The 57039-nt window shown below is 70.0% G+C and carries 51 protein-coding genes and 1 pseudogene (1 of these 52 only partly in view); 30 read left to right on the top strand and 22 right to left on the bottom strand.

Annotated features, from left to right (window positions below):
* Together ABD357_RS31785 and ABD357_RS31780 are read left to right on the top strand one after the other, a co-directional pair.
* Positions 1-4531, top strand: a pseudogene (locus tag ABD357_RS31785) (DNA repair ATPase); it begins 517 nt to the left of the window's first position.
* Positions 4532-4606: 75 nt separating this feature from the next.
* The gene (locus ABD357_RS31780; RefSeq protein WP_344394483.1) at positions 4607-5116 is read left to right on the top strand and encodes a hypothetical protein; all 510 of its coding nucleotides are present in this window, start codon (positions 4607-4609) and stop codon (positions 5114-5116) included.
* 44 nt (positions 5117-5160) lie between these two features.
* Here the strand turns inward: ABD357_RS31780 and ABD357_RS31775 are convergent, their stop codons facing one another.
* Positions 5161-5661 (bottom strand): CBS domain-containing protein, encoded by a 501-nt coding sequence (locus ABD357_RS31775; protein WP_344394482.1) that lies wholly within the window; start codon positions 5659-5661, stop codon positions 5161-5163.
* 304 nt (positions 5662-5965) lie between these two features.
* On the opposite strand from ABD357_RS31775, the gene ABD357_RS31770 reads away from it, so the two are divergent.
* On the top strand, positions 5966-6292 hold the full coding sequence (locus tag ABD357_RS31770; RefSeq protein WP_344394481.1) for a hypothetical protein: 327 nt from the start codon (positions 5966-5968) through the stop codon (positions 6290-6292).
* Between the two features lie 82 nt (positions 6293-6374).
* Here the strand turns inward: ABD357_RS31770 and ABD357_RS31765 are convergent, their stop codons facing one another.
* Genes ABD357_RS31765 through ABD357_RS31755 form a run of 3 tightly spaced genes read right to left on the bottom strand, consistent with a single transcriptional unit; the run spans position 6375 to position 9359 of the window.
* Positions 6375-7673: an ArsB/NhaD family transporter gene (locus ABD357_RS31765; protein WP_344394480.1), complete on the bottom strand. Its 1299-nt coding sequence runs from the start codon at positions 7671-7673 to the stop codon at positions 6375-6377.
* Positions 7670-8128, bottom strand: a complete 459-nt coding sequence (locus tag ABD357_RS31760; RefSeq protein WP_344394479.1) for a CBS domain-containing protein — start codon at positions 8126-8128, stop codon at positions 7670-7672. The genes ABD357_RS31765 and ABD357_RS31760 overlap by 4 nt, the downstream gene beginning before the upstream one ends.
* Complete coding sequence (locus ABD357_RS31755; protein WP_344394478.1) at positions 8115-9359, bottom strand: cation:proton antiporter; 1245 nt, start codon at positions 9357-9359, stop codon at positions 8115-8117. Before ABD357_RS31755 ends, ABD357_RS31760 begins: the two co-directional genes overlap by 14 nt.
* 545 nt (positions 9360-9904) lie before the next feature.
* On the opposite strand from ABD357_RS31755, the gene ABD357_RS31750 reads away from it, so the two are divergent.
* The 5 genes from ABD357_RS31750 to ABD357_RS31730 all read left to right on the top strand — a co-directional run bounded on the left by ABD357_RS31750 (position 9905) and on the right by ABD357_RS31730 (position 14781).
* Entirely contained in the window at positions 9905-10975 is a 1071-nt protein-coding gene (locus ABD357_RS31750) for a PucR family transcriptional regulator (RefSeq protein ID WP_344394477.1), read from the top strand.
* 272 nt (positions 10976-11247) lie between these two features.
* Positions 11248-11544, top strand: a complete 297-nt coding sequence (locus ABD357_RS31745) for a hypothetical protein (RefSeq protein ID WP_344394476.1) — start codon at positions 11248-11250, stop codon at positions 11542-11544.
* A 362-nt stretch (positions 11545-11906) separates the two neighbouring features.
* The gene (locus ABD357_RS31740; protein ID WP_425585090.1) at positions 11907-13340 is read left to right on the top strand and encodes a DUF2252 domain-containing protein; all 1434 of its coding nucleotides are present in this window, start codon (positions 11907-11909) and stop codon (positions 13338-13340) included.
* Between the two features lie 33 nt (positions 13341-13373).
* On the top strand, positions 13374-14339 hold the full coding sequence (locus ABD357_RS31735) for a J domain-containing protein (protein WP_344394475.1): 966 nt from the start codon (positions 13374-13376) through the stop codon (positions 14337-14339).
* Between the two features lie 112 nt (positions 14340-14451).
* Positions 14452-14781, top strand: a complete 330-nt coding sequence (locus ABD357_RS31730) for a rhodanese-like domain-containing protein (RefSeq protein ID WP_344394692.1) — start codon at positions 14452-14454, stop codon at positions 14779-14781.
* Positions 14782-14879: 98 nt separating this feature from the next.
* On the opposite strand, the gene ABD357_RS31725 is transcribed toward ABD357_RS31730, so the two are convergent.
* From ABD357_RS31725 to paaA, 6 genes are all read right to left on the bottom strand, one after another.
* The gene (locus tag ABD357_RS31725; protein WP_344394690.1) at positions 14880-16016 is read right to left on the bottom strand and encodes an acyl-CoA dehydrogenase family protein; all 1137 of its coding nucleotides are present in this window, start codon (positions 16014-16016) and stop codon (positions 14880-14882) included.
* Positions 16017-16196: 180 nt separating this feature from the next.
* A complete protein-coding gene (locus tag ABD357_RS31720) occupies positions 16197-17264 on the bottom strand; it encodes a 2Fe-2S iron-sulfur cluster-binding protein (RefSeq protein WP_344394474.1) in 1068 nt (355 codons plus the stop codon).
* Positions 17264-17857, bottom strand: a complete 594-nt coding sequence (gene paaD, locus ABD357_RS31715) for a 1,2-phenylacetyl-CoA epoxidase subunit PaaD (RefSeq protein ID WP_344394473.1) — start codon at positions 17855-17857, stop codon at positions 17264-17266. Before paaD ends, ABD357_RS31720 begins: the two co-directional genes overlap by 1 nt.
* Positions 17851-18570, bottom strand: a complete 720-nt coding sequence (paaC, locus tag ABD357_RS31710) for a 1,2-phenylacetyl-CoA epoxidase subunit PaaC (RefSeq protein WP_344394472.1) — start codon at positions 18568-18570, stop codon at positions 17851-17853. The genes paaD and paaC overlap by 7 nt, the downstream gene beginning before the upstream one ends.
* Positions 18567-18854 (bottom strand): 1,2-phenylacetyl-CoA epoxidase subunit PaaB, encoded by a 288-nt coding sequence (gene paaB, locus ABD357_RS31705; protein ID WP_344394471.1) that lies wholly within the window; start codon positions 18852-18854, stop codon positions 18567-18569. The genes paaC and paaB overlap by 4 nt, the downstream gene beginning before the upstream one ends.
* A complete protein-coding gene (gene paaA, locus ABD357_RS31700) occupies positions 18851-19861 on the bottom strand; it encodes a 1,2-phenylacetyl-CoA epoxidase subunit PaaA (RefSeq protein ID WP_344394470.1) in 1011 nt (336 codons plus the stop codon). Before paaA ends, paaB begins: the two co-directional genes overlap by 4 nt.
* A 272-nt stretch (positions 19862-20133) precedes the next feature.
* Between paaA and ABD357_RS31695 the strand changes: the two genes are divergently transcribed.
* The 3 genes from ABD357_RS31695 to ABD357_RS31685 are packed head-to-tail and all read left to right on the top strand — an operon-like array spanning position 20134 to position 23047.
* Complete coding sequence (locus ABD357_RS31695; protein ID WP_344394469.1) at positions 20134-20988, top strand: DUF5819 family protein; 855 nt, start codon at positions 20134-20136, stop codon at positions 20986-20988.
* Positions 20985-22253, top strand: coding sequence for an HTTM domain-containing protein (locus ABD357_RS31690; protein WP_344394468.1), 1269 nt, complete (start codon positions 20985-20987; stop codon positions 22251-22253). The genes ABD357_RS31695 and ABD357_RS31690 overlap by 4 nt, the downstream gene beginning before the upstream one ends.
* Positions 22250-23047 (top strand): TrmH family RNA methyltransferase, encoded by a 798-nt coding sequence (locus ABD357_RS31685; protein ID WP_344394467.1) that lies wholly within the window; start codon positions 22250-22252, stop codon positions 23045-23047. Before ABD357_RS31690 ends, ABD357_RS31685 begins: the two co-directional genes overlap by 4 nt.
* 19 nt (positions 23048-23066) lie before the next feature.
* On the opposite strand, the gene paaN is transcribed toward ABD357_RS31685, so the two are convergent.
* Positions 23067-24761, bottom strand: a complete 1695-nt coding sequence (gene paaN / locus ABD357_RS31680; protein WP_344394466.1) for a phenylacetic acid degradation protein PaaN — start codon at positions 24759-24761, stop codon at positions 23067-23069.
* Positions 24762-24909: 148 nt separating this feature from the next.
* On the opposite strand from paaN, the gene ABD357_RS31675 reads away from it, so the two are divergent.
* Together ABD357_RS31675 and ABD357_RS31670 are read left to right on the top strand one after the other, a co-directional pair.
* Positions 24910-26427: a 3-hydroxyacyl-CoA dehydrogenase gene (locus ABD357_RS31675; protein WP_344394465.1), complete on the top strand. Its 1518-nt coding sequence runs from the start codon at positions 24910-24912 to the stop codon at positions 26425-26427.
* Positions 26424-27014 (top strand): TetR/AcrR family transcriptional regulator, encoded by a 591-nt coding sequence (locus ABD357_RS31670; RefSeq protein ID WP_344394464.1) that lies wholly within the window; start codon positions 26424-26426, stop codon positions 27012-27014. Before ABD357_RS31675 ends, ABD357_RS31670 begins: the two co-directional genes overlap by 4 nt.
* Positions 27015-27094: 80 nt before the next feature.
* On the opposite strand, the gene ABD357_RS31665 is transcribed toward ABD357_RS31670, so the two are convergent.
* Positions 27095-27580, bottom strand: coding sequence for an Lrp/AsnC family transcriptional regulator (locus ABD357_RS31665; protein WP_344394688.1), 486 nt, complete (start codon positions 27578-27580; stop codon positions 27095-27097).
* 188 nt (positions 27581-27768) lie between these two features.
* On the opposite strand from ABD357_RS31665, the gene pdhA (ABD357_RS31660) reads away from it, so the two are divergent.
* Genes pdhA (ABD357_RS31660) through ABD357_RS31630 form a run of 7 tightly spaced genes read left to right on the top strand, consistent with a single transcriptional unit; the run spans position 27769 to position 35881 of the window.
* Positions 27769-28920, top strand: a complete 1152-nt coding sequence (gene pdhA, locus ABD357_RS31660) for a pyruvate dehydrogenase (acetyl-transferring) E1 component subunit alpha (protein ID WP_344394463.1) — start codon at positions 27769-27771, stop codon at positions 28918-28920.
* Positions 28917-29921 (top strand): alpha-ketoacid dehydrogenase subunit beta, encoded by a 1005-nt coding sequence (locus ABD357_RS31655; protein ID WP_344394462.1) that lies wholly within the window; start codon positions 28917-28919, stop codon positions 29919-29921. Before pdhA (ABD357_RS31660) ends, ABD357_RS31655 begins: the two co-directional genes overlap by 4 nt.
* On the top strand, positions 29921-31462 hold the full coding sequence (locus tag ABD357_RS31650) for a dihydrolipoamide acetyltransferase family protein (RefSeq protein WP_344394461.1): 1542 nt from the start codon (positions 29921-29923) through the stop codon (positions 31460-31462). The genes ABD357_RS31655 and ABD357_RS31650 overlap by 1 nt, the downstream gene beginning before the upstream one ends.
* A 25-nt stretch (positions 31463-31487) precedes the next feature.
* A complete protein-coding gene (locus tag ABD357_RS31645; protein ID WP_344394460.1) occupies positions 31488-32420 on the top strand; it encodes an NTP transferase domain-containing protein in 933 nt (310 codons plus the stop codon).
* Positions 32417-33700, top strand: a complete 1284-nt coding sequence (locus ABD357_RS31640; RefSeq protein WP_344394459.1) for a molybdopterin molybdotransferase MoeA — start codon at positions 32417-32419, stop codon at positions 33698-33700. Before ABD357_RS31645 ends, ABD357_RS31640 begins: the two co-directional genes overlap by 4 nt.
* 39 nt (positions 33701-33739) lie before the next feature.
* The gene (locus ABD357_RS31635; protein ID WP_344394458.1) at positions 33740-34891 is read left to right on the top strand and encodes a potassium channel family protein; all 1152 of its coding nucleotides are present in this window, start codon (positions 33740-33742) and stop codon (positions 34889-34891) included.
* A gap of 9 nt (positions 34892-34900) precedes the next feature.
* Positions 34901-35881 carry an NAD(P)H-quinone oxidoreductase gene (locus ABD357_RS31630; RefSeq protein ID WP_344394457.1) on the top strand — a complete coding sequence of 327 codons (981 nt, stop codon included), beginning with the start codon at positions 34901-34903 and terminating at the stop codon, positions 35879-35881.
* Positions 35882-35908: 27 nt separating this feature from the next.
* Here ABD357_RS31630 and ABD357_RS31625 read toward each other — a convergent pair whose 3' ends face one another.
* Complete coding sequence (locus ABD357_RS31625) at positions 35909-36361, bottom strand: hypothetical protein (RefSeq protein ID WP_344394456.1); 453 nt, start codon at positions 36359-36361, stop codon at positions 35909-35911.
* Positions 36362-36568: 207 nt separating this feature from the next.
* Between ABD357_RS31625 and ABD357_RS31620 the strand changes: the two genes are divergently transcribed.
* Positions 36569-37108, top strand: coding sequence for a bacterial proteasome activator family protein (locus ABD357_RS31620; RefSeq protein ID WP_344394455.1), 540 nt, complete (start codon positions 36569-36571; stop codon positions 37106-37108).
* 82 nt (positions 37109-37190) lie between these two features.
* Here ABD357_RS31620 and ABD357_RS31615 read toward each other — a convergent pair whose 3' ends face one another.
* Entirely contained in the window at positions 37191-38828 is a 1638-nt protein-coding gene (locus tag ABD357_RS31615) for a protein kinase domain-containing protein (RefSeq protein WP_344394454.1), read from the bottom strand.
* Positions 38829-39163: 335 nt separating this feature from the next.
* Between ABD357_RS31615 and ABD357_RS31610 the strand changes: the two genes are divergently transcribed.
* From ABD357_RS31610 to ABD357_RS31595, 4 genes are all read left to right on the top strand, one after another.
* Positions 39164-40729 carry a protein kinase domain-containing protein gene (locus tag ABD357_RS31610; RefSeq protein ID WP_344394453.1) on the top strand — a complete coding sequence of 522 codons (1566 nt, stop codon included), beginning with the start codon at positions 39164-39166 and terminating at the stop codon, positions 40727-40729.
* 511 nt (positions 40730-41240) lie between these two features.
* Positions 41241-42407, top strand: coding sequence for a pyruvate dehydrogenase (acetyl-transferring) E1 component subunit alpha (gene pdhA, locus ABD357_RS31605; RefSeq protein WP_344394452.1), 1167 nt, complete (start codon positions 41241-41243; stop codon positions 42405-42407).
* A gap of 2 nt (positions 42408-42409) precedes the next feature.
* Positions 42410-43390, top strand: coding sequence for an alpha-ketoacid dehydrogenase subunit beta (locus tag ABD357_RS31600; protein ID WP_344394451.1), 981 nt, complete (start codon positions 42410-42412; stop codon positions 43388-43390).
* Positions 43391-43400: 10 nt separating this feature from the next.
* Positions 43401-44903 carry a dihydrolipoamide acetyltransferase family protein gene (locus tag ABD357_RS31595; RefSeq protein WP_344394450.1) on the top strand — a complete coding sequence of 501 codons (1503 nt, stop codon included), beginning with the start codon at positions 43401-43403 and terminating at the stop codon, positions 44901-44903.
* A 237-nt stretch (positions 44904-45140) separates the two neighbouring features.
* Here the strand turns inward: ABD357_RS31595 and ABD357_RS31590 are convergent, their stop codons facing one another.
* Positions 45141-46040, bottom strand: coding sequence for a D-alanyl-D-alanine carboxypeptidase family protein (locus ABD357_RS31590; protein ID WP_344394449.1), 900 nt, complete (start codon positions 46038-46040; stop codon positions 45141-45143).
* 214 nt (positions 46041-46254) lie between these two features.
* Between ABD357_RS31590 and ABD357_RS31585 the strand changes: the two genes are divergently transcribed.
* Both ABD357_RS31585 and ABD357_RS31580 read left to right on the top strand, forming a co-directional pair.
* Positions 46255-46956: a GntR family transcriptional regulator gene (locus ABD357_RS31585; RefSeq protein ID WP_344394448.1), complete on the top strand. Its 702-nt coding sequence runs from the start codon at positions 46255-46257 to the stop codon at positions 46954-46956.
* The gene (locus ABD357_RS31580; RefSeq protein ID WP_344394447.1) at positions 46953-48266 is read left to right on the top strand and encodes an MFS transporter; all 1314 of its coding nucleotides are present in this window, start codon (positions 46953-46955) and stop codon (positions 48264-48266) included. Before ABD357_RS31585 ends, ABD357_RS31580 begins: the two co-directional genes overlap by 4 nt.
* Before the next feature lie 208 nt (positions 48267-48474).
* On the opposite strand, the gene ABD357_RS31575 is transcribed toward ABD357_RS31580, so the two are convergent.
* On the bottom strand, positions 48475-49299 hold the full coding sequence (locus ABD357_RS31575) for a maleylpyruvate isomerase family mycothiol-dependent enzyme (RefSeq protein WP_344394446.1): 825 nt from the start codon (positions 49297-49299) through the stop codon (positions 48475-48477).
* 137 nt (positions 49300-49436) lie between these two features.
* Between ABD357_RS31575 and ABD357_RS31570 the strand changes: the two genes are divergently transcribed.
* Positions 49437-50219 carry a carbon-nitrogen family hydrolase gene (locus ABD357_RS31570; RefSeq protein ID WP_344394444.1) on the top strand — a complete coding sequence of 261 codons (783 nt, stop codon included), beginning with the start codon at positions 49437-49439 and terminating at the stop codon, positions 50217-50219.
* A 135-nt stretch (positions 50220-50354) separates the two neighbouring features.
* Here the strand turns inward: ABD357_RS31570 and ABD357_RS31565 are convergent, their stop codons facing one another.
* From ABD357_RS31565 to ABD357_RS31555, 3 genes are all read right to left on the bottom strand, one after another.
* Positions 50355-50606 (bottom strand): DUF6458 family protein, encoded by a 252-nt coding sequence (locus ABD357_RS31565; protein WP_033320396.1) that lies wholly within the window; start codon positions 50604-50606, stop codon positions 50355-50357.
* Between the two features lie 128 nt (positions 50607-50734).
* The gene (locus ABD357_RS31560; RefSeq protein ID WP_344394443.1) at positions 50735-52033 is read right to left on the bottom strand and encodes a M18 family aminopeptidase; all 1299 of its coding nucleotides are present in this window, start codon (positions 52031-52033) and stop codon (positions 50735-50737) included.
* Between the two features lie 175 nt (positions 52034-52208).
* Positions 52209-54035 (bottom strand): acyl-CoA dehydrogenase, encoded by a 1827-nt coding sequence (locus ABD357_RS31555; RefSeq protein WP_344394442.1) that lies wholly within the window; start codon positions 54033-54035, stop codon positions 52209-52211.
* 242 nt (positions 54036-54277) lie between these two features.
* Between ABD357_RS31555 and ABD357_RS31550 the strand changes: the two genes are divergently transcribed.
* Positions 54278-54751: an SseB family protein gene (locus ABD357_RS31550; RefSeq protein ID WP_165338906.1), complete on the top strand. Its 474-nt coding sequence runs from the start codon at positions 54278-54280 to the stop codon at positions 54749-54751.
* A gap of 111 nt (positions 54752-54862) precedes the next feature.
* The gene (locus tag ABD357_RS31545; protein ID WP_344394441.1) at positions 54863-55834 is read left to right on the top strand and encodes a pirin family protein; all 972 of its coding nucleotides are present in this window, start codon (positions 54863-54865) and stop codon (positions 55832-55834) included.
* 170 nt (positions 55835-56004) lie between these two features.
* On the opposite strand, the gene ABD357_RS31540 is transcribed toward ABD357_RS31545, so the two are convergent.
* The 3 genes from ABD357_RS31540 to ABD357_RS31530 all read right to left on the bottom strand — a co-directional run.
* A complete protein-coding gene (locus ABD357_RS31540) occupies positions 56005-56127 on the bottom strand; it encodes a hypothetical protein (protein ID WP_344394440.1) in 123 nt (40 codons plus the stop codon).
* Positions 56124-56450 carry a DegT/DnrJ/EryC1/StrS family aminotransferase gene (locus tag ABD357_RS44895; RefSeq protein WP_425585088.1) on the bottom strand — a complete coding sequence of 109 codons (327 nt, stop codon included), beginning with the start codon at positions 56448-56450 and terminating at the stop codon, positions 56124-56126. Before ABD357_RS44895 ends, ABD357_RS31540 begins: the two co-directional genes overlap by 4 nt.
* A gap of 78 nt (positions 56451-56528) precedes the next feature.
* Positions 56529-57039, bottom strand: a 511-nt coding sequence (locus ABD357_RS31530; protein WP_344394438.1) for an SAM-dependent methyltransferase, incomplete at its 5' end; no start/stop codon positions are given.

The following is a 57039-nucleotide window of genomic DNA, read 5'->3' as shown; positions in this document are numbered from 1 at the left end:
GGGCGACCTTCCTGGACGCGCGCGGCGAGCGCGATCACGTCTTCCCGCCCTCCCACGACTTCGAGTGGACCGACGCGACCCGCGAGGACCACGTCCTCGGCCGCCACCCGCACGTGTCCGTCCAGGGCGAGGTGTTCGTCGAGACGGTCGGCGGCACCCTCACCGTCAAGATCGAGGACAACACCGAGACCGGGGAGGGGGTTTACGCCGAGCCGGTCGCCGAGCCGCTGCAGTCCCTCGCCGACGCGGACATCGCCCACGCGCGCGTGGGCGCCCTGATTCCCACCGGTACCTGGTGTTCAACACCCTCACCAAGGCGGTCGTACGCCTCGACGGCATCGGGCAGGCCTGCCGCCGCCTGCCCGAGGACCAGGGGATCGTCTTCCCGGGCGGCTACTGCCTGGCCGCGGGCGCGTACAAGACCTTCGACGGCACGGACACGGCCGACCTGGAGTTCGAGCGCGTGGTCCGCTCGCCCAACGGCGAGGACGTGCTGTTCGCGTTCCATGCGCGCGTGGAGGGCCGCAGTCTGCTGCTGCCCTACAACATGATCCGCAAGGAGGTCGCCACCCCGCTGTCCTGCCACGGCTGGGCACTGTTCGACGACGGCACGCTCATGGTCCTGCGCGCCGACAGCGACGAGCCGCAGCGCGTGCACCCCATCCAGCTGTGGCGTTCCCCGTACGTCTCCGACACGCACGCCGCCACCGAACCCACCGGCACCGGACCGCTGGCCCGCGTCGGCAACGCCGACCTCGTACGCGGCATCTCCGACTGCCTGTCCGTCACGCGCGCCGTCGCTGAGACGACCCCGACGACCGAGGTGTACGCGGCGCTGTCCGCCGCGTGCGTCCGGGCGGCGGACTCGTACCACTGGCTGGGCGACCCCGAACTCGGTGATCTACGCGCTCCGTTGGAGCAGGTGCGGGTCACCGCCGAGCAGGTGCTGGCCGAATTCGAGACCGTCCAGGAGCTGACCCGGCAGGCCGCCGACGCGCTGGGGGAGGCAGCCACGCGCATCGCCTCGCTCGTACGGCGCCTGCGGGGCGAGGCGCCACGGGACGCCGCCGCCTGGGTGAGCGGCCTGACCGAACTGCGCCACTCCCAGGGGCATCTGCTGACCCTGAAGGAGATGCGGTACGCGGACACCGCCCGCATCGACGAACTCGCCGCCGATGCCGAGGCGGACCTGGCCACGTTCGGGCAGCGCGCCGTCGCCTTCCTGGCCCGCGAGGACGCCTTCACCGGCCACCACCAGGACCTCGAGCAACTCGTCGCGGAGGCAGAGTCGATCACCACCGTCGCCGAGGCCGCACCCGTCACGGCCCGCCTCGACGAACTGACCGACGGGCTGCAGACGGTCACCGAGGTCGTCGCCGGACTCGACATCGGCGACGCCACGGTCCGTACGTCCATCCTGGAGCGCATCGCCGAGGTCCTGGGCGGCGTCAACCGCGCCCGCGCCATACTCGACGCTCGCCGCCGCGAACTCCTCGACCACGAGGGGCGCGCCGAGTTCGCCGCCGAGTTCGCGCTCCTCGGCCAGTCCGCCGCCGGCGCGCTCACGGCCGCCGACAGCCTGGAGTCCTGCGACGAGCAACTCGCCCGTCTGCTCGTCCAGTTGGAGAACCTGGAAGCCCGCTTCGCCGACTTCGACGACTTCCTCGGCGAGCTGGCGGACAAGCGCACCGAGGTCTACGAGGCGTTCTCCGCACGCAAGCAGACCCTCGCCGACGCCCGCGCCCGCCGGGCCGAACAGCTCGCCGCCGCGGCGTCCCGGGTCCTGGAGACCGTGGCACGCCGCGCCGCCACGCTCGCCGACACCGACGCGGTCAACACCTACTTCGCCTCCGACCCGATGGTCGCCAAGGTCCGGCGTACGGCGGACGAGCTGCGCGAACTGGGCGACCGGGTGCGCGCGGAGGAGCTGGACGGCAGGCTGAAGGCCGCCCGTCAGGAGGCGTCCCGCGCCCTGCGCGACCGCACCGACCTGTACGCGGACGGCGGCCGCACCATCCGTCTGGGCCGCCACCGCTTCGCCGTCAACACCCAGCCGCTCGACCTCACGCTGGTCCCGCACGACGGCGGTCTCGCCTTCGCCCTCACGGGCACGGACTACCGCTCACCGGTGACGGACCCGGAGTTCGCGGCCACCCGCCCGTACTGGGACCGGCCGCTGCCCTCCGAGTCCCCCGAGGTCTACCGGGCCGAACACCTCGCCGCCCGGCTTCTGGACGAGCACGGCCCGGCCGCACTGGCCCAGGCCGACGACCTCGCCGCCCTGGTACGGCAGGCCGCGGAGGCGTCGTACGACGAGGGCTACGAGCGTGGCGTCCACGACCACGACGCGACCGCTATCCTCGCGGCGCTGCTGCGGCTGCACGAGGGAGCGGGCCCGCTGCGGCACCGGTCTGCCGCCCGCGCCGCCGCCCACCTCTTCTGGGCCCACGGCACCGCTGACGACGAGCGCGCGGCCTGGACTCGCCGCGCCGTGTCGCTGGCCCGCGCCCGCGACACCTTCGGGCTCGCCCCCGCGATCGCCGACTTCGAGAGGGAGCTGGCGGAGTCGATCGGCGCGTGGGCCGGGACGCGTGCCGCGTTGGCGGGCTCCGTGGCCGCCGCGGGTGCGACGCGGAGTGGGCCGAGCGCCGAAATCGGCGCGGTAGCCGGTCCCGCCACGGTGGGGAGCGTGCAGACCGGACCCGCCACGGCCGGTGGGACGCCGACCGGGCACGCCGACCAAGCGCTCGCCGCCGCGTACCTCTTCGAGGAGCTGACCAGCGGCCCCGACGGGTTCGTCATCAGCTCGGCCGCGCGCACACTCCTCGACAAGTTCCGCCGTGCGGTGGGCTCTTCGGCGTACGACGAGGACCTCGCCGCACTCGACGACCTCACCGCACGCCGCCAGCTGGTGGAGGCGTGGCTGTCCGCGTACACCTCCGCCACCGGCACGGACCTCGACCCCGGTGACCTCGCCGAGGCCGTGGCCGCCGAACTCTGCCCCGACCTGACGCGCTACGAGTCCGACGCGCCGCTGACCGAGACGGTCGAGGGACTGCTGGGCTCCCACCCGCGCATCACCGGCCGTACGCTCACGGTCCGCATCGACGAACTCCTCGCCCGCACCGGCGATTTCCGTACCCGCGACGTGCCCGGCCACCGCGCCTACCAGCGGCAGCGCACGGCCCTGGTCGCCGCCGAGCGGTCCCGTGTCCGACTGGACGAGTACCGCCCGCGAGTGATGACCGCGTTCGTCCGCAATCGCCTCATCGACGAGGTGTACCTCCCGCTCATCGGCGACAACCTCGCCAAGCAGCTCGGCACGACCGGTGACGGCAAGCGGACCGACAGCGGAGGTCTGCTGCTGCTCATCTCGCCGCCCGGCTACGGCAAGACGACGCTCATGGAATACGTCGCCGACCGCCTCGGTCTTGTCCTGGTCAAGGTCAACGGCCCGGCCCTCGGGCACGCGGTCACCTCGCTCGACCCGGCCGAGGCCCCGAACGTCACCGCCCGCCAGGAGATCGAGAAGATCAACTTCGCGCTGGAGGCGGGCAACAACACACTCCTGTACCTCGACGACATCCAGCACACCTCGCCCGAGCTGCTGCAGAAGTTCATCCCGCTGTGCGACGCCACGCGCCGTATCGAGGGCGTAAGGGACGGCCAGCCGCGCACCTACGACCTGCGCGGCAAGCGCTTCGCGGTCTGCATGGCGGGCAACCCCTACACCGAGTCGGGCAGCCGCTTCCGCGTCCCGGACATGCTCGCCAACCGTGCCGACGTATGGAACCTCGGTGACGTCCTGACCGGCAAGGAGGACGCCTTCGCGGTCAGCTTCATCGAGAACGCCCTGACCGCGACCGCGGTCCTGGCGCCCCTCGCGGGCCGCGACCGCGCCGACCTCGACCTGCTGATCCGGCTGGCCTCGGGCGACTCCACGGCCCGCGCCGACGAGCTCACCCACCCGTACGCCCCCGCCGAACTGGAACAGATCCTCGCGGTCCTGCGCCACCTGCTCACCGCCCGCGAGACGGTCCTCGCGGTGAACGCGGCCTACATCGCCTCCGCCGCGCAGACCGACAGCACGCGCACCGAGCCGCCCTTCCAGCTCCAGGGCTCCTACCGCAACATGAACAAGATCGCCCAGCGCATCCAGCCCGTCATGAACGACGCGGAGCTGGCCGCCGTCCTGGACGACCACTACACGGCCGAGGCCCAGACCCTCACCACCGGAGCCGAGGCCAACCTGCTGAAACTGGCCGAACTCCGCGGCACGCTGACCGCCGAGCAGACGGCGCGCTGGGCCGAGTTGAGGGCCGCGTACGTCCGTACACAGGCTCTCGGCGGCCCGGAGGGCGACCCCCTCACCAAGGCTGTCGCCGCCCTCGGCCTGCTCGCCGATCGTGTCGCCGCCGTCGAGTCCGCCATCACGCGCGCCGCAGACCCTCGCCACCTCATGGCCAACCCCGGGGCCCGCCATGCGGTACGCCCGGCCCCTGGGCCGGCTTTGTCACGGACAGAGACATGACCCGCCGGCGTGCCTACTGTGGCTCGCATGGAAGGGCGCAGCAAGAAGAGTGGCTCAGTAGGCAGCACTGACCGTGTGGCTGCCGTCGCAGTGGTCCATGACCGTTACTGGGAGCGGGAGCTGCGCAGCGCGGTGTTCTACGGGGCGCTGCTCTTCGGGGCGCTGGTGCTGCTCGACTGGGGGCTCGTGGGGCTCACCGCGACGCGCGCCGTGCTGTGGGCCGCACTCGCCGTGCTGCTCCTGATCATCCTGACGCCCCCACGGGTCACCGCGGAGAACGGTGGACTCGACGCACGCGGGCTCCTGTCCCACCACCACGTGCGCACCGACTGTCTGGTGGCTGTGCGGATGTCCGAAGGGGTCGCCCAGCGGCTGGTCCTGAGCGATGCGTCCGGTGGACGGCTGGTTCTGGACCCGCGTGTCCTGGTCGCCAACCCGCTGCTGTGGCACGAGCTGGATCAGGGTGCGCGCCGGTCCCTGGAACAGGGGACGCTGCGGTCCGGCATGCCGGTGCTGGAGCGGCTGAGGGTGCGGATCGACGGCGAGGCATGGCGCGGAATCCTTCGGGGCTCCGGCATGGAATAGCCCGTACGCGCCGAGGGGGCGCGCCCGGTCACGCGGTAGTCACCTCACGTGGTACTCAACGCCCCTGCGGCGCCCAGGAGTTCATGGAGCAGATGCGAGGCGGTGATCACGCCCAGCAGATGCGTGCCTCCTTGCCCCCGCCCGCCCGGCCCGGCCTGGGTCTTCTCCGCCACCGCCACCAGAGGGCTGCGTACCTGTGCCATCAGCGCCGCCACCTCCAGCGCGGTGTCGTCCGGGTCGGCGATCGGCGGCGGGGCCGCCTTGCTGGACAGGCAGTCCCCGACGCGGCGGCCGGCCAGCGCCTGGCAGAGCCGGTCGGCGTGCTTTTCGTCGACAACCGAGGCGAGCGTCGGGTCCTCGATCACGTAGGCCGGCACCAGCACCTTGATCATCTGGGAGGCGGGAAGGATCGCCTTCGGCTCGCCCCGCTCGTCGAGCACCAGCAGACCGGGCAGCTTGTGCTCGGCCATCAGCCGGGCCGCCTCCAAGGCGTCACTGTCGACGCTCACCGTTTCGTATCCGACTGCCAGGTCACGAGCTCGCACGACCGGCTCCTCATCTGCTGGAAATGGTCCTGTACACAGCGTCGTACGTATTCGGGACGCGGGCCAGGCCATTGACACGAAACATACGCGGCGATCCCTCACTGAACGCGGACAGCGTCACTCCGATCGCCAACCGTGACCGTCATGCGCCCCGCTCTACCAGTACGACGGCCTCTCCCCGATCTCGCCGAAGGGGAGCCCGAACCCGTACTTCGCCTTCCGCCGCACGCCGGACGCGGCCGAACGCGCCACCCGCACCGTCGAGCAGCATCCCACCGCGCTCCAGGGCGGCACGCTGCCCGGCATGCGTCCCGGCGGAAGCCGCCTGCGCCCGCTGGCCGAAGCCCAGCGCGACGTCGACCTGCTGCACGCCCGCATCATGGTCGACTACAGCCGCACCCACCGGCGGCGCGGCCTGGTCGCGCTCATGATCCTCCCGCTCGCCATGCTCATCCCGCTCTCCCGGACAGGCTTCACGCTCACCGCCCTGCTGGTCTGCGCCGCCGTCTGGCTGCTCTTCGCCGCCCTGTGGGCACTTGGCCTGTTCCTCGCCCGGCGTCGCCTCACGAAGTACGGGCGCATCCTGACCGCGGCCGGGATCGACTGGCCCCCGGCTCGAGCGTGTACGTGACTGCCGGGATCGGGAAGACGCCCAGGGCGTGCGAGATCGACCGCTTCTGGCGCCGCATTCAACCGTTCTTCCTGAACGTCCGTCAGGCGAGGGCGAAGTAGCGCAGCCACACGTAGCCGACGGAGAGTCCGACAGTGACGATGGTGACGACGAGTCCGTACTTGGTGAACTGCCAGAAGGAGATGGGCTGTCGGTTGCGTTCGGCGATGCCGAGGACGACCACGTTCGCGGAGGCGCCGATGGCGGTGGCGTTGCCGCCGAGGTCGGCGCCGATGGCCAGGGCCCACCACATGACGTGGGTGCCCGACCCGCCCATCGACTGCACGAGGTCGCTGGTGATCGGGGCCATGGTGGCGACGTAGGGGATGTTGTCGACGATGCCGGACAGCACGGCCGACGCACTCAGCAGCAGCATCGAGCCGCCGAGTTCGTTGTCGCCGATGGCGTCGGCGAGGGCCTTGGAGACCTCACCGATGACGCCGGTCTCGATCAGCCCGCCGATCATGATGAACAGGCCGGCGAAGAAGGCCAGGGTGGGCCACTCGACCTCGCCGAGGACCTCGCCCGTCTCCACGGCGGAGACGGCGACGAGCAGACCCGCGCCGAGCAGCGCGACCACGCTGGGCTCGTAGTGCAGGACCGGGTGCAGCACGAAACCGACGACGACCAAGGCGAGCACGACGAGCCCCTGGACGAGCAGACGAGGGTCGTGGATGGCTTCGCGCTCCTCCAGCGACATGACCTCCTCGGCGCGCGCCTCGTCATAGACGAAGGACTTGCGGAACATGAAGCGGCACAGCGCGACGAGCACCACGATCAGGATCGCGGACAGCGGGGCGAGATGGACCAGGAAGTCGTTGAAAGTGAGCCCGGCCCGGCTGGCGATGATGATGTTCGGCGGGTCGCCGACCAGCGTCGCCATACCGCCGATGTTCGAGGCCAGCACCTCGGCGATCAGGAAGGGCGCAGCCGGCAGGGACAGCCGCTCGCACACCAGCAGCGTGACCGGCGCGATGAGCAGGACCGTGGTGACGTTGTCGAGCAGCGCCGAGGCCACGGCGGTGATGACGATCAGCATCACCATGACCCGGAAGGGTTTGGCCTTGGCCCGTTTCACGGACCAGATCGCCAGGTATTCGAACATGCCGGTCTTCTTCAGCACGCCGACGATCATCATCATGCCCAGGAGCAGGAAGATGACGTTCCAGTCGACCCCGCTGTGCTCGGAGAAGAAGGCGGACTTGTCGTCGGTCGCCCCGATCGCCAGCATCAGCGCGGCGCCGCCGAGGGCTGCCCCCACACGATGGATCTTTTCGCTGATGATCAGGCCGTACGTCGCCACGAAAACGACGATTGCCGCCCAGCTCTGCCAGCCGTTCACGATCCTCCAATGAGTCGTTCCATGAGTCGGGCGGCCGTGACGGCGCCCACCAACTGGGTACGGTCGCCATCGCGTTCCACGACGGCTACGAGCGGGCTGTGTGCGCGGGCCATGAGGGCGGCGATCTGCAGGACACCCGCGTCCGGCCCGACGACCGGCGTCCAGAAACGGCGCCGCGGCAGCCATTCGGCAACCGTGAGTCCGGCCATCTTCTCCGGCACGTCGTCGAGGTGCCGGTCGTCGAGCACTGCGGCGAGCGGCGGGTCCGCCAGCGCGTACTCGGGCAGCAGCTGCCCGATGAGCTGGGAGCCGGGCACGATGGCGTACGGCTGTTCGTCGGTGTCGACGACCAGCAGTGCGGGCAGTTGGTGTTCGGCCAGCAGCAGAGCCGCGGTGGTGGCGTCGTCGTCGGTGGACACGAACGGGTAGGGCTCGGCAATTTCACGCGCCGACATGGCCGGCCTCCTTCTTGGTACGTGCGGTGTCCTCGTCGTGGCGGGCACCGGGCACACCGGCCAGTTCGTCGACATGGAACAGGCGGGCGATCGGCACGTCGGTGCTGCTGTGCGCGACGATCGAGAAGGCGATGCAGACGGCGATGAGCGTGAACGCCTCCTCGCCCTGCGGTATCTCCGCCTGAAGTACCAGCAGCCCGTACACCACCGAGGCGAAGCCCTTCGGCCCGAACCAGGCGGCGACCAGCTTCTCGCGCCGGTCGAACCGGGTGCCCAGCAGCGAGAGCAGCAGCGACGCCGGCCGGATCAGCACGATGGCCAGGACGACGACGACGTAACCGCCCACCGACAGGTCCCCGAAGAGCTGCGGGGTGAGCAGCGCACCGAACACCAGCAGTGCCGCGAACTTCGCCAGCTCGGCCAGTGCCTCGCCGAGCGGTTCGAAGGCCGCCTTCGCCTCCGGGGAGCGGGCGGTGAGGACGGCTCCCGCGGAGAACGCCGCGAGGTAGGGGTTGGCATGGGTGAGGTGGCACGTGGCGTACAGGATCACGCCGATCGCCAGCGGCAGCAGCGGTTGCAGCTTGGGCTCGGCGCCCAGCAGCCGGAAGCGTACGAGGCCGATCACGGCCAGCGGCAGCACGACGCCGAAGACCAGGCCGAGGACCAGTTCCAGCGCGATCTTCCCGAGTGACGCCTCGGCGTGCCCGGCCGTGGGTCCGGCCGCGGCGATGAAGATGAGGACGACCGGCAGGGCGAGACCGTCGTTGATGCCGCTCTCCACGTTCAGCAACTGCCGCAGTTTCGCCGGGACTTCCTTACGGCCCACTATGGCCGAGGCGAACACCGGGTCGGTCGGTGCCAGGACGGCGCCGACCAGGAAGGAGGTCGTCCAGTCCAGGCCCACCAGGAAGTGCGTGATCAGCGCCATGCCGATGAACGCGAGCGGCATGCCGAGCCCGAGGGCGCGGGCCGGGTTCTTCCAGTTGGCGCGAAGGGTCGGGAAGGAGACGTGCATGCCATCGGTGAACAGCACCGCGAACAGCGCCAGATCGGCCGTAACAGACACGATGTCGCTGTCCGGAGTGATGTGGATCAGGCCGAGGAAACCGTCGCTGACCAGGGCACCGCCGACAAGAAACAGGAAGGAGGTGGACAGCACGGTCCGGGCCGCCAAGCCCGACAACAGCACCGCGATGAGCAGCGCCACCCCGAAGACCACGACAAGCACCATGAGCCCGACCCCGATCGACGAAGAGAGTTATCTCAAGACCGCCGACCAGGCTTCCCGGCACACCGAAGGGAACCCTACACGTTCCTTATGCGGCACTGACAGGTCCTCTGCGTGCACTGGAGCGGCCCGAAGATTGCCGGATTCCGGCATGGTCAGATGCCTTCGGATCTTCCTGCCCAGTACTTCACCACCCAGGGATTCCTGCTCGCGTGGTGTCCGGAAGCCGCGGCAGTGCTCCGGACGGGTGCGCCGACCGCATGGACCGACCGCATGGACCGACCGCATGGGCCCGACCGCATGGAAAGATCCACCTCACTGGTGGCGCCGTCGTTGTCCGACAGGGCACGGGGCAGGCCGATCTTGCGCAGGACCGACTGAGCCCGGTCGTCGGCATGTGTGAAGACCCAGTCAGAGCCTTCGCCCATGTGTCGCCATGCTCTACGCGCTTGCGGCAATCCGGCAACGGTCTCGCCCCCGACGGGTCGCGTGCCCTGGCGCATGCGCTAGAAAGGCGTCAGCGGTGCACAACGGATCCGGGGGCGTACATGGCGGGGCGAGACGTATCCGAGGAGTACCAGGAGTACCTGGCCGGGTACGCCCGCATCCTCGCTGACGCCTCCGAGACCGGCCGTCGCCTGACCCGGGAGGAACTCGACTCGCGCCGTGTCCTGGGCGAGCAGGCGGCGGAGGCCGGTCTCGGGCTGCGTGCCCTGGTCGGTGCCCACATGGCCGCCACCCGGACCGGCCGGCCGACCGCGAACGGTGCATCCATGGACAGCGTGCTGGCCGCCGCGGCACAGGCCATCGACGCGTTCGCCGAGGGCTATGAACGAGCCCAGCGTCTGGCCGTACGCCAAGAAGAAGCCGCCCGCCGCGAGTTCATCGACGACCTGCTGTACGGCCGCAGCGACCTGGGCCGACTGGCTCAGCGCGCGGAACGCTACGGACTGCGGCTGTCCTCCGCGCACGCGGTCGCCGTGGCGCGCGGCAAGGCCGCGTACGACGAGGGAGACCCGGTCCCCAGGGAGGTGGAGCGTGCGCTGATCGGCCGGTTCAGTGACCACAGCATCCTGCTCACCACCAAGGACGGCCGACTCGTCTGTATCGCACCCGGCGACCAGGACGAGGTCGTCACCTACTTCGCCAAGCAGGCGTTCGCCGCCACCGACGAGGGGCAGGTGGCGATCGGCCGCCCACAGCCCGGCGCGGCCGGTGTCGTCCAGTCGTACGAGGAGGCGCTGAACGCCCTCGGCCTTGCCGAACGCCTGGAACTCGACGCGCCCATCCTGCGAGCCGCCGACCTCCTCGTCTATCCCGTCCTCACCCGCGACCGGCAGGCCATGGCCGACCTGGTGCAGAGCGCCCTCGGCCCGCTCACCGCGGCCCGCGGCGGCGCCCAGTCGCTCCTCGACACCCTCACCGCGTACTTCGACTCCGGCTGCGTGGCCGCGGAGGCGGCCCGGCGGCTGTCACTGAGCGTGCGCGCCTTCACCTACCGCCTGGATCGCATCCACAAGCTCACCGGCGCGAACCCGACCGACCCGGTGCACCGCTACACCCTGCAGACCGCGGTGATCGGGGCCCGGCTCCTGGACTGGCCGGCGAAGTCGTTCTGAGAGGTGCAGGTCCGCCCGCGGCAGTGTGAGGGCTCGCAGAGAATCGACCCGTTGACTCCCGCGATTCAGCTCGTTGGTGTGGTATGCGCATCTCCAAGTCGATCTGCTACCAACTCGCCGTGAAATCTGAGGTGCAGCGATGTACGTTCTGCCTGGCCCTGGCTTCCCCGTCCTGTCCATCGGCCTCGCCGCACTCACCACAGGGCTCGTCATGATCGCTGCCACCCCCCGCGGCTGACCCGACCCCGGACACCACAGGAGCTCCTGCACCCATGACCTGGCAGTGGATCGGCCTCGTCTTCTTCTCCCTCACTCTGCTGCCGACAGGGCTGGCCATGGTCACCGGCCACGTGCCGGAGCGTCTGCGTCCCCGGCTCGCCCCGGTGCGGCTGCGCGGCTGGGCCGTCCTGGCCCTGTACGCCGCCGCTCCCCTCAACGCGATCCCGCGTCTGGCCGGCGCCTCACCGGCGATCATCATGGCCGCTACCGTCACCGCGGGCGTCGTGGCTGCGACCGGATGCCTGGTCACGGTCATTGCTGCGCACCGGACGGCGAGCGCCGCGTCGTGACCGGTGCACCTCGCTGGTGCCGCGAGATCAGGTCGGGCGCCTGATCTTTAAGGAGCGCGGGATCAGACCTTCAGCGGACCACCCGTATTCCCTGACCAGAACATTCCGTCGGTTTCCCACAGACGAAGCCCCGCAGGGCTTGGACCTGCGGGGCTTTCGCGTTGTCCGGGGGCGGGGCTGGGCGGTCCGGGCCGTCTCGGGTTCGGCTCGGGTCGTGCCGGGGCGTCTCGGGTGAGGACAATCACAGGGGAGGGCGGGGTGTTTTCCACGGGCGCGGAGTTGTCCACAGGGACTCACGCGGTTCGGCGCCCGGCGGTACCGTCGTGGCAAGTTGATGTTCGTACACGGGGGAGGCGGTCCAAGTGAGCGAGAGCGGTGGCGCGGTGGCAGCGCGGGCTGAGCAGGCGGGACAGACCAGGGTTGCCGGGGTTCGCGGGTTCGCGCAGTGGCCCGCTCAGGGGTCCCCCAAGGAAGAGGGCAAGGCGCTGCGGGATCGGGTGCCGCGGGCCGCACACGCCGCCCAGGGCGGGAACGGTGACCGGCCTGGCGCCGTGACCGCCGTCGAGGAGTCCAACCGCGGCCGCATCCCCGAGCTCACGGCGATACGGGTCGGCAGGATGGCGGCCACCCCCTTCGCCTTCCTGCGCGGCTCCGCCGGACTCATGGCGTACGACCTGGCGCGTACGCCCATGACAGGCATCGGTGCGCAGATCTGCGGGGACGCGCACGCGGCGAACTTCGGCCTCTACGCGGACGCGCGCGGCGGCCTCGTCATCGACCTGAACGACTTCGACGAGACGGTGCACGGGCCCTGGGAATGGGACCTCAAACGGCTCGCGACCTCGCTGGTCCTCGCGGGCCGGGAGGCGGGAGCGGACGAGGACACCTGCCGCAAAGCGGCGCACTACGCGACCGGCTCGTACCGGCGCACCATGCGGCTGCTCGCCAAACTCCCGGCCCTGGACGCCTGGAATGCCATCGCGGACGAGGAACTGGTCTCGCACACCGACGCCCACGACCTGCTGGGCACCCTGGAGCGGGTCTCGGAGAAGGCGCGGGCCAACACCAGCGGCCGCTTCGCCGCGAAGTCGACGGAGCCGGTCGAGGGCGGCGGGCGGCGCTTCGTCGACGCACCGCCGGTGCTGCGGCGCATACCCGACGCGGAGGCAGCCGCGGTGGCGACGTCACTGGAGCAGTACCTGGCCACGCTCTCCGAGGACCGCCTCCCGCTCCTCGCGCGATACGCGGTGCACGACGTCGCTTTCCGCGTGGTCGGCACGGGAAGCGTGGGCCTGCGCTCGTACGTGGTGCTCCTGCTGGACCACCGTGGCGAACCTCTCGTCCTCCAGGTGAAGGAGACCCGCCCCTCCGTCCTGCTGCCGCACCTGAGGACGGCGGGCCTGACGGTGCCGGAGGTCGAGCACGAGGGCCGCCGTGTCGTCCTCGGCCAGAAGCGCATGCAGGTAGTGAGTGACATCCTGCTCGGCTGGACCTCCGTCGACGGGCGGCCTTTCCAGGTACGTCAGTTCCGCAACCGCAAGGGAAGCGTCGACCCTGCGGCCCTCGCCGCCGACCAGATCGACGACTACGCCCGCATGACAGGCGCCCTGCTGGCCCGCGCCCACGCCCACAGCGCCGATCCCCGACTGATCGCGGGCTACTGCGGCAAGAGCGAGGAACTGGACGAGGCGATCGCCTCCTTCTCGGTGGCCTACGCGGACCGCACCGAGGCGGACCATGCGGAGCTGGTGGGGGCTGTGAAGGCGGGGAGGGTTGTGGGGGAGTTGGGAGTTTGAGTGGGCCGTCGGCTCGTAACCTAGGCTGGGTGGGTGATGACGCCGGAAGCTGAGCAGTCCCAGTCCGAGCCGCCTGTTGAGGAGGGGGCTGCGGCGCCGTCGGCGGATGAGGATCCGCCGGCCGGGGACGAGGCATCTGCCGGTGGGGATTCCGCCGGCGAGGATGCCACGAGCGGGGATTCCGCCGACGAGGATTCCGTCGGCGCGGGTGACCGTGAGGAGCAGGCGCGGCCCGAGGAGCGACTGGAGCGGGCCGTGCGTGCGGCTGAGCAGGCGTTGATCGAGTACGAGATCGCTGTGGAGACCTTCCGCGTCGAGGTCGAGAACTTCTCCCGATTGCACCACCAGAGGCTCGGGCCGATGTACGCGCGGCTCGACGAACTGGAAGCGCAGATCGCCGAGGCCCGGGCCGCCCGCACCGGCGACCCGGAGGACATGCGCAAGGCGCATGAGGCGCGGGCGAGGGTCATGCCGATGCCGGGGGTCGAGGAGCTGTTCCACGGCTGGCTCGACTCGGACGGGCTGTCCCCGGAGGCCTCGGCCATGCTGACCGAGCAGCCGGTACGGCCACCGCAGCGCGTGCGCCCGAGCGACGAGGCCCGCAAGCTCTACCGCGAACTGGTCCGCAAGGCGCACCCCGATCTGGCGCAGGACGACGCCGAGCGCCGGCGGCGCGACGAGTTCATCGCCCGGGTCAACGCCGCGTACGCCCGCGGGGACGAGGCCCTGCTCCAGGAGCTGTCCGTGGAGTGGGCCGCCGGGCCCGTACCCGAGGAATGGCGCCCGAGCCGCGCCGAGGAGCTCTACGCCCGCCTCGAATGGCTCGCCGAGCGCAAGGAACTGCTCAGCCTGGTGGCCCGTGACCTGGAGGAGAGCGCGATCGGCGCGATGCTCAAGCTCGCCCCGGACGACCCCGACCGGTTGCTGGAGGAGATCGCCGAGCAGCTGCTGACGCAGGTGAGTGAGCGCGAGGCGGAGCTGGCGGGGTTGCTCGGCTAGCTTCACCGGGCTGCCGGTTGGCTTCACCCGGGGCGCGGCTCCCCGTGAGGCACCCCGGCCGCGGGTGGTGGGCGGGTCGGGTAGCGTCGGGTGCATGCATTTCGGAGCTGGTGTGCCCACGGTCGAGGTCGGGGATCTCGCGGACGGAGTCTTTCTGCTGGACGTCCGGGAGGACGACGAGTGGCAGGCAGGTCACGCGGCAGGGGCGCTGCACATCCCCATCAGTGAATTCGTGGCGCGTTACGGCGAGTTGACCGAGGCGGCGCCACAGGACGGCAGGATCCATGTGATCTGCCGCTCGGGCAGTCGCTCCGCGCAGGTCGCGATGTACCTCGTCCAGCAGGGCATCGACGCGGTGAACGTCGACGGCGGTATGCAGATCTGGGCCGCCACCGGCCGCCCCGTCGTAGACGACAAGGGCCAGCCGGGCTTCGTCCTCTAGCGAGACATACCGCACGCGCCCGCGAGGCGTCACGCATGGAGCCCAGTGAGGCGCCCGGTCTCAGCGACTTCGGCGACCATGGGCTGCCCTCCCGCCGCTCACCCCAGCGCATGCGCCGCCAGCAGATCGCCCAGCGTCTCCTCATGGGCTGCCGCCGGGCCGAGGGAGAGCTCCAGGTGCTTGGCCCAGGCGTGGTAGCGGTGCAGTGGGTAGTCGGTGTCGGCGCCGAAGCCTCCGTGCAGATGCTGCGCGGTCTGCACGACGCGTCGTACGCCCTCGGAGGCCCAGACCTTGGCCACGGCGATGTCACCGGACGCGGGCAGCGCCCTGCCCGCCCCCGTGCTGATCCGCCAGGCGGCCTGCCAGAGGGTCGCCTCCATCGCGCGCAGGTCGATATAGCGGTCGGCGGCCTGCACGGCCACCGCCTGGAACGTGGCGACCGGGAATCCGAACTGCTCCCGTTTGCTGGTGTATTCACTCGTCATCCCGAGGACACGCTCGCCCAGGCCGAGCGCCAGCGCACACGTTCCGGTGGCGAGCAGATCCCGTAGCGATTCCCAGGCGCCGTCGGTGTCGATGACGTCGCGGGTGGCGAGACGTACGGAGTCCAGCCGGAGTTCGCCGAGCCGCTCACCCGTCGTGGAGACCTGCTCGGCGGGCGCGGCGCCTTCGTGGCCGCGCGGTACGAGGGCGAGCACGGCACGGCCCGAACCGGTGCTCAGCGCGGGTACGACGACAAAATCCGCGTTGTGGACCCAGGGCACTGCAGTCTGCACCCCGTCCAGCACCCACACGTCGCCCTCCCGGCGTGCGGTGACGGCCTGTTCGGCACCGTCGTGTCCGGTACGGCCGTTCGCGGCGACGGTCAGCACCACCTCGCCCCGCCCGGCCCGCGCCAACAGGTCCGCCTTCAACTCCTCACCGCCATACGTCTGCACGGCCAGCGCCGCCGCACAGCTCTCCAGCAGCGGCACCCGCGCGAGCACCTTCGCCGACTCGCGCAGCACCAGGCACAGCGCGATGGCGTCCAGACCCGCCCCGCCGTATCGCGCGTCGAGCAGCAGGCTCAGCAGGTCGGCCTCGGCGAGCCTGGCCCACAGCGCCCGGTCGAAGTCGTCCGCGACGGCGCCCGCAGTGAGCGCGGGTGAGGGCACCCCGTCCGGTGCGACCCCGGCGAACACCGCCTTCGCCGCCTCCACGGCCGCCTGCTGTTCCTCGCTGAAGCTGAAGTCCACAGCCTGTCCTCCCACGTACCTGATCCATCGGACGGAGCTGATGGACCGACGATGGATCTGACGGAGCGTCAAGGTAGAACAGGTTCTACGAAAAGGGAACGGCGCGACAACAAGGGAGTCACCGGCGAGCACAGCTCACCACGGCCGAAGCTCACCGGGACGAAGCGCACGGGACGAAGCTCACCGGTCGAAGTCCAACTCCACCTTCTCGGTGGCCGGATGGGACTGGCACGCCAGTACATACCCCGCTTCCGTCTCCTCCGGCTCCAGCGCGAAGTTGCGGTCCATCCGCACTTGACCGGAGACCAGGAACGCCCGGCAGGTCCCGCACACGCCGCCCCGGCAGGCGTACGGCGCGTCGGGGCGGTTGCGCAGCACGGTCTCCAGGAGCGGCTCGCCGTCCTGCACGGGCCAGGTGCCCGCGCGCCCGTCGAGCCGCGCGGTGACCGTGCTGTGCGCGGGAGCAGGCACGGTGGCAGCCGGTGCGGCCCCGTCGTCGACGTGGAAGATCTCCTCGTGGATACGGCTCCGCGACACCCCGAGATCGCGCAACGCCCGCTCCGCCCCCTGCACAAGCCCGAACGGCCCGCACAGAAACCAGCCCGCCACCGCGTCGACCGGCAGCAGTGACGGCAGCAGCCCCGTGAGCCGCTCCCGGTCGAGCCGCCCGGAGGGCAGGCCGGCCTGCTGCTCCTCCCGGGAGAGCACCGTCACCAGCTGGAACCGCTCCGGAAAGCGGTCCTTCAGATCGGCGACCTCTTCGAGGAACATCGTCGAGGCGGACGTACGGTCGCTGCGTATGAGGCAGAACCGCGCCTCGGGCTCCCGAGCCAGCAGCGTCGTGACGATCGACAGCACGGGTGTGATGCCACTGCCGCCGACCACCGCCGCATACAGCCCGGGTGCCGGTTCGAGCGTGAAGCGTCCGGCCGGTGTCATCACCTCCACCTCGTCGCCCACGCCGATCTCCTTGAGCGCGTGCGTCGAGAAGGCCCCTCCCTCGACCAGCCGCACGCCGACCCGCAGCGTCCGGGGACCGGGGCCGTCCGCCGGGGAGGGCGCCGGCGAGCAGATCGAGTACGTACGCCGTATCTCCGTGCCGTCGACCGTGTGCCGAAGCGCCAGGTGCTGGCCCGGTGCGTACCGGTACTCCTCGCGCAGCTCCGGAGGCACCGCGAAGGTCAGGGCGACGGAGTCGTCGGTGAGCCGGTCGACCGCGGCCACCGGGAGCGTGTGGAACCGGGCCATCACAACTCCTTGAAGTGGTCGAACGGTTCACGGCAGGACAGACAGCGCCGCAACGCCTTGCATGCCGTGGACGAGAAGCGGCTGAGCAGCTCGGTGTCGGCGGAGCCGCAGTGCGGACAGCGAACGGGGTCCGCCTCCAGGCCCGCATCCGGTCGGGCGTCGGCCATCCTGCCCGGAGCGTGCGCGACCGTCCGCGTCGGGCCGAGCGATATCGGAACCGGTCCTTTCGCCCGCTGCGTACGTGGCGGTGCTATCCCGAACTCCCTCAGCTTGCGGCGTCCTTCGTCCGAGATGTCGTCCGTCGTCCAGGCAGGGGAGAGCACGGTCTGGACGGTCACCTCCGGCACCCCGTGCTCGTGCAGCACCTTCTCGATGTCCTCCGACATGGCCTCGACGGCCGGGCAGCCGGTGTAGGTGGGCGTCAGCTCGACCTCGACCGCACCGCCCCCACGGACATGGACCGCGCGGAGAACGCCCAGCTCCTCCAGGGTGAGGACCGGCAGCTCGGGATCGGGCACGGAACCGGCGAGCCTGCGCAGTTCCTCCTCGAGGAGCGTCGCGTCCTCTTCGAAGGGTGTCGTCCTGATCACCATGACGCCCCCGGGTGGCTGCGGTGCAGATGCTGCATCTCGGCGAGCATCCGTCCGAAGGGTTCCGTATGCAGCCCCTGTCGTCCGGCGCCCGCGGTCCACGCCCCGGCCCGCGGTCCTTCCGGCACGTCGAGGGTCGCCCGGAGCAGGACGGCGGAGACGGACTCCAGCCAACGGGTCTCCAGGTCCTTCCAGTTGACGTCCACACCCTCGACCGGCTGGAACATCTCACCGGTGTACCGCCACAGCGCCTCGCACGCCCGACGCATCCGCTGACGGCTCTCGGCCGTGCCGTCGCCCAGTCGCAGCGTCCACTGCTCGGCGTGGTCCTGGTGGTAGGCGACCTCCTTGACGGCCTTGGCCGCAAGCGGGGCGAACTCCCCGTCTGAGGCAGCCAGTTCCGCGTACAGCAGTCTCTGGTAGGTGGAGAAATACAACTGGCGGGTGATCGTGTGGGCGAAGTCGCCGTTCGGCTGCTCGACCAGCTGGAGGTTGCGGAAGGCGCGCTCCTCGCGGAGGTATGCCAGCTTGTCCTCGTCGCCTGCCATCGACAGGAGTACCCGCGCCTGGCCCAGCAGGTCGAGGGCGATATTGGCGAGGGCCACTTCCTCTTCGAGGACGGGCGCCTTGCCCGCCCACTCCCCCAGTCGGTGCGAGAGCACCAGGGCGTCGTCGCCGAGGGCGAGGGCGGCCGCGGAACCGGCGGTGACCGTCACAGGTGCTTCACCCCTTCCGGGATGTCATAGAACGTCGGGTGGCGGTACGGCTTGTCGGCGGCCGGTTCGAAGAAGGGATCCTTCTCGTCCGGTGAGGACGCCGTGATCGTGGCGGACGGGACGACCCAGATGGAGACGCCTTCGCCGCGCCGGGTGTACAGATCGCGGGCGTTGCGCAGCGCCAGCTCGGCGTCCGGGGCGTGCAGGCTGCCGGCGTGAGTGTGCGAGAGTCCGCGGCGCGAGCGTACGAAGACCTCCCACAGGGGCCAGTCGTTGGTGGTCATGCTCGCGCCTCCCCGTTGCCCGCGGCGTGTTTGCCGGCGTAGGCCGCGGCCGCTTCCCGTACCCATGCGCCCTCTTCGTGTGCTTGCCTGCGCTGGGCTATTCGCTGTTCGTTGCACGGGCCGTTGCCCTTGAGGACCTCCCAGAACTCCGTCCAGTCGATCGCTCCGAAGTCGTGGTGCCCCCGCTCCTCGTTCCACTTCAACTCCGGGTCGGGGAGCCTGAGTCCGAGGGATTCGGCCTGGGGGACGCAGATGTCAACGAAGCGCTGGCGCAGTTCGTCGTTCGAGTGCCGCTTGATCTTCCAGGCCATCGACTGCGCGGAGTGCGCGGACTCGTCGTCGGGCGGGCCGAACATCATCAGCGAGGGCCACCACCAGCGGTTCACCGCGTCCTGCGCCATCTCGTGCTGCTCCGGAGTGCCGCGGCTGAGGGTCAGCAGCAGTTCGTATCCCTGGCGCTGGTGGAAGGACTCCTCCTTGCAGATGCGGACCATCGCGCGCGCGTACGGACCGTAGGAGCAGCGGCACAGGGGCACCTGGTTGGTGATCGCGGCGCCGTCCACCAGCCAGCCGATGGCGCCCACGTCCGCCCAGGTCAGCGTCGGGTAGTTGAAGATCGATGAGTACTTCTGGCGGCCGGTGTGCAGCTTGTCGAGCAGCTCGTCACGGCTGGTGCCGAGCGTTTCCGCCGCGCTGTAGAGGTAGAGCCCGTGTCCGGCCTCGTCCTGGACCTTGGCCATCAGGATCGCCTTGCGGCGCAGGGAGGGTGCGCGCGTGATCCAGTTGGCCTCCGGCTGCATGCCGATGATCTCGGAGTGCGCGTGCTGCGCGATCTGCCGAACCAGCGTCGAGCGGTAGGCGTCGGGCATCCAGTCGCGCGGCTCGATGCGCTCGTCGGCGGCCACGGCGGCGTCGAAGACAGCCTCGTACGCCGCTGTCCGCGCGGCCTCGTCCGCCGTCCCGTCCGCCTGTGCCCGGGCGGTGCGGTGCGCGGCTGCTGTCGCCATGTGGTCCCCCTCGACCTCGATCCAGTGCTACCGACCGATCGTTCGGTTCGTCCGATTCAATGGTGGGTCGAGGGCCGTAAGGTGTCAACCGCTGTGGATAACCCGCTGTGGACAACGTCACGGTCGTGGCCGCTGCGGTCGCTGGGGCTGTGCCGGGCGGGCGGCCTTAAGTACCGTGCCGGTGCGAACGTCGCGGCGCGGCACCCCGCGGGCGGTACGGCACCCGGCCGGCCGGCGACAGAAATCAGGCGGACATCGGGAAACGGGGCGGAATGGACGCGTACGACGAGGGCTCGAACCGCCGGCACGAGCCGCCGGACGAGCCCGAGCCCGCCGCTGCCGACTCCCACCCGCCGAACGGCCGCGCCGCGTCCGCCGCGCCCCCGCCGAACGAGGGCGCAGCCCCGCCGCACCAACCGGCGCCCCCGCAGTACGACCCCGCGCCCCCTCCCCCCACCGACATAGCCGCCCTTTCCCTCCGCTACCAGATCGCCGTCGCCCTGGCCCTCGCCGTCGTCGTGGTCGCCGCCTGTGCGCACCTCGGCACGATGTTTCTGCACGTCGCGCCCTCGAACACGGTCACCAAGCAGCACGGGCAGGCGATCGACGAGTGGGTCTACCCCGAGTTCGAGCAGAACTGGAAGCTCTTCGCCCCCAACCCGCTGCAGCAGAACATCGCGGTCCAGGTCCGCGCCGAGGTGCGGGCCGCGGACGGCGGCATCCGGACGACCCGCTGGTACGACCTCTCCGCGCTGGACGGCGCGGCCATCGACGGCAATCTGCTGCCCAGCCACACCCAGCAGAACGCCCTGCGCCGCGCCTGGGACTTCTACGTGAGCACGCACGACAACGAGAACCGGCCCGACGGCCTGCGCGGCGCCCTCGCCGAGCGCTACCTGCGCCGTCTCGTGGTACTGCGCCTGGACCGTGAGCAGGTGGGCGGCAGGGGCGCGGTCGTCCAGCAGGCCCAGGTCCGCTCCCGTACGACCAATGTGCCGCCTCCCAAGTGGAGCAAGGAGCAGGTCTCGGACAAGCCCGTCTTCCGTGAACTGCCCTGGTGGCCGGTGACCGAGGCCGACCGGGCGGCGGGCACGCGCGACGCGAGAACAGAGGCGGGGGCCCAGTGAGCAGCGACGACCGCACCGGCACCCTCGAGCACAAACCCCGCCCCGACTGGAAGCTCGCGCGCGGCGTCTCCCGGATCACCGGATCGGCGCTCGGCCCCTACCAGACCGCCGTGATACGCATCGGCTTCGCCGCCACCTGGCTGCTTTTCCTGCTGCGTGAGTTCCCGCACCGCCAGGAGATGTACGGGCCCGACGGCCCCTGGAGCTGGGACCTCGCCCAGCAGCTCATCGCGGACAACCACGCCTTCACGGCCCTGATGTGGTCCGACAGCCAGACGTGGTTCGAGATCGTCTACGCACTGGCCATGCTGTCGAGCGCCCTGCTGCTGCTGGGCTGGCGCACCCGCGCCATATCCGTGCTCTTCATGATCGGCGTGCTCTCGCTGCAGAACCGCAGCGTCTTCATGGGCGACGGCGGCGACAACGTCATCCACCTGATGGCGGTCTACCTGGTGTTCACGCGCTGCGGCCAGGTGTGGTCCCTGGACGAGCGGCGGGAACGTCGCGCGCGTGAGGCACGCGCGCGGGGAGAGGGTTCCGGCCCGGACAGGGTGGGTCCCGCCCTGTGGGGTGTGCTCGGATTCCTGCTGGCCGCGGCCACGCTCGCGGGGAAGATCGACGGCGGTTTCCTGGGCGGCTGGCTGACGGTCTTGTGGGGGCTGTGGTGGGCGCAGGGCCTCTGGTGGGTGGTCTCACGCCGCGCGCGGACCGCCGAGCCGCGGATCTTCCTGGACGTCCTCGCCAATCTCGTCCACAACGCCGCCCTGTTCATGATCATGGCAGAGGCGTGCCTGATCTACGCAACGGCCGGCTGGTACAAGATCCAGGGCTCGCGCTGGCAGGACGGCACCGCCGTCTACTACCCGCTCCACCTCGACTACTTCTCGCCCTGGCCCGCCCTCTCCGACCTGCTGACCGCGAACGGCACGCTCGTGATGCTGGTGACGTACGGGACGGTCGTCGTGCAGGTCGCCTTCCCCTTCACACTGTTCAACCGGCGGGTGAAGAACGTCCTGCTGGCAGCCATGATCACCGAGCACGCAGTGATCGCCGTGGCCCTCGGTCTGCCGTTCTTCTCGCTCGCCATGATCGCGGCGGACGCGGTCTTCCTGCCGACGTCCTTCCTGCGCCGCCTCGGCGGATGGGCGGCACGCGCGCGTGTGCGGATGGTTTCGCGCGGCCGCCCTACGCTCCCGGGGCCGCGTAAGGGCGATCAGCGCACCCCGGAGGAGGCGGAGCACTCGCACGTAGGCTTCTCCGCATGACGGCCCCCCACGACCCCGTACGCGCCTGGCACCGGCTCGCCGACACCTCCGTACTGCTCGATGGCTTCCACGCCCTCAAGCACGCCGTACGCTTCCACGCCGAGGTCCAGGTGGCCGTCACCGCCGACCGGCGGGTGGCCCTCGCGCTGGCCGAGGAACTGGCCCCGGACGTACGGGACACGCTCGACGGACTCCTGGCAGAGGTCCCGGAGGACATCTTCCAAGCCCTCGTCCCCCGGCCGCACCCCACCGCGGTGGCCGCTCTGGCGGTACGTCCCTCCCGTGCGGCCAACCTGGACACGCTGGCCCGCGCGCCGCGCCCTGCCCCCGTCGTGGTGCTCGACAATCCGCGCAACCTGGGCAACGCCGGAGCCGTGATCCGCCTCGCCGCCGGCTTCGGGGCGACCGGTGTGATCACCACGGGCACCCTCGACCCCTGGCATCCCACGGTCGTACGCGGCGGGGCGGGGCTGCACTTCGCGACGGCCGTGGAGACGCTCGCCGTGCAGGAACTGCCCCCCGGCCCGGTGTTCGCCCTCGACCCGGAGGGCGAGGACATCCGTGGCCTCAAGCTCCCGGACGACGCCCTGCTCGCCTTCGGCTCCGAACGCAGCGGACTGTCGCCCGAACTGCGTGCCCGCGCCGATCACTTGGTGTCCCTGCCGATGCGCCCCCAGGTCTCCAGCTACAACCTCGCCACCAGCGTGGCCATGACCCTGTTCCACTGGAGCGCCGTCGGGGGCGGAGTCGGCAGCGCGTCCGTGCCGGGCGGCCCTGACGTCCGCCCGGCCTGACCCGCCGGAGAACGAAGGCTCACGCCTCCCGGCGCACCTCCACCAGCCGGAAGCGGTTCGCCACGAATGCCCCGTCGCACAGCGCCGCGTTCGCCGCCGGGTTGCCGCCCGAGCCGTGGAAGTCCGAGAAGGCCGCCGTCTGGTTGACGTACACCCCGCCGGTCAGGTTCAGCGAGAGCTGGGCGCACTCCTCCAGGCAGGCCTCCTGGACGGCCTGCTCGACCTCCTGCGAGGTGGTGTACGCGCCGACCGTCATGGCGCCCTTGTCCCTGATCGTCCGCCGCAGCAGCTCCACGGCCTCGTCGGCCGAGTCGACCGCGACCGCGAACGAGACCGGCCCGAAGCATTCGCTCATGTAGGCCGCCTCGGCATCGGGCTTGGCGCCGTCCAGCTTCACGATCACGGGCGTACGGACGACCGCGTCCGGGAACTCCGGGTTGCGGATCTCCCGTGAGGCCAGGGCGACTTCGCCAAGACCCGACGCGGCCTCCAGGCGGGCCTTCACGTCCGGGTTCACGATCGCGCCGAGCAGGGCGTTCGCGCGGGCGTCGTCCCCGAGGAGGTCGCCGACCGACTTCGCGAGATCGGCGACCACCTCGTCGTACGACTTGGGGCCGTCCTCCGTACGGATGCCGTCGCGGGGGATCAGCAGGTTCTGCGGGGTCGTGCACATCTGGCCGCTGTAGAGGGACAAAGAGAAGGCGAGGTTCGACAGCATCCCCTTGTAGTTGTCGGTCGACTCCACGATCACCGTGTTGACGCCGGCCTTCTCCGTGTAGACCTGCGCCTGCCGGGCGTTGGCCTCCAGCCAGTCGCCGAACGCCGTCGAGCCCGTGTAGTCGATGATCCGGATCTCGGGGCGGGTGGCCAGAGTCTTGGCGATGCCCTCGCCGGGGCGCTCGGCGGCCAGCGCCACCAGGTTCGGGTCGAAGCCCGCCTCGGCGAGCACCTGACGTGCCACCTGGACGGTGAGGGCGAGCGGCAGCACCGCGCGCGGGTGAGGCTTGACCAGGACCGGGTTGCCCGTGGCCAGGGAGGCGAACAGGCCCGGATAGCCGTTCCACGTCGGGAAGGTGTTGCAGCCGATCAGCAGGGCGATGCCGCGCGGCACCGGCGTGAACTGCTTGTTCAGTGCGAGGGGCTCACGCTTGCCCTGAGGCTTGGTCCACTCCGCGGTGTCAGGGGTGCGGACCTGCTCCACATACGCGTACGCCACCGCCTCCAGGCCGCGGTCCTGGGCATGGGGGCCGCCCGCCTGGAACGCCATCATGAAGGCCTGGCCACTGGTGTGCATGACCGCGTGCGCGAACTCATGCGTGCGGTCGCTGATCCGCTTGAGGATCTCCAGACACACCACCGCACGCGTCTCCGCGCCCGCGTCGCGCCATGCGCGCTGCCCGGCCTTCATGGCGGGCAGCAGGACGTCGATGTCCGCGTGCGGATATGTGACACCCAACTCGATGCCGTACGGGGAGACTTCGCCGCCCACCCAGTCGTCGGTGCCGGGCTGGCCCAGGTCGAGGCGGCTGCCCAGGAGGGCGTCGAAGGCGGCCTTGCCTTCCGCCATGCCCAGGCTGCCGTCCTCGCCGTACGCCTTGGGATGCTCGGGGTGCGGGGACCAGTACGCGCGTGTGCGGATCGTTTCCAGCGCCTGATCGAGGGTGGGCCGGTGCTGGGCGATCAGCTGGTGCGCGGTGAGTTCGGCGGCGGCCATCAGGGACCAACTCCTCGTCTCTAGAGCTCTTCGTTGAGCTCGCGACCTGGGCGGAAATGGGCGGTCAGAGTTAGAGTAACCGAACGATCGGTCGGGACAAGAGGGTCCGCTGAACCTGTGGAAAACCCCGTGCGGGAGGATCGCGAGCATGACAGCACTCGACCTCGCCGACTCGGTGGCCGTCGTCGGCACGGGCACCATGGGCCAGGGCATCGCTCAGGTCGCACTCGTCGCTGGCCACCCCGTTCGGCTGTACGACGCCGTCCCCGGCCGCGCCCGGGCCGCGGTCGAGGCCATCGGCGCCCGCCTCGACCGGCTGGTCGAGAAGGACCGGCTGACCGGCGCCGACCGGGACGCAGCGCGCAATCGCCTCACGTCCGCCGAGAGCCTGGCCGAACTGGCCGACTCACATCTCGTCGTCGAGGCCGTCCTGGAGCGGCTCGACGTCAAGCAGCAGCTGCTGCGCGAGCTCGAGGAGATCGTCACGCACGACTGCCTGCTCGCCACCAACACCTCCTCCCTGTCGGTGACCTCCATCGGCGGCGCCCTGCGAAACCCCGGCCGCTTCGTCGGCCTGCACTTCTTCAACCCCGCGCCGCTGCTGCCGCTCGTGGAGGTCGTCTCCGGTTTCGCGACGGACGTCACGTCGGCCACGCGCGCGTACGAGACGGCACGTGCCTGGGGGAAGACGCCGGTCGCCTGCGCCGACACCCCCGGCTTCATCGTCAACCGCATCGCGCGGCCCTTCTACGCCGAGGCCTTCGCGGTCTACGAGGCCCAGGCCGCCGACCCCGCCACGATCGACGCCGTCCTGCGCGAATCCGGCGGTTTCAAGATGGGCGCCTTCGAGCTGACCGACCTCATCGGGCAGGACGTCAACGAGGCGGTCACCCGCTCCGTGTGGGAGGCGTTCTTCCAGGACGTGCGGTTCACGCCCTCGCTCGCCCAGCGGCGGCTCGTCGAGTCGCGCCGGCACGGCCGCAAGACGGGACGCGGCTGGTACGCGTACGGGAACGACGCCGAGCGGCCCGAGCCGCACACCGCGGAGAAGGCCCAGCCGCCCGCGTACGTCGTCGCCGAGGGGGGCCTGGGCCCCGCGGCCGAACTGCTCCCGCTGATCCGCGAGGCGGGCATCCAGGTCCGTGAGGACGAGGAGGACAACGGCACCCGCCTGGTGCTGCCCAGCGGCGGACAGCTGGCCCTCGCGGACGGACAGACCTCCGTCGAGTTCCGTGACGTCGTCTACTTCGACCTGGCGCTCGACTACCGGAAGGCGACCCGGATCGCCCTGTCCGCCTCGCAGGACACCCAGCAGGCGACCCTCACCGAGGCCACGGGGCTCTTCCAGGCGCTCGGCAAGGACGTCAGCGTCATCGGGGACGTACCCGGGTCGATCGTCGCCCGCACCGTGGCCCGCATCATCGACCTGGCGCACGACGCGGTCACCAAGGGGGTGGCCACCGAGGAGGACATCGACACGGCGATGCGCCTGGGCGTCAACTACCCGCTGGGGCCCTTCGAATGGAGCCGCAGACTCGGCAAGAGCTGGGCGTACGACGTCCTGGACGAAATGCATCTGCGCGACCCCTCCGGACGGTACGCGCCTTCCCTCGCGCTCTACCGCCACGCGTACGCCTCGGACAAGCGGGAGGGCACCACCTCATGACCACGGCCAAGCGCGACACGTACACCCCGGAGACGCTGCTCTCCGTCGCCGTGCGGGTCTTCAACGAGCGCGGTTACGACGGCACGTCCATGGAGCACCTTTCCAAGGCGGCCGGCATCTCCAAGTCGTCGATATACCACCACGTCGCGGGCAAGGAGGAGCTGCTGCGCCGGGCCGTGAGCCGGGCGCTGGACGGCCTCTTCGGGATCCTCGACGAGGAACACGCGCGCGTGGGGCGTGCCGTGCGGCGACTGGAGTACGTCACCCGGCGCATGGTCGAGGTGCTCACCGCCGAACTGCCGTACGTGACGCTCCTGCTGCGGGTGCGCGGCAACACCGGCACCGAGCGCTGGGCCCTGGAGCGGCGCCGGGAGTTCGACCACCGGGTGGCCGAGCTCATGAAGGAAGCGGCGGCCGACGGCGACGTCCGCGCGGACGTGGAGTTCGGGCTCGCCACCAGGCTGGTCTTCGGGATGATCAACTCACTCGTCGAGTGGTACCGGCCCGACGGCCGGGGCGTGGGCGAGCGCGAAGTCGCCGACGCGGTCGTGCGGTTGGTCTTCGAGGGGCTGCGCAAGGAGGAGTGAGGGCCGGGCCGCAAGCCCCGGAGAAGCCGGGCCGCAAGCCCCGAAGAAGCCGGGCCGCACGCCGCGAAAAGGCAGCGGGGTCAGCCCTCCGGCTCCACGTCCTCCTCCTCGAAGACGAGCAGGGTCCGGGTGCTGAGCACCTCCGGGATGGACTGGAGGCGGGTCAGCACCAGGTCGCGCAGATTCCTGTTGTCCGGCGTGTGCACCAGGAGCAGGACGTCGAAGTCCCCGCTGACCAGGGCGATGTGGGCCACCTCGGGGAGCGCGCGAAGCTGTTCGCGCACCGTTCGCCAGGAGTTCTGCACGATCTTCAGGGTGATGTAGGCGGCGGCGCCCTTCCCGGCCCGCTCATGGTTGATGCGGGCGCCGAAGCCGAGGATCACGCCGTCCTCGATGAGCCGGTTGATGCGCGCGTACGCGTTGGCCCGGGACACATGGACGCGCTCGGCGACGGACCGTATGGACGCACGACCGTCCGAGCGCAGCATCTGGAGGATGTCCTGATCGATGGCGTCCAGCGGACGCGGAGGAGTGTCGCCACGGCCGCCCTCCGGTCCCTCGGCCATTTGTTCAGGTGCCATGTCCCCCCGCCTCCATACCATGGACGTACTGCATCCATCCCAGGCTGTGGAGAACCGATTGTCCACAGCCTGGAGCTGCCTGTAGCCAAAATGTGCCGACGACCGAACAATCGGTAGGTGAGGCGCATCACAACTGGTGTGCCGCCGAACCACTCCCACGAGGAGGTGCCGTCATGACGGTCATGGAGCAGCGGGGCGCCTATCGGCCCACCCCGCCGCCTGCCTGGCAGCCCCGCACCGACCCCGCCCCCCTGTTGCCGGACGAGGCTCCGTACCGCGTCCTCGGCACGGACGCGGCGGCCGAGGCCGACCCGGGGCTGCTGCGTCGTCTGTACGGGGAGCTGGTGCGCGGCCGTCGCTACAACACGCAGGCCACCGCCCTCACCAAGCAGGGCCGGCTCGCGGTCTACCCCTCCTCCACCGGCCAGGAGGCCTGCCAGGTCGCCGCCGCGCTCGTCCTCGAAGAACGCGACTGGCTCTTCCCCAGCTACCGCGACACGCTCGCCGCCGTCGCCCGCGGCCTCGATCCCGTCCAGGCCCTGGGCCTCCTGCGCGGCGACTGGCACAGCGGATACGACCCCCGCGAGCGCCGTATCGCGCCCCTGTGCACCCCCCTCGCGACCCAACTCCCGCATGCCGTGGGTCTCGCCCATGCCGCGCGTCTTCAGGGCGACGACGTGGTCGCGCTCGCCCTGGTCGGTGACGGCGGCACCAGTGAGGGCGACTTCCACGAGGCACTGAACTTCGCCGCCGTCTGGCAGGCCCCGGTCGTCTTCCTCGTCCAGAACAACGGCTTCGCGATCTCCGTACCGCTCGCGAAGCAGACCGCCGCGCCCTCCCTCGCCCACAAGGCGGTCGGCTACGGCATGCCGGGCCGCCTGGTCGACGGCAACGACGCGGCCGCGGTGCACCAGGTCCTCGGCGAAGCCGTGGCCCACGCGCGCGCGGGAGGCGGACCGACACTCGTGGAGGCGGTGACCTACCGCATCGACGCCCACACGAACGCCGACGACGACAAGCGCTACCGCGGCGACGCAGAGATCGAGGCCTGGCGCGCACACGACCCGATCACTCTCCTGGAGCACGCGCTGACCGAGCGCGGACTCCTCGACGACGCCGGCATCCGGGCCGCGCGCGAGGACGCCGAGGCGATGGCCGCGGACCTGCGCGAGCGTATGAACCAGGACCCGGTGCTCGACCCGATGGACCTCTTCGGGCACGTCTATGACCGGCCCACCACCCAGCTCCTTGAGCAGGAGGCACAGTTGCGGGCCGAACTGGCCGCCGAGGAGCGGCACCACGAGTCGGAGGGAGCGCCGCGATGACCACGGTCGCCGTGAAACCGGCCACCATGGCGCAGGCCCTCGGCCGTGCCCTGCGCGACGCGATGGCCGCCGACCCGGCCGTCCACGTCATGGGTGAGGACGTCGGCACCCTCGGCGGTGTCTTCCGGGTCACCGACGGGCTCGCCAAGGAATTCGGCGAGGAACGCTGTACGGACACGCCGCTGGCCGAGGCGGGCATCCTGGGGACGGCCGTCGGCATGGCCATGTACGGGCTCAGGCCAGTCGTGGAGATGCAGTTCGACGCCTTCGCCTACCCCGCCTTCGAGCAGCTGATCTCCCATGTGTCGCGGATGCGCAACCGCACCCGCGGAGCGATGCCATTGCCGATCACGATCCGTGTCCCCTACGGAGGAGGCATCGGCGGCGTCGAGCACCACAGCGACTCCTCCGAGGCGTACTACATGGCGACTCCGGGGCTCCATGTCGTCACGCCCGCGACGGTCGCCGACGCATACGGGCTGCTGCGGGCCGCCATCGCCTCCGACGACCCGGTCGTCTTCCTCGAACCCAAGCGCCTGTACTGGTCGAAGGACTCCTGGAACCCCGACGAGCCACCGGCCGTTGAACCGATAGGCCGCGCGGTCGTGCGGCGCTCGGGCCGGAGCGCCACGCTGATCACGTACGGGCCGTCCCTGCCCGTCTGCCTGGAGGCGGCCGAGGCGGCGCGGGCCGAGGGCTGGAACCTCGAAGTCGTCGATCTGCGCTCCCTGGTGCCGTTCGACGACGAGACGGTGACCGCGTCTGTACGGCGCACGGGCCGGGCCGTCGTGGTGCACGAGTCCGGGAGCTTCGGCGGTCCGGGCGGGGAGATCGCCGCGCGGGTCACCGAGCGGTGCTTCCACTACCTGGAGGCGCCAGTACTGCGGGTCGCCGGGTTCGACATCCCGTACCCGCCGCCGATGCTGGAGCGGCACCATCTGCCCGGCGTCGACCGCATCCTGGACACGGTCGCGCGGCTGCAGTGGGAGGCGGAGAACTGATGCCCCAGGTCCTCGAATTCAGGCTGCCCGACCTCGGCGAAGGGCTCACCGAGGCGGAGATCGTCCGCTGGCTCGTCCAGGTCGGCGACGTCGTTGCCGTCGACCAGCCGGTCGTCGAGGTCGAGACGGCCAAGGCGATGGTCGAGGTGCCCTGCCCGTACGGCGGCGTGGTCACGTCCCGCTTCGGCGAGGAGGGCACGGAACTGCCCGTCGGAGCACCGCTGTTGACGGTGGCGGTCGGAGCGTCCGCCTCCGGTGACACGGACGAGGGGTCCGGCAACGTACTCGTGGGATACGGCACGGGAACACCGCCCGCGCGGCGCGGAAGGGTACGGCCGACCGGCCCGGCGGCTGCTGGGCGGCAGCCGCGTGGACGGCCCATGGAGGAGCCCGGCAGCTCGGACGCGACGTCCGCCGGTCGCGGTGCGGACACCTCGGATACCGACCGGGGTACGGACAGCGGTGCCATGGGAACGGCGGCGCACGAGGCCGCCGCCCGCCGCCTCGCGCAGGACGTGGCCACCACCGAGGGCCGGCCGGGCGGCGGGGACGGACGCCGCGCCGACGGTCCGGTGCCGGTGATCTCCCCGCTCGTGCGGCGGCTGGCCCGGGAATACGGCCTGGACCTGCGGGAGCTGGCGGGGTCCGGACCCGACGGACTGATTCTGCGGGCAGACGTGGAGCACGCGGCGCACGCGGCACGCGCCGCCGGTGCTCGCGGCCGGGCGATGGAGACCGGCGCTGTGTCGTACGCGCCGACAGGGCCGGAGCCCTCGGCCGCCCCCCACGCGCGCGTTCCTGCCGCGCCCGCCGGTGAGGTTCCCGCGCACGTGGCAAGCGTTCCGGCAGCTGCAGGCACCCGCATCCCCCTGCGAGGCATACGCGGTGTCGTCGCCGACAAGCTCGCCCGCAGCCGCCGGGAGATCCCCGACGCAACCTGCTGGGTGGACGCCGACGCGACGGAACTCCTGCACGCGCGCGTGGCGATGAACGCAACCGGCGGCCCGAAGATCTCCCTCCTCGCGCTGCTCGCCCGCATCTGCACCGCCGCCCTCGCCCGCCATCCCGAACTCAACTCCACGGTCGACATGGACGCCAGAGAGGTCGTACAGCTCGACGAGGTGCACCTCGGGTTCGCGGCGCAGACCGAGCGGGGGCTCGTCGTGCCGGTGGTGAAGGACGCGCACACGCGGGACGCCCAGTCGCTGAGCGCGGAGTTCGCGCGGCTCACCGAAGCGGCGCGGACCGGGACGCTCACGCCAGGTGAACTCACCGGCGGGACCTTCACGTTGAACAACTACGGCGTGTTCGGCGTCGACGGCTCCACGCCGATCATCAACCACCCCGAGGCGGCCATGCTCGGCGTCGGCCGGATCGTTCCCAAGCCCTGGGTGTTCGAAGGCGAGCTGGCGGTGCGGCAGGTCGTCCAGCTCTCGCTCACCTTCGACCACCGGGTGTGCGACGGCGGCACGGCGGGCGGATTCCTGCGGTATGTGGCGGACTGCGTGGAGCAGCCGGCGGTACTCCTGCGTTCCCTGTGATCGCCGTGGCCCGCATACTCGTGGGGTGACCGCGTACCAGCCCCCCGGCGACCCCGGCGACTCCGGTGTCGATGAACACGACGCCGTCGTGCTCGCCGGAGGTGCCGCCCGGCGGCTCGGCGGCACCGACAAGCCCGGTGTGCGCGTGGGCGGTCGCCCGCTGCTCGACCGGGTCCTGGCCGCCTGTTCCTCCGCCTCCACCACCGTGGTCGTGGCCGACCGCAGGGCCACCGCCCGCCCGGTGCTGTGGGCGCGCGAGGAACCGCCCGGCGCGGGGCCGCTGGCCGCGCTCGACGCGGGGCTCCGGCAGACCTCGGCGGCGAATGTCGTGGTGCTCTCCGCCGATCTGCCGTTCCTCGACGAGGAGACGGTACGACGGCTGCTGGCCGCCGTTCGGTCGACCGACACCGAAGGCGTGCTCCTCACCGACCCCGATGGCCGCGACCAGCCGCTCGTGGCCGCGTACCGGAGTGCGGCGCTGCGCCGTGAGCTGGCGGCGCTCGGCGCCGAGCACGGTGGTCTGGCCGGGCTGCCGCTACGGCTGCTCACCGGTGTGCTCGACCTGACCCGTATCACCGACCCCGTCGCGTCCTTCGACTGCGACACCTGGGACGACATCGCTGCTGCCCGGGCACGTATCAGGGAGCATGGGAACGTGTTGGATGAATGGATTTCCGCAGTCAAGGAAGAGCTCGGCATCGACCTCGAGGTCGACACCGGCAACCTGCTCGATCTCGCCCGCGACGCCGCACACAATGTGGCCCGGCCCGCGGCTCCGCTGACGACGTTCCTCGTCGGATACGCGGCCGCCCAGGCCAAGGGAGGTCCCGAGGCAGTGGCCGAGGCCGCGCGCAAGGCGACAGCGCTCGCGCTGCGCTGGGCCGAGGAGGACGCCGAAGGGGCCCCGTCCGAGCCCGGTTCGGCCCCTGCCGCTGAAGCCCGCCCGGACGCCGGATGACCGCCCACGGGCAGTACGAGGACGTCGACCTCGACGTGGAGGAGGCCCTCGCCTTGGTCAAGGACAGCGATGCCCGCCGGCCCGGCGAAGCCACCCCTTGGCCACAAGCACGGGCCACCGCCGCGCGAGCCCCCCGCACCCCGGCCGCCCCCGTCTCCGTCCCGCTCGACGCCGCGCTGGGACTCGTCCTCGCCGCCTCCCTCACCGCCCTCACGGACCTCCCCTCGTTCGACACCTCCGCGATGGACGGCTGGGCGGTCGCCGGACCCGGCCCGTGGCAGGTCCGGCCGGAAGGGGTGCTCGCCGGGCACGCCGAGCCGGCGCCGCTCACCGACGGCGAGGCGGTCCGGATCGCCACCGGCGCACGTATCCCGCAGGACGCCACCGCCGTCCTGCGCAGCGAGCACGGCCGCACCGACGACAAGGACCGGCTGCACGCGACCCGGGACGTCGTGCACGGCCAGGACATCCGGCCGCGCGGCCAGGAGTGCCGCTCCGGTGACGCCCTCCTGCCTCCCGGGACGCTCATCACCCCGCCCGTGCTCGGGCTTGCGGCCGCCGCCGGATACGACACCGTCTCCGCCGTCCCGCGACCACGCGCCGAAGTCCTCGTCCTGGGCGACGAATTGCTCACCGAAGGCCTGCCCCACGAGGGTCTGATCCGCGACGCGCTCGGCCCGATGCTGCCGCCCTGGCTGCGCGCACTAGGCGCGGACGTCATCGCGGTGCGCAGGCTCGGCGACGACGCCGAGGCCCTGCACAAGGCACTGCAGCACTCCGAAGCCGACCTCATCGTCACCACCGGCGGCACCGCCGCGGGCCCGGTCGACCATGTCCACCCCACCTTGCGCCGCATCGGCGCCCAACTCCTGGTGAACGGCGTCAAGGTGCGCCCCGGGCACCCCATGCTGCTGGCCCGCACCAAGAGGAACCAGCACCTCGTCGGTCTGCCCGGCAACCCCCTCGCCGCCGTCTCCGGCCTGCTCACGCTCGCCGAACCTCTGCTGCGTACGCTCGCGGGACGTCCGGTCCCGGAGTCGTACACGCTGCCCCTCCAGGAGGCGGCGCACGGGCATCCGTACGACACCCGGCTGATCCCCGTCATGCTGCGCGAGGACCGGGCCGTGCCGCTGCACTACAACGGCCCGGCCATGCTGCGCGGCATCGCCGTGGCCGACGCGCTCGCGGTCGTCCCGCCCAGCGGTGGCCGCCCCGGCCAGGAGTTGGAGATCCTCGAGCTGCCGTGGGCGACAGCCACAGCTGGGGCGGGCCTCGCATGATCCGGCTCGGGGTGACTCTCATATGAACCGGATCGGGGAGTGTTTCACGTGAAACTTCCGGGCCATGACGCGATCGCCCGCCAGGCCGACGAACGTCTCGTGACCCAGCGGGTGAGGCTTCCCCGCCGGACCGTGGAACACCCGTTCCGCCAGGTCGCCAAGCGCGTCGTCGTGGCGCTGCTGATCCTGATCTCGACCGGCTTCCTCGTCTACCTCGACCGCGACGGCTACAACGACAACTCGGACGACGCGGTCGACCTGCTCGACGCTTTCTACTACGCGACGGTCACCCTCTCGACCACAGGGTATGGCGATATCACCCCGGTCAGCGACGCAGCCCGGCTCACCAACATCTTTGTGATCACGCCGCTGCGCGTGCTCTTCCTGATCATCCTGGTCGGCACCACTCTCGAGGTCCTCACCGAGCGGACCCGGGAGGAATGGCGACTGAATCGCTGGAGGACCGCTTTGAGGGAGCACACCGTTGTCATCGGCTTCGGGACGAAGGGGCGGTCGGCAATTCAGACCGTGTGTGCGACAGGGTTGAAAAAGGAGCAGGTCGTGGTGGTCGACCCCAGTACGAAGGTGGTCGACGCGGCGACGGCGGACGGGTACGCAGGTGTGGTCGGCGACGCCACGCGCAGCGACGTTTTGATCAGGGCCGAGGTGCAGAAGGCGCGGCAGATCATCATCGCGACCCAGCGCGACGACACAGCCGTACTCGTGGCGCTGACGGCCCGCCAGCTCAATCGCGGGGCGAAGATCGTGGCTGCGGTCCGCGAGGAGGAGAACGCGCCACTGCTGCGCCAGTCCGGTGCCGATGTCGTGATCACCAGTGCGAGCGCGGCCGGACGGCTGCTCGGGCTCTCGGTGCTCAGCCCCAGCGCGGGCATGGTCCTGGAGGACCTCATCCAGCAGGGCAGCGGGCTCGACATCGTTGAACGGCCCGTTGTGAAGGCCGAGGTGGGGCGTGGGCCACGGGACGTGGACGACCTGGTGGTGAGTGTCGTACGAGGGCATCGCGTGCTCGGATACGACGATCCGGCCCTCGGGAAACTCCAGTTGACGGACCGTCTGATCACCATCGTACGGAAGACGCCGCATACGCAGGTCATGCCCGACACCAAGCGCCTGCCCGGGGTCGAGCCATCGGCAGGAGGGGCCGTCGGTCGGCCGAAACCCCGGGAGTAGCCTCGCCGCATGCGTGCGATCACGATTCCTGAACCTGGTGGGCCCGAGGCGCTGGTGTGGGACGAGGTCCCGGATCCGGTGCCCGGAGAGGGCGAAGTGCTGGTCGAGGTGGTGGCCGGGGCGGTCAACCGCGCCGATCTCCTCCAGAGGCAGGGCTTCTACGATCCCCCGCCCGGCACCCCCCCGTACCCCGGCCTCGAATGCTCCGGACGCATCGCCGAGCTCGGCCCCGGCGTTTCGGGATGGGCGGTCGGCGACGAGGTGTGCGCGCTGCTCGCGGGCGGCGGGTACGCCGAGAAGGTCGCCGTACCGGCCGGACAGCTGCTGCCCGTGCCCGAGGGCATCGATCTCCAGCAGGCGGCCGCGCTGCCCGAGGTGACCTGCACGGTGTGGTCCAACGTCTTCATGATCGCCCACCTCCGCCCCGGCGAGACCCTCCTCGTGCACGGCGGTGCGAGCGGCATCGGCACCATGGCGATCCAGCTGGCCAAGGCTGTCGGCGCAAAGGTCGCCGTCACGGCGGGCAGCAAGGAGAAGCTGGCGTACTGCGCCGATCTGGGCGCGGACGTGCTGATCAACTACCGCGAGCAGGACTTCGTCGAGGAGATCAGGACCGCCACGGACGGCGCGGGCGCGGACGTCATCCTCGACATCATGGGCGCCAAGTACCTGGAGCGGAACGTCAAGGCGCTCGCCACCAACGGTCGCATCGCGGTCATCGGCCTGCAGGGCGGCATCAAGGGCGAGCTGAACCTCGGCGCGCTTCTGAGCAAGCGGGCCGCCATCACCGCCACCTCGTTGCGTGCCCGGCCCGTCGCCGAGAAGGCGGCGATCGTCGCGGCCGTGCGCGAGCACGTCTGGCCGCTGATCTCCGGCGGCCATGTACGCCCGGTCGTCGACCGGGCGCTGCCGATGAGCGAGGCAGCCGCTGCACACCGCGTGCTGGAGGAGAGCGGGCACATCGGAAAGGTGCTGCTGACGCTCCCGTAATCCTTCAGCGCGCTCCCGTACGGCGTCTCAGCCGCGCCGTACGCGCAGGCCGAGGAACGCGAGCCCCAGGCCGAGCCCGATGAGGACCAGGCCGCCCCCCAGGGGGAGGACGCGCAGTACGGGCTGTGAGGAGGACGGCGGCGCGGCGTGCCGTGACGGCTCGGAGCCCACGTCGGAGCCGACGCCGGTCTCCGGGCCGACCGGGATGTCCGGCACCTCGGGAACGCCGGGGTCGATCTCTGTGCGTATGGCGCCGGCATCCTCCTCCGGCGACGCCTGCCGCCCCGGCCTCTGACGGCCCACGCCCGCACTGCTGCCGGCGCGCGACTCGGTCGGGGCCGGCTCGACGGCGTACGAAGCGGTGGACGGGGCAACGAGCGAGGACTTCGAGGCGGGCCACGCGTACGAGACAGGAGCGGGGGCCGCCCCCAGGACCAGCAGCAGGCCGGCTGTACTCAGCGTGCGAAGCCACGGAGTCATGTCGATGACCCCCTCCCGATGCTCGGGCGCCAAGACGCATCAAGCGTCACACGGGCCCCGCATTCCGGCATCTCGGTGACATTCGGTGACAAGCCCGGCGTTCACGGGACTGTCCGCCCGAGGCGAACACCGATCCCGTACACGGTGGATCTCTTTTGTGAGGGGGCACCACGGTGATGAGGTGTACGGGTGCGAGAGAATGGCGGCATGGAGATGCCGAGGAACGAAAGGTCGCCGGAGAACCCACAGATCCTGGTCGTGGGCCAGGATGGCATGGCTCTCGGCGGCGGAGGAGACGACGACTCCCGCGAGGTCCCGGTGACGGAGATGGTGGAGCAGCCCGCCAAGGTCATGCGCATCGGGAGCATGATCAAGCAACTGCTGGAGGAGGTGCGTGCGGCACCTCTGGACGAGGCGAGCCGGGTCCGCCTCAAGGAGATCCATGCCAGCTCGGTCAAGGAGCTGGAGGACGGTCTCGCTCCCGATCTCGTCGAGGAACTGGAGCGGCTCTCCCTGCCGTTCACGGACGACGGCGTCCCCTCCGACGCCGAGCTGCGTATCGCGCAGGCCCAGTTGGTGGGCTGGCTGGAGGGCCTCTTCCACGGCATCCAGACGACCCTGTTCGCCCAGCAGATGGCGGCCCGCGCCCAGCTGGAGCAGATGCGCCGCGCGCTGCCGCCGGGCGTCGGCGGCGAGGGCGACGAAGAGCCGCACCAGGGCGGCCGCTCGGGCGGGCCGTACCTGTAACAGCGCGTAGACGACAGCAGACGAAAGGGGCCCGGCACGGATGCCGGGCCCTTCGCCTGTCCGGAAGATCATGTCCGGAGGATCAGGCGGGATTGCCCGTCGAGACATCGAGCTGGATCTTGGGCATGTTGTTGGGGTCGACGTCCGTGTCGTCCGCGGGGAACTGTTTCATGATCGTGCCGTCGCCGTAGGTGTTCTCGTCGACCGGCTTCTCTTCGTACTGCCAGCCCGCCTGCTGCAGGCACTTCTTCACCGAGTCGATGTTCTTGAAGGTGAAGTCGGGCAGCTTGATCTTGTTGGGGTCGTTGTACGACTCGTCCGGCTCCGTGCACTTCTCCGGCTCGATCGTCTTCGAGGGGTCCGGCGCCTTGTACCCGGCCTCCTGCTGCTTCGTCGCGGACGCGCTGGCGTCGTCGTCACCGCCCGGGTCGCCGCCCCCGCCCCTGTTCAGCGCCAGGATCAGTCCGACGACTGCGGCGAGCGCGACGACGGCCGAGCCGATGATCACCGGCAGGTTGCTCTTGCGGCCGCCGCCCGGGGAGGGGGCCGAGGGCTGCTGCGGGGAGATCGTGTAGGGCGGCGGGGGCGTCAGGCCCTGCTGCGGGGAGTACGCCGCGGTCTGCGGGGGCGTCGGGTAGCCGCCCTGCTGCGGATAGCCGTAGGCCGCGGACTGCGGCGTGGGTGAGGGGGTCGGTGGGCCGTACGGACCGGGTGTGTACGGCGTCTGGACGTTCCCCGCCGGGCTCGGGCCCGTCTGGTCGATCGGTGGGAAGACCGCGGAGCCGACACCGGCGCCGCTCGACGTCTGCGCCCCCGGGACGATGTTCGGCGCGGCCGAGTGCAGCGACTGGGCCACGCGATGGCACTCGTCGCGCATCGCCTCGGCGCTCGGGAAGCGCTCGTTCGGGTTCTTCTTCAGCGCGCGGGCGATCAGCGAGTCCACGGCCGGCGGCAGCGAGCGGTTGATCGAGGAGGGCGCGACGGGCTCCTCCTGGACATGTGCATAAGCGATCGCGAGCGGCGAGTCCGCCTCGAACGGCAGCCGTCCGGTGACCAGCTGGAAGAGCATGATGCCGACGGAGTACAGGTCGGAGCGGGCGTCCACGCCGCGGCCCAGCGCCTGCTCCGGGGAGAGGTACTGCGGGGTGCCGACCACCATGCCGGTCTGGGTCATGGAGGTGACGCCGGACTGCATGGCGCGGGCGATGCCGAAGTCCATCACCTTGACGACGTTCCGCTTCGTCATCATGACGTTGCCCGGCTTGATGTCGCGGTGGACCAGGCCCATCTCGTGGCTGATCTCCAGCGCCGCCAGCACATCCGCGGTGATCTTCAGGGCCTTGTCGGAGGGCATCGCGCCATACTGCGCGATGTCCGCCTCCAGGACGGAGCCGAGCGGCTTGCCCTCGACGTACTCCATGACGATGTATGGAGTGGTCACACCGCCGAGATCGTCCTCGCCGGTGTCGAAGACCGAGACGATGTTCGTGTGCGTGAGTTTCGCCACTGCCTGGGCCTCGCGGCGGAAGCGCTCACGGAAGGCTTGTTCGCGTCCCAGCTCTGTGTGAAGTGTCTTGATCGCTACTTGTCGGTCGAGCACCGAGTCGTATGCGAGATGGACCGAGGCCATGCCGCCTTCGCCTAGCAGATCACGCAGTTGGTAGCGGCCACCGGCGACCGCACGCCCCGCGTACCGGCCCTGTACGCCGTCCTGGCTCATGTTCTGCGTCCCCCATCGGCATGCGCCGTCGCGCGGGCGAAAGCTCCTGATGTGCTCCCGCGGTCGGTGATCCTTTGTCCATTCCCGGCCAAGTCTGCCCGAGGGCACTGACACGTCAAGCGCGGTGCCCGATCCGTGACCGTACGCGAAAGAAGCGTCGCGGAAGCGTTACAGGTGACGTGCGGCCGGTACACAGAATTTGCACCTGGAGACCCGCTACGGGTTTCATGACCCGTCCATCTCGGACCGGCGCCTCATGTGGAGGCTGTAGCGTGGCCCGTTGGAGACCGTAACAACCACCGCGCGGACGCGGGCTGAAACGACGGCGAGGACTGATGGCACAGCAGCAGCGCGCTCAGGGCCCGTCCGACCCCGAGGCGACTGGCGGCGGTATGTCAGATGCGCCGGACATGTGGGGTAACGGCGGGCTTGTCGGGGATGGTCGGTATCGGCTGACCCGCAGACTCGGCCGGGGCGGCATGGCCGAGGTGTTCGCGGCCGAGGACGTACGCCTGGGACGTACGGTCGCTGTCAAGCTGCTCCGTTCCGACCTTGCCGAGGACCCGGTGTCCAAGGCCCGCTTCACGCGCGAGGCCCAGTCGGTGGCGGGCCTCAACCACCATGCGGTGGTGGCGGTCTACGACTCCGGCGAGGACGTGATCGCCGGCAACACCGTGCCGTACATCGTCATGGAGCTCGTCGAGGGCCGTACGATCCGCGATCTGCTGCTCAACGCCGAGGCCCCCGGCCCCGAGCAGGCGCTGATCATCGTCTCCGGTGTTCTCGAGGCGCTGGCGTACTCGCACCAGCACGGCATCGTGCACCGCGACATCAAGCCCGCGAACGTGATCATCACCAACACCGGTGCGGTGAAGGTGATGGACTTCGGCATCGCGCGCGCCCTGCACGGCGCGCAGTCGACGATGACCCAGACCGGCATGGTCATGGGCACGCCTCAGTACCTCTCGCCCGAGCAGGCGCTCGGCAAAGCCGTCGACCACCGCAGCGACCTGTATGCGACAGGCTGTCTGCTGTACGAACTTCTCGCGCTGCGGCCGCCGTTCACGGGTGAGACCCCGTTGTCGGTGGTCTACCAGCATGTTCAGGACATTCCGGTGCCGCCTTCCGAGGCCTCCGACGTGGCTCCGCCCGAGCTGGACGGCCTGGTCATGCGCTCCCTCGCGAAGGAGCCGGACGACCGGTTCCAGACCGCCGAGGAGATGCGCGGCCTCGTCCAGTACGCACTGCAGATGCTGTACGACCAGGGCAGCCACACCGGCACCTGGAACACCGGTCCCGTGATGATGCACGAGGGCGGGAGCACCTCGGCGATGGGCATGGCGGGTACGAACGTCATGCCGCACCCGAGCGATTCGGGCACCACGCAGATCCCGTCACCGATCCTGCCGAACCGCGGCTCGGGAGACGACGGGGGCTTCGATGGCAGCGGCAACCGGGGCAGCGGCCGCGGCAAGCTGTGGATCCTGGCCGTACTCGCGGTGATCGCCATCGGGGTGGGCGTCGCGTGGGCCCTCCAGAACAGGGGCGACAACGGCGGCGGGGGCGGCGACACCACGCAGTCGCCGACGACCTCGCAGACCGAGAAGGACCCGACGCCGAGCGAGAGCCCGTCGTCCGAGGCGACGGAAGAGGAAACGCAGGACGACGGCGCCGGCACGGGCGACGACCCGGACTACACACCGCCGACGTACGAGCCGACGGACGAGCCGTCCCAGGAGCCGACGCAGCGGCCGACCGAGCCCACGGAGAAGCCCACGACCGCGAACCCCACGACTGCGCAGCCGACGGAGAATCCGACGGAGGATCCGACCGAGGACCCCACGCTGCCGACGGACGACCCGACGGACGCTGCCGACGGTGGCGCTACCGGCGGCAACTGACCTCGAAGCACTGTCCACGCACGCGTGCGGCCCGAAAACGGGCTCCACACAGATGAGCGCGGCACGCGACAGATGTTAGGTCACTGAATACGTCGTTGACCTTGCGTTTGTCACAGAGGGTGCCCATGTGGTTCTGGTCCGCACCCCCGAACGGTCACAAGTGGGCTCACTGTTCCACCAAGGCGAACCCTTCCCGTTCCCAGGGTGACCGGGATAACGTGCCGGTGTTCCGGCCCCCTGCAAGGCTGTGACCAGCGGCTGTTCCCGGCGTGCGCGATCTGTGCGGAAATCCGACCACAAGGTACTTGGATATCCAAGCAAAATCGCAGGTCAGGAAGGGTTTCCCACGGGTGTGGGGCACTGGGTAACGTGCTAGTTGCAGGGCGCTCGCCGGGGCACCTGTCACGCCTGTTCCCGGCCGAGGGCACCTACCCGTGCACGGGTACTGGAACAGGCGAGCCGCACTGGTCACCCGGCAACCCCGGGGGGCCGGACCGACGGAGGAGCACACGTGACCGTGGAGAGCACTGCCGCGCGCAAGCCGCGACGCAGCGCCGGCACCAAGCGCGCCAGCGCCAAGAAGCCGCCGAGCAGGGAAACCGAGCTCGTGCAGCTGCTGACGCCGGAGGGCAAGCGCGTCAAGCATGCCGAGTACGACCCGTACGTCGCCGACATCACCCCCGAAGAGCTGCGCGGTCTGTACCGCGACATGGTGCTCACTCGCCGCTTCGACGCCGAGGCGACCTCGCTTCAGCGTCAGGGCGAACTGGGCCTGTGGGCCTCGCTGCTGGGCCAGGAGGCCGCCCAGATCGGCTCCGGGCGGGCCCTGCGTGATGACGACTACGTCTTCCCGACCTACCGCGAGCACGGCGTCGCCTGGTGCCGTGGCGTCGACCCGACCAATCTGCTCGGCATGTTCCGCGGCGTGAACAACGGCGGCTGGGACCCGAACGGCAACAACTTCCACCTCTACACGATCGTCATCGGCTCGCAGACACTGCACGCCACCGGTTACGCGATGGGCGTGGCCAAGGACGGCGCGGACTCGGCCGTGATCGCCTACTTCGGAGACGGCGCCTCCAGCCAGGGCGATGTCGCCGAATCGTTCACCTTCTCCGCGGTCTACAACGCCCCCGTGGTGTTCTTCTGCCAGAACAACCAGTGGGCGATCTCCGAGCCCACCGAGAAGCAGACCCGCGTCCCGCTCTACCAGCGCGCACAGGGCTACGGCTTCCCGGGCGTGCGCGTCGACGGCAATGACGTACTGGCCTGCCTCGCCGTCACCAAGTGGGCCCTGGAGCGGGCCCGCCGGGGCGAGGGACCCACGCTCGTCGAGGCGTTCACGTACCGCATGGGCGCGCACACCACCTCCGACGATCCGAGCCGCTATCGGCACGACGACGAGCGGCTTTCATGGGAGGCGAAGGACCCGATCCAGCGCCTGCGCAGCTACCTCGCGTCCGAAACTGACACGAATGAGGGATTTTTCGGGGAACTCGAAGCCGAGAGCGAGGCGTTGGGCAGGCGAGTGCGCGAAGTGGTACGTGCCATGCCGGACCCGGACCACTTCGCCATCTTCGAGAACGTATACGCGGACGGGCACGCGCTCGTCGACGAGGAGCGGGCCCAGTTCGCCGCTTACCAGGCGTCGTTCGTTCAGGAAGGGGAGGGCGAGTAGCGATGGCGGCAGAAAAGATGGCGCTGGCCAAGGCGATCAACGAATCGCTGCGTACGGCCCTCGACGCCGACCCCAAAGTCCTGATCATGGGCGAGGACGTCGGCAAGCTCGGCGGTGTCTTCCGTGTCACCGACGGGCTGCAGAAGGACTTCGGCGAGGACCGGGTCATCGACACCCCGCTCGCCGAGTCGGGCATCGTCGGCACGGCGATCGGCCTCGCACTGCGCGGCTACCGACCGGTGGTGGAGATCCAGTTCGACGGCTTCGTGTTCCCCGCGTACGACCAGATCGTCACACAGCTCGCGAAGATGCACGCGCGAGCGCTCGGCAAGATCAAGCTGCCGGTCGTCATCCGCATTCCGTATGGCGGCGGAATCGGCGCCGTCGAGCACCACTCCGAGTCCCCGGAGGCGCTGTTCGCGCATGTGGCGGGCCTGAAGGTGGTCTCGCCGTCGAACGCGAGCGACGCCTACTGGATGATGCAGCAGGCCATCCACAGCGACGACCCGGTGATCTTCTTCGAGCCCAAGCGGCGCTATTGGGACAAGTCCGAGGTCGACGCCGAGGCGATCCCCGGGCCGCTGCACAAGGCCCGTGTCGTGCGCGACGGCGGCGACCTGACGCTTGCCGCGTACGGCCCGATGGTGAAGGTCTGCCAGGAGGTCGCGAACGCCGCCCAGGAGGAGGGCAAGTCGCTGGAGGTGCTGGACCTGCGCTCGGTCTCGCCGATCGACTTCGACACCGTCCAGGCCTCGGTCCAGAAGACCGGCCGCCTGGTCGTGGTCCACGAGGCCCCGGTGTTCTTCGGTTCCGGCGCGGAGATCGCCGCCCGCATCACGGAGCGGTGCTTCTACCACCTGGAGGCACCCGTTCTGAGGGTCGGCGGCTATCACGCCCCGTATCCGCCCGCGCGCCTGGAGGACGAGTACCTGCCGGGCCTGGACCGGGTGCTCGATGCCGTCGACCGCTCGCTGGCGTACTGAGGAGAGGGTCGTGACGACGATGACGGAAGCGTCCGTGCGGGAGTTCAAGATGCCCGACGTGGGCGAGGGACTCACCGAGGCCGAGATCCTCAAGTGGTATGTGCAGCCTGGTGACTCCGTCACGGACGGGCAGGTGGTCTGCGAGGTCGAGACGGCGAAGGCGGCCGTCGAGCTGCCGATTCCGTACAACGGGGTGGTGCGGGAGCTCCGGTTCCCCGAAGGGGCGACGGTCGACGTGGGCACGGCGATCATCACCGTCGACGAGGGCGGTGGGGATACCGGGGCCGGTGAGGCCGGTGGTGCCGCTTCGGTCGCGGAGTCCGAGACGCCTGCCGAGACTCCCGCTCCGGCTCCGCCCGCACCGGAGGCGCCGAAGCCCGAGGGCCGCAAGCCGGTCCTGGTCGGGTACGGCGTGGCCGAGGCGTCGACGAAGCGGCGTCCCCGTAAGGGAGTTCCGGTTCAGCAGGCCCAGACCCAGGCCCGGGCCCAGCAGCCCGAGGCGGCGGCTGCGGTCCAGGGCGAGCTGAACGGCCACACCACGCCGGTGGACCGCCCCTCTCCGGTGAGCAGTACGCCTTCGGCCGGCAGCGCAACTCCGGTGGGGGGCCGCCCGCTGGCGAAGCCGCCGGTGCGCAAGCTGGCCAAGGACCTGGGCGTGGACCTGGCGACGGTCACGCCGTCCGGGCCGGACGGGATCATCACGCGCGAGGACGTGTACGCGGCGTCGGCGCCTCCGGCTCCCGAGCCGGTGCAGACTCCCGTAGCCGCTCCGTCACCGGCGCAGGCACCGGCGGCGGTGTCGCACGAGGGCGCCCGTGAGACCCGTATTCCCATCAAGGGCGTCCGCAAGGCCACGGCGACTGCGATGATCGACTCGGCGTTCACGGCGCCGCATGTCACGGAGTTCGTGACGGTCGACGTGACGCGCACGATGAAGCTCATCGAGGAGCTCAAGCAGGACAAGGACCTCGCGGGCCTGCGGGTGAACCCGCTGCTGCTCATCGCCAAGGCGCTCCTTGTGGCGATCAGGCGGCATCCCGAGGTGAACGCGTCCTGGGACGAGGCGAACCAGGAGATCGTGGTCAAGCACTACGTGAACCTCGGCATCGCGGCGGCCACCCCCCGCGGCCTGATCGTCCCGAACATCAAGGACGCCCACACCAAGACGCTGCCCGAACTGGCCCAGGCACTCGGCGAGTTGGTGTCAACGGCTCGCGACGGCAGGACGTCTCCGGCAGCCATGCAGGGCGGCACGGTCACGATTACGAACGTCGGCGTCTTCGGCGTCGACACCGGAACACCGATCCTCCCTCCCGGAGAGTCCGCGATCCTCGCCGTCGGCTCCATCAAGCTCCAGCCGTGGGTGCACAAGGGCAAGGTGAAGCCCCGCCAGGTCACGACGCTGGCGCTGAGCTTCGACCACCGCCTGGTGGACGGCGAACTGGGCTCCAAGGTGCTGGCGGATGTGGCGGCGATCCTGGAGCAGCCGAAGCGGCTGATCACTTGGGCGTGATGCTGACGACCGGGTAGATCCAACGATGAAGGGGGCGCCGCAAGTTCGGATTGCGGCGCCCCCTTTGCCTCCTTGCCGTCAGCCTCCGTGGGACGCGAAGGGGTTCGCGGGTGGCCTTGGCGCTGCTGGCGGGCCCCGGGGTTCGGAGAGGGCCCGCCGCATGCCGTGCAGGCGCTGGCGGGCCCTCTCCGTCGTACCTCTGGAGTTGACGCTCTGAAGGCGGCCTCCAAGAGCGCTCTACCGCGCGAAGGCGTAATTCATCATCTTCTTCGCGTCCGATGCGCGGTTCGTCGACGAAGTCGACGCGAGCACCGTGCCGATGACCGTCTTGCCGTCGCGGGTGGCGGCGAAGACCAGGCAGTACCCGGCCTCCGGGCCGGAGCCGGTCTTGACGCCGATGGCGCCGGTGTAGGTGCCGAGGAGGGGGTTCGTGTTCGTCCACGGCGCCATCGTGCGGGTGCCGCCGGTCTTCGTGGTCGTCTTCGCCGTGTACGTCTTCGTCTTGACGATCGAGCGGAACGTGGAGTTCTTCATCGCGCTGCTGGCGATCTTCGTGAGATCGCGCGGCGTGGAGTAGTTCGCGCCCCTGCCGATGCCGTCGAACGAGTCGAAGTGAGTGTTCGCCAGGCCGAGGTCCCTGGCCTGCTTGTTCATCTTGCCGATGAACGACTTCACGCGGGCGGCCCGCGTCGTGCCGGAGCCGAACTTGTCGGCGAGCGCGTACGCGGCGTCGCAGCCGGACGGCAGCATCAGCCCGTACAGCAACTGGCGGACCGTGACCTTGTCGCCGACGATCAGCTTGGCGTTCGAGGCCCAGTTGTTCTGGACGATGTAGTCGCTGTACGCCTTCTGGATCGTGACCTTGGCGTCCAGGTTGAGGTTCGGCTGCGACAGCACGACCTTCGCGGTCATGATCTTCGTGGTCGAGCCGGTGGAGCGGCGGGTGTCCGCGGCTTTCGTGTAAAGCGTCTTGGCGGTGCCGTTGTTCATCACGTAGCCGCCCTTGGCGGCGATCGTGGGCGCGGTGAGGGCCGTTGCGGGCGCCGCGGTGAGGGCTCCGGTCGCGAGCATGGCTCCGGTGGTGATGACCACGGCGGCAGCTCTGCGGACCCCTACGCCCTTAATGCCGGTTTTCAAGTCAAGTACCCCGATTACGTCGTATGCGCCAAACGCCCCTGGGGGGCGGCCACTTGGCGGCGACTTGAGCGAGTCGCTGGCTCCTGCGACACGTATGACACGTAAGTAGCACAGGAGGTTGTGGCACTCGTGCGGCGGGGTGCCTTTAATTTTCGTGCGTCCGCATCCTGGACGGCCCGCGACGATGCGTACGTGTTGTATCTATGCTGTGCGCATGTCTGCAGCGCCCTTCCCGACCTCGAGCAAGACCGCGTCCGGACCAGCCAAGCAGCAACTCGCCAAGCAACCCCCCGCCGCCGAGCGCGTCTACGCCCACGTCAAGCAGGGAGTCCTGGAGCGCCGGTACGAGGGCGGGACGCTGCTCACCGAGGGCGAGCTTGCCGAGGCGGTCGGGGTGTCACGCACCCCCGTTCGCGAGGCGCTGCTGAAGCTCGAGGTCGAGGGGCTGATCAGGCTCTACCCGAAGAAGGGCGCGCTGGTCCTGCCCGTCTCCGCGCAGGAGATTGCGGACGTCGTGGAGACCCGGCAGCTCGTCGAGGAGCACGCGATCCGCAAGGCGGTGCCGGCCTCGCCCGCGCTCATCGAGCGCCTCACCGAACTCCTGGACAAGCAGCGGGAACAGGCCGAGGCAGGCGACCTGGCGGCAGCCGCCGTCACCGACCGCTGCTTCCACGCCGAGATCGTCCGCAGCGGAGGGAACGAGATCCTCTCGCGGCTCTACGACCAGCTCCGCGACCGGCAGTTGCGCATGGGCGTCGCCGTGATGCACGCCCACCCGGACCGCATCACCAAGACGCTCATCGAACACCGCGAGATCCTCGAAGCGCTGCGTTCCGGCGACGCGGAGGCAGCCGTCGACCTGGTCCACCGGCACGTCAGCTGGTTCTCCAACCTCGCCCGGGGTGAGGTCCGATGACGGCTCGGGCACGCTCCACGCCCGCCGCCCTCCCCGGCGACCCGCCCGGCGGCCGTCGCGCCGTCCTCGTCTGGTCCGTCGGCGTCTCGGTCTACTTCGTCGCGGTCATCTTCCGTACGTCCCTGGGGGTGGCCGGACTTGACGCCGCCGACCGCTTCGAGGTGGGCGCCTCCGCGCTGTCCACCTTCTCCATCCTCCAGCTCCTCGTCTACGCGGGTATGCAGATACCCGTCGGCCTGCTGGTGGACCGGCTCGGCACCAAGAAGGTGCTGACCATCGGTGTACTCCTGTTCACGGCAGGTCAGCTGGGTTTCGCCTTCTCGCCCTCGTACGGGACGGCACTGGCCGCTCGCGCGCTGCTCGGCTGCGGAGACGCGATGACGTTCATCAGCGTGCTGCGGCTCGGCGCACGCTGGTTCCCGGCCCGGCGCGGCCCGATGGTCGCTCAGCTGGCGGGCCTGGTGGGCATGGCGGGCAACCTCGTCTCGACGCTCGTCCTGGCCCGGCTGCTGCACGGCATCGGCTGGACCGCCGCCTTCGCGGGCAGCTCGCTCGCGGGTGTCCTCGTCCTCGTCCTGATGCTGCTGTTCCTCAAGGACCACCCCGAGGGGCACGAACCGGAGCCGTTCCCGCACCGGGGCGGCGCATACGTGCGCCGGCAGATCGTCGCGTCCTGGCGGGAGCCCGGGACGCGGCTCGGGCTGTGGGTGCACTTCACGACGCAGTTCCCGGCGATGGTGTTCCTGCTGCTGTGGGGCCTGCCGTTCCTCGTCGAGGCGCAGGGCCTCACACGGGCGACAGCCGGCGAGCTGCTGACGCTGGTCGTGCTCTCCAACATGGTCATCGGCCTGGTGTACGGGCAGATCGTCGCCCGGCACCACGCGGCGCGGCTTCCGCTGGCCCTCGGCACGGTGCTCTCGACGGCGGCCGTCTGGGCCGCCACACTCGCGTACCCCGCGGACCATGCTCCGATGTGGCTGCTGATCGTGCTCTGCACCGTGCTCGGCGCCTGCGGCCCCGCCTCGATGATCGGCTTCGACTTCGCACGGCCCGCGAACCCGCCCGAGCGTCAGGGCACGGCCTCCGGAATCACCAACATGGGCGGTTTCGTCGCCTCGATGACGACGCTGTTCGCGATCGGTGCGCTGCTGGACGCCACCGGTGACGACTACGGCGTCGCCTTCTCAGCTGTCTTCGTGCTCCAGGCGCTCGGCCTCGGCCAGATCCTGCGGCTGCGCCGCCAGGCGGCCCGCCGTGAGCGCGAACGGCTGGTCGCGAGCCGGGTGGAGACGGTGCACGTGCCCGCGTGACGCGGGACGGTTGTCCGTAACTGCCCTCACAGCCGAGGTGTTGCTCTGCGACCAGCATCACCGAGGACCGCTGAGCCCCGTCCACTGACCGTGGCCGTACGACGGCGGGCCTCCACGGCGGGCCGCGAGGCGAACACTCCGCGCCCGCCGGGGGGCCCGATCCCCGCCAGACGTCCGGCGCGCCCGGCGGCCCTCGCCGGTGCGTGCGCTACTGCGTGACCACGAAGTGCCGCAGGATCGCCGCCGCCAGCTCCGGATCACCCTCCGTCTTGATGCGGTCCGCCACCGAGTCGACGGTGACGCGGCCACAGGCCAGCCGGAAGAACGTCTCCCAGTCGAGCGTGAGGGTGGCCGCCGGACCGAGCGACGGGGCGCCGTCCACCGTGCCGTGGCCCTCGGCGTCGACGCGGACCGTGCGCAGGAAGTCGACCGGTCCGTGCACATCAAAGACGACCGCGGAGTTCGCGGGCGCGCCCGCTTCCTTGGCGACGACCTTCGGCAGTACGGCGAGCAGCTCGTCCCGCACGATGTACGCACCCGGCGAGTCCAGATTGCCCGGCCGGCCGAGCGCGGTGCGCAGGTCCTGCTCGTGCACCCAGACGTCGAACGCGCGGTACCGCATGGACTGTTCGAGGGTGATCTCCGAGCCCAGCGGACCGCGCACCTTGGCGTGCGGTTCGCGCGACTCGTTCCGCAGCTGCCGGTTGCGGCGGATGATCGTGTACTCCAGCTCGGACGTCATCTCGGGTGCCGTGTGGTGACGGCGTACGTCGACCTGCATCTCCATGTACCGCTGGTGCTCGTTCGACACGTGGTACAGATCGCGAGGCAGTGTGTGGATCGGGCGGGGGTCGCCGAGCATCTCGCAGTCCATACCGATCACATGCGAGACGATGTCCCGGACGGACCAGCCCGGGCAGGGGGTCCGCCGGTTCCACTCACCCTCCACGAGCGGCTGCACCAGCTCGGATATCGCTTCCACTGAGTGGGTCCAGGCGTCGGCATAGTTCTGAAGGCTGGGATGGAGACTCACGGGACCCCTCGGGCGGTTCGTGCGCGGGCATGGGTGTCTTGGACCGCTAAGTTACGCTGCTGCAAGGCACCCCGGCAGTGCTTTCGTGTGACGATCGTAGGCCCGTTTCGCAGTTCGAATGCCAGGACGGTGGTAGTGTGCGCGCTTCCCTCATCCAGATCGGTGTATACGACGGCAAAGGGGGCGAATCGATCGACGCGCGCCGACAGCGTGTGGCCGCCCTCGTCCGCGAGCAGGCCGGTGCCGATCTGGTCGTGTTGCCCGAACTGTGGACAACGGGGGCGTTCGCCTACGAGTCCTTCGGGACTGAGGCCGAGCCGCTTCAAGGGCCTACGTACGAGTCGATGGCCAAAGCGGCGAGCGACGCGGGCGTATGGCTGCACGCGGGCTCCGTCCCCGAGCGGGACCCCGACGGGCTCCTCTACAACACCTCACTCGTCTTCTCCCCCTCCGGCGAACTGGCCGCCTCGTACCGCAAGATCCACCGCTTCGGCTTCGACAAGGGCGAGGCGGTGCTGATGAGCGCGGGCGCGGATGTCGTCACCGTACGACTGCCGTCGACCACGCTCGGCCTCGCGACCTGCTACGACCTCCGCTTCCCCGAACTCTTCCGCCGCCTCGTCGAGGCCGGCGCCGAAACCCTCGTCATCCCCGCCGGCTGGCCCGAACGCCGCCGCTCCCACTGGACGCTCCTGGCGCAGGCCCGCGCGGTGGAAAACCAGTCGTACGTCCTCGCGTGTGGAACGGCCGGTACGCATGCGGGAGTTCCGCAGGCCGGTCACTCGATCGTGGTGGATCCCTGGGGCGAGGTACTGGCCGAGGCGGGCCCGGACGAGGAGGTGCTCACGGTGGAGTTCGATCCGGGGAAGGTGGGCGTGACGAGGGAGCAGTTCCCGGCACTGAAGGACCGGGTCCTGTGACAGCGCCTCCGGCGGTGGGGCGGGTGCGTTCGTCGTCGGGCGCGGGTTGTGCATCGCTGGTCGCGCCTCTGGTGACCTGAGTCAGCTCGCCGGCCAGCGACCCGGCCCGTCACGTTCACCGGCAGAGGAGGACGATCAGATGCCGTAACCGTCGCTGTATCCATCCCGGCGGCTGTGGTGCCGTTCCTCGTCGATCACCGGGGTTGTGGGCGGTACCACCACGCGCCTGCGCTTCGCGACGCTGCTGAACGTCGCGACGCCGATCAGGCCGACGACTATCAGGATGATTCCGACCAGGTCGAGGTTGACTCCCTGCATGTCCCAGTCGGTCGCGAACGTGAGGATGGCCCCCACCGCGATCAGAATGATGCAACCACCAAGACCCATGAGTCCGGCCTCCCTGTGCTGTCCGTCTTCAACGGCTGTTGCGGACCCGGGCCGGGTACCCTCCGCCGGACCGGCCATGCGGAGGCGAGCACTCACTTCATGTCGAAGCTCGGGGATAACTGTCCCAACTATCCCTCCAGGAACGCCACCAACGCGTTCGCCAGCAGGAACGGGTCCTCCGTGGCGCACAGTTCGCGGGCGCTGTGCATGGAGAGGATGGCCACGCCGATGTCGACCGTCTTTATGCCGTGGCGGGCAGCCGTGATGGGGCCGATGGTGGTGCCGCAGGGCATCGAGTTGTTGGAGACGAAGGACTGGAAGGGGACGTCGGCCTTCTCGCAGGCGGCGGCGAAGACCGCGCGGCCCGAACCGTCCGTGGCGTAGCGGTTGTTGACGTTGACCTTGAGGATGGGGCCCCCGCCCGCGCGGGGGTGGTGCGTCGGGTCGTGGCGCTCGGCGTAGTTCGGGTGGACCGCGTGGCCCGTGTCGGAGGACAGGCAGACCGTGCCGGCGAAGGCGCGCGCCCTGTCCTCGTACGTACCGCCGCGCGCGAACACCGAACGCTCCAGCACACTCCCGAGCAGCGGGCCGTCCGCCCCCGTGTCCGACTGCGAGCCGTTCTCCTCGTGGTCGAACGCCGCGAGCACCGGGATGTTCGGGAGGGCGGCGTCGCAGGTCGCGACGGCCGCCAGCGCGGCCGTACCGGCGTGCACGGACAGGAGGTTGTCCATGCGCGGGCCGGCGACCAGCTCCTTGTCCCGGCCCAGGTACGACGGCGGCTCGATGGAGTGCGTCATCAGGTCCCAGCCGGTGACCTCGCCCTCGGCCAGCCCCGACTCGTGCTCCAGGAAACGGATCAGATCCCCGTCGCGTACGTCGTTGCCGAGGCCCCAGATCGGCTGGAGATGCCGCTGCTTGTCGAGCTTGAGGCCCTCGGAGGTGACCGAACGGTCCAGGTGGATGGCGAGTTGGGGAACTCTCAGCAGGGCGCGGTCGATGTTCACGAGGTGGCTCGTGCCGTCGCGCAGTGAGAGCCGGCCGGCGAGGCCCAGGTCGCGGTCCAGCCAGGAGTTGAGCAGCGGGCCGCCGTAGATCTCGACCGCGACCTGGCGCCAGCCGTGCGCTCCGCTGTCCGGCCGCGGCTTCACGCGCAGGTTGGGGGAGTCGGTGTGCGCCCCGACGATCCGGAACGGCGTGTGCGGCTCGGCGCCCTCGGGCACGTACCAGGCCACGATCGCGCCCCCGCGCACCACGTACTTCCCGCCGTGCGCCCCCTCCCACGCGTCCGTTTCGGCGACCTGCCGGAAGCCGGCCTTCTCCAGCCGCTCGGCCGCGTTCGCCACCGCGTGATACGGGGACGGGCTTGCCGTAAGGAAGGACATGAGGTCGTCGGTATGGCCGCGATCAAAGCGTGGGGGTGTGCTCATGGGTTCACCTTAACGACGTACGAGGGCCCGCTCCCGGCGATGGGGAACGGGCCCTCGTAAGGGGTATGTGGAAGGGACGGGCGACCGGAAGGTGACTTTCCGGTACGGCTCCGGTATGGGCGTAAACGCTCCTGGAAAGGCCGCCTCGTATGTGCCGAAGCGTACGGAAGCGTTCCTAGAAGGCCGCTTCGTCGAGCTCCATGAGCTCCAGGTCGGTGCCCTCGGCGAGCTTGCGCGCACCGGTGACGCCCGGCAGGACGTTCGCCGCGAAGAACTTGGCCGCGGCGATCTTGCCGGTGTAGAAGGCCTTGTCCTTGGCGGGTGCCGTCTCCAGCTTCTCGGCGGCGACGGCGGCACCCTTCAGCAGCAGGTAGCCGACGACCACGTCACCGGAGGCCATCAGCAGGCGGGTGGTGTTGAGCCCGACCTTGTAGATGTTCTTGACGTCCTGCTCGGTCGCCGCGAGGTCCGTGAGCATCACGCCGACGATGGCCTCCAGATCGACGGCCGCCTTGGCGAGCTGCTCGCGGGCCGCCGACAGCTCCTCGCCGCCCGTACCGATGGCCAGGAACTTCTTGATGTCCTCGGCGAGCGAGTTCAGCGCCGCGCCCTGGTTGCGGACGATCTTCCGGAAGAAGAAGTCCTGGCCCTGGATCGCGGTGGTGCCCTCATAGAGGGTGTCGATCTTGGCGTCACGGATGTACTGCTCGACCGGGTACTCCTGCAGATAGCCCGAGCCGCCGAACGTCTGCAGCGACTGCGACAGCTGCTCGTACGCCTTCTCGGAGCCGTAGCCCTTGACGATCGGCAGGAGCAGGTCGTTCAGGGCCTCGAGCGCGGCGGCGTCCTCGCCCGCGGCCTCCTTGACGGCTATCTCGTCCTGGATCGACGCGGTGTACATGACGAGGGCGCGCATGCCCTCCGCGTACGCCTTCTGCGTCATCAGCGAGCGGCGGACGTCCGGGTGGTGCGTGATGGTGACCTTGGGGGCGGTCTTGTCCATGAAGTTCGCGAGGTCCGGGCCCTGGACGCGCTCCTTGGCGTACTCGAGGGCGTTCAGGTAACCCGTCGACAGCGTGGAGATTGCCTTCGTGCCGACCATCATCCGGGCGAACTCGATGATCCGGAACATCTGGCGGATGCCGTCGTGCTTGTCGCCGATCAGCCAGCCCTTGGCGGGGTGGCGGTCGCCGAACGTCATCTCGCACGTGTTGGAGGCCTTGAGGCCCATCTTGTGCTCGACGTTCGTCGCGTACACGCCGTTGCGCTCGCCCAGCTCGCCGGTCTCGAAGTCGAAGAGGTACTTCGGTACGAGGAACAGGGACAGGCCCTTGGTGCCGGGACCGGCGCCCTCGGGACGGGCGAGCACGTAGTGAAGGATGTTCTCCTCCATGTCGTGCTCACCGGACGTGATGAACCGCTTCACGCCCTCGATGTGCCAGGAGCCGTCCTCCTGCTGAACCGCCTTGGTGCGCCCGGCGCCCACGTCCGAGCCCGCGTCGGGCTCGGTGAGCACCATGGTCGATCCCCAGGTCCTGTCCACGGCTATCTGGGCGATCTTCTTCTGGGCCTCGGTGCCCTCGTCGAAGAGGATGCGGGCGAACGCCGGGCCGGAGGAGTACATCCAGACCGCCGGGTTCGAGCCCAGGATCAGTTCCGCGTACGACCAGATCAGGGACGGCGGGGCGGTCGTGCCGCCGAGCTCCTCGGGCAGGCCGAGCCGCCAGTACTCGGAGTCCATGAAGGCCTTGTAGCTCTTCTTGAAGCTGGCCGGTACGGGTGCGGTGTTGGTCTCCGGGTCGAAGACCGGCGGATTGCGGTCCGCGTCCGCGAAGGACTCCGCCAGCTCGTTCTCCGAAAGTCGGGTCAGCTCTTCGAGGATGCTCTTGGCGGTCTCGGTGTCCATCTCCGCGAACGGGCCGCTGCCGTACAGCTTGTCGCGCCCGAGCACCTCGAAGAGGTTGAACTCGATGTCGCGGAGATTCGACTTGTAGTGCCCCATGGCGACGGCTCCGTTAAGGGATCGGGTGAGGGGGTGAATCCTCGGACCTAGGTTCGTGTACCAGCAAGTAGCCACGATGATGCTACCCGTGGGTAATAAGAATCAACCCCTAGCGGCTCAAGTGTGAGTTAACCCTCCGGGTTCGGACGGGGCCGGTCAGGGTCGTGGGATGGCGAACCGAACCCACCACCCTCCGTAGGCTCCCGCCCAACCGCCGGAGGCGAACGGCTACTCTGACCCCCATGTACGGCTACGACCAGACCGCGGGCCCCGGCCAGCAGCAGTATGCGCAGCCTCAGCCGCCGCCCCAGCCCGGAGGGTACGGGCCGCAGAGCGGGCCGCTGTACCCGGAGCCGTCGCCGCCCTCGCTCGCGGACGCGGTGCGCGCGTTCACCACGGGGGCGATCTCCGCCGAGGACTTCCAGCAGGTCTTCGCCACGTCCAAGGTCTACTGCCCGCGCGGTGACAACCCCGGCTTCCTCGCGCTGCACAACACCCAGCAGCCCGTGATCCCCATGTTCACCTCGCTCAAGGAGCTGCGCCGGTACGCCGGCAAGGAGTCAAAGTACTTCGTGATCACCGGTGCCGAGGTGATCGACCTGCTCCCCACCGGCTACGGCTTCGTCCTCGACATGGAGGGCGAGCACCGCATGGTCTTCGACGCGAAGGCGGTCGAGCAGATGGTCGACTTCGCGATGCGCCGAATGTACGGCTGACGTGCCCCGACATCGCGCGACGCCCGGAGGGAATTCCCTCCGGGCGTTCTCTGTTCCGGGTAGCAGGAAGTTCAACAATCAACTAAACTCGGAGCACAAGGAGGTACCGACATGCCTGCAGTGACCGTCGAGAACCCGCTGACCCTGCCCCGTGTGGTGGCGTCGGCCGAGGCAGTGGCCCGCCCGGTGCTGGCGGTGACCGACGCGCCGAGCGGCTTCGAAGGAGAGGGCTTCCCAGTCCGCCGCGCCTTCGCCGGGATCAACTACAAGTACCTCGACCCGTTCATCATGATGGATCAGATGGGTGAGGTTGAGTATCAGCCCGGGGAGCCGAAAGGCACCCCGTGGCATCCGCACCGCGGTTTCGAGACCGTGACGTACATCATTGATGGAATCTTCGACCACCAGGACTCCAACGGTGGCGGCGGCACCATCACCAACGGCGACACCCAGTGGATGACGGCGGGCTCGGGCCTCCTGCACATCGAGGCTCCGCCGGAGTCGCTCGTCATGTCGGGCGGTCTCTTCCACGGGCTCCAGCTGTGGGTGAACCTGCCGGCCAAGGACAAGATGATGGCGCCGCGCTACCAGGACATCCGCGGTGGTTCGGTCCAGCTGCTCTCCACCCCCGACGGCGGCGCGCTCCTGCGTGTCATCGCCGGTGAGCTGGACGGTCACCAGGGCCCCGGCATCACGCACACGCCGATCACCATGGTCCACGCGACCGTGGCGCCCGGCGCCGAGATCACGCTGCCGTGGCGTGAGGACTTCAACGGTCTCGCGTACGTGATGGCCGGCCGCGGCAGTGTCGGTGCGGACCGCCGGCCGGTCCACACCGGGCAGACGGCCGTCTTCGGCGCGGGCTCCTCGCTGACCGTCCGCGCGGACGAGCGGCAGGACTCCAACACCCCGGACCTGGAGGTCGTCCTCCTGGGCGGTCAGCCGATCCGCGAGCCGATGGCGCACTACGGGCCGTTCGTGATGAACACCCGCGAGGAGCTGCAGCAGGCGTTCGAGGACTTCCAGAAGGGGCGGCTGGGCACGATCCCCGCCGTCCACGGGATGTCCGAGGGCGGGCTGTAGGCCACGCTAGATCACACGCGAATGAGCCCCGTCCGACCAGGGACGGGGCTCATTCTTTCTTGCAGTAAGCGGTCCTTGAGTTCTAGGAGTCGGCGGGCGCGATGTCCGTCGAGGTCGTAGCTGTGCTGGGCAGCGGCCTCAACCATGGTGGGGCGGGCGGGTTTGCCGGTTCACTTGTCCCGGATGCCCGCGGACCGCATTTCGACTGCGCCGCCGCCGAGGTCGGCGAGCACGGCGGCGAGCAGTGACCAGCAGATGTTGCCAAGGCAGACGATCAGGATGTGGCGGGTCACCGCACGCGCCTCAGGGCTTGGTCCGGCAGCGACACCACGTCGGCCGCGTCCGTGGTGGTCATGGCGAGGTGGAAGGGCAGGCTCAGGATCTCCTGCCCATGGTGCTTTGTGATGGGCAGCTCCCGCCGCCACCAGGCGAACGCAGGCTGCAGGTGATTGGGCGGGTAGTGCACGCTGGCTCCGACATCCGGCCGGTCAGGATGGCGTGCACCTGGTCGCGCTGCGGTACGCGGACGAGGCAGTTGAACGGCACCGTGCCATCGATATCGCCGTTGACCACGTCCACACCGATGTTCGGTATGCCGACTGCGTAGGCACGCCACAGCTCCTCGAATGGCCGCTGGCCCTCTGTGAGAACAACCTCCCCAGCGGTTGGGGCAGACAGGCGGAGACGGCCCGCGTCAGCACGGCTCGGAATCCGGCTCAACAACGGACGAGGGAGCGTTCAGAGCCATCCGAGCGACCATTGTCTCGTCCACAGGCTTGTCCGCTGCCTCCGGTATGTAGAGCGTCATCGTGCCGTGCGCGCGCTCTTCGATCTCTGCGACGGAGAACGAAGTGACGGTGTACTCAAGGCCGCTGAACAGAGCTGCCTCATACGAAGTGACGACATGGCCGGGTGGATAGTGCCGAAGAAGCATCTCCTCCAGGAGCCGCAGGTTCTTCTCACTGCCCACGCCCCTGTCGAAGTCAGAGCGGCCGAGCACTTCGAGCTGCAGCAGGATGAGCGGTATTCCTGTGTCGAAGCGGGGTGCGATCGCGAGAAAGGTCGTGGCGTCGTAGATCTGACAGCCATGCCGTCCAAGGTCGACCCCTAGTACTACAGCCGGTGGTTTCACGGTGAGTGAGCTTGTGCGGCTCGGGTGCGGTAGTGGCTGGCTCGGGCCCGGATCTGGTGGCGGGTGCGCCAGC

This window comes from Streptomyces vastus, assembly GCF_039532825.1.
GTDB lineage: Bacteria > Actinomycetota > Actinomycetes > Streptomycetales > Streptomycetaceae > Streptomyces > Streptomyces vastus.
The sequence above is the reverse complement of the archived record's forward strand: the minus strand, read 5'-3'. Positions and strand labels throughout refer to the sequence as shown.

Coding starts and splice junctions, on each gene's coding strand:
- ABD357_RS31770 (WP_344394481.1), top strand. CDS start 5,966: ATGCGTCCCGGCGGAAGCCGCCTGCGCCCGCTGGCCGAAGCCCAGCGC.
- ABD357_RS31760 (WP_344394479.1), bottom strand. CDS start 8,128: ATGTCGGCGCGTGAAATTGCCGAGCCCTACCCGTTCGTGTCCACCGAC.
- ABD357_RS31755 (WP_344394478.1), bottom strand. CDS start 9,359: ATGGTGCTTGTCGTGGTCTTCGGGGTGGCGCTGCTCATCGCGGTGCTG.
- ABD357_RS31750 (WP_344394477.1), top strand. CDS start 9,905: ATGGCGGGGCGAGACGTATCCGAGGAGTACCAGGAGTACCTGGCCGGG.
- ABD357_RS31745 (WP_344394476.1), top strand. CDS start 11,248: ATGACCTGGCAGTGGATCGGCCTCGTCTTCTTCTCCCTCACTCTGCTG.
- ABD357_RS31720 (WP_344394474.1), bottom strand. CDS start 17,264: ATGGCCCGGTTCCACACGCTCCCGGTGGCCGCGGTCGACCGGCTCACC.
- paaD (WP_344394473.1), bottom strand. CDS start 17,857: ATGGTGATCAGGACGACACCCTTCGAAGAGGACGCGACGCTCCTCGAG.
- paaB (WP_344394471.1), bottom strand. CDS start 18,854: ATGACCACCAACGACTGGCCCCTGTGGGAGGTCTTCGTACGCTCGCGC.
- paaA (WP_344394470.1), bottom strand. CDS start 19,861: ATGGCGACAGCAGCCGCGCACCGCACCGCCCGGGCACAGGCGGACGGG.
- ABD357_RS31695 (WP_344394469.1), top strand. CDS start 20,134: ATGGACGCGTACGACGAGGGCTCGAACCGCCGGCACGAGCCGCCGGAC.
- ABD357_RS31685 (WP_344394467.1), top strand. CDS start 22,250: ATGACGGCCCCCCACGACCCCGTACGCGCCTGGCACCGGCTCGCCGAC.
- paaN (WP_344394466.1), bottom strand. CDS start 24,761: ATGGCCGCCGCCGAACTCACCGCGCACCAGCTGATCGCCCAGCACCGG.
- ABD357_RS31675 (WP_344394465.1), top strand. CDS start 24,910: ATGACAGCACTCGACCTCGCCGACTCGGTGGCCGTCGTCGGCACGGGC.
- ABD357_RS31670 (WP_344394464.1), top strand. CDS start 26,424: ATGACCACGGCCAAGCGCGACACGTACACCCCGGAGACGCTGCTCTCC.
- ABD357_RS31665 (WP_344394688.1), bottom strand. CDS start 27,580: ATGGCCGAGGGACCGGAGGGCGGCCGTGGCGACACTCCTCCGCGTCCG.
- pdhA (WP_344394463.1), top strand. CDS start 27,769: ATGACGGTCATGGAGCAGCGGGGCGCCTATCGGCCCACCCCGCCGCCT.
- ABD357_RS31655 (WP_344394462.1), top strand. CDS start 28,917: ATGACCACGGTCGCCGTGAAACCGGCCACCATGGCGCAGGCCCTCGGC.
- ABD357_RS31650 (WP_344394461.1), top strand. CDS start 29,921: ATGCCCCAGGTCCTCGAATTCAGGCTGCCCGACCTCGGCGAAGGGCTC.
- ABD357_RS31640 (WP_344394459.1), top strand. CDS start 32,417: ATGACCGCCCACGGGCAGTACGAGGACGTCGACCTCGACGTGGAGGAG.
- ABD357_RS31630 (WP_344394457.1), top strand. CDS start 34,901: ATGCGTGCGATCACGATTCCTGAACCTGGTGGGCCCGAGGCGCTGGTG.
- ABD357_RS31625 (WP_344394456.1), bottom strand. CDS start 36,361: ATGACTCCGTGGCTTCGCACGCTGAGTACAGCCGGCCTGCTGCTGGTC.
- ABD357_RS31620 (WP_344394455.1), top strand. CDS start 36,569: ATGGAGATGCCGAGGAACGAAAGGTCGCCGGAGAACCCACAGATCCTG.
- ABD357_RS31615 (WP_344394454.1), bottom strand. CDS start 38,828: ATGAGCCAGGACGGCGTACAGGGCCGGTACGCGGGGCGTGCGGTCGCC.
- ABD357_RS31610 (WP_344394453.1), top strand. CDS start 39,164: ATGGCACAGCAGCAGCGCGCTCAGGGCCCGTCCGACCCCGAGGCGACT.
- ABD357_RS31600 (WP_344394451.1), top strand. CDS start 42,410: ATGGCGGCAGAAAAGATGGCGCTGGCCAAGGCGATCAACGAATCGCTG.
- ABD357_RS31585 (WP_344394448.1), top strand. CDS start 46,255: ATGTCTGCAGCGCCCTTCCCGACCTCGAGCAAGACCGCGTCCGGACCA.
- ABD357_RS31580 (WP_344394447.1), top strand. CDS start 46,953: ATGACGGCTCGGGCACGCTCCACGCCCGCCGCCCTCCCCGGCGACCCG.
- ABD357_RS31565 (WP_033320396.1), bottom strand. CDS start 50,606: ATGGGTCTTGGTGGTTGCATCATTCTGATCGCGGTGGGGGCCATCCTC.
- ABD357_RS31560 (WP_344394443.1), bottom strand. CDS start 52,033: ATGAGCACACCCCCACGCTTTGATCGCGGCCATACCGACGACCTCATG.
- ABD357_RS31555 (WP_344394442.1), bottom strand. CDS start 54,035: ATGGGGCACTACAAGTCGAATCTCCGCGACATCGAGTTCAACCTCTTC.
- ABD357_RS31550 (WP_165338906.1), top strand. CDS start 54,278: ATGTACGGCTACGACCAGACCGCGGGCCCCGGCCAGCAGCAGTATGCG.
- ABD357_RS31545 (WP_344394441.1), top strand. CDS start 54,863: ATGCCTGCAGTGACCGTCGAGAACCCGCTGACCCTGCCCCGTGTGGTG.